54 protein-coding genes, 9 tRNA genes and 1 pseudogene (2 of these 64 running past the window's edge) are annotated in these 57,496 nt (G+C 47.2%); 25 read left to right on the top strand and 39 right to left on the bottom strand.

Translation table 11 applies throughout. The features are described from left to right. From OCV37_RS13100 to folA, 3 genes are all read left to right on the top strand, one after another. Nucleotides 1–409 carry the 3' portion of a threonine/serine exporter family protein gene (locus OCV37_RS13100; protein ID WP_038185665.1) on the top strand. Its footprint begins 353 nt before the window's first position, so only the last 409 of its 762 coding nucleotides appear in the window; the start codon falls outside the window, past its left edge; its stop codon occupies nt 407–409. Further along, a complete protein-coding gene (locus OCV37_RS13095) occupies nt 409–894 on the top strand; it encodes a threonine/serine exporter family protein (RefSeq protein ID WP_051116187.1) in 486 nt (161 codons plus the stop codon). The genes OCV37_RS13100 and OCV37_RS13095 overlap by 1 nt, the downstream gene beginning before the upstream one ends. 64 nt (nt 895–958) lie before the next feature. Continuing rightward, nucleotides 959–1,447: a type 3 dihydrofolate reductase gene (gene folA, locus OCV37_RS13090; RefSeq protein WP_038185663.1), complete on the top strand. Its 489-nt coding sequence runs from the start codon at nt 959–961 to the stop codon at nt 1,445–1,447. Between the two features lie 33 nt (nt 1,448–1,480). Here folA and apaH read toward each other — a convergent pair whose 3' ends face one another. The 6 genes from apaH to lptD form a co-directional block, all read right to left on the bottom strand. Next, a complete protein-coding gene (gene apaH / locus OCV37_RS13085) occupies nt 1,481–2,302 on the bottom strand; it encodes a bis(5'-nucleosyl)-tetraphosphatase (symmetrical) ApaH (RefSeq protein ID WP_038185661.1) in 822 nt (273 codons plus the stop codon). Nucleotides 2,303–2,343: 41 nt separating this feature from the next. Then, complete coding sequence (gene apaG, locus OCV37_RS13080) at nt 2,344–2,724, bottom strand: Co2+/Mg2+ efflux protein ApaG (protein ID WP_038185659.1); 381 nt, start codon at nt 2,722–2,724, stop codon at nt 2,344–2,346. A gap of 51 nt (nt 2,725–2,775) precedes the next feature. Further along, entirely contained in the window at nt 2,776–3,591 is an 816-nt protein-coding gene (rsmA, locus tag OCV37_RS13075) for a 16S rRNA (adenine(1518)-N(6)/adenine(1519)-N(6))-dimethyltransferase RsmA (protein WP_157635094.1), read from the bottom strand. Between the two features lie 3 nt (nt 3,592–3,594). Further along, the gene (gene pdxA / locus OCV37_RS13070) at nt 3,595–4,596 is read right to left on the bottom strand and encodes a 4-hydroxythreonine-4-phosphate dehydrogenase PdxA (RefSeq protein ID WP_211252105.1); all 1,002 of its coding nucleotides are present in this window, start codon (nt 4,594–4,596) and stop codon (nt 3,595–3,597) included. Then, entirely contained in the window at nt 4,577–5,869 is a 1,293-nt protein-coding gene (gene surA / locus OCV37_RS13065) for a peptidylprolyl isomerase SurA (protein ID WP_038185655.1), read from the bottom strand. The genes pdxA and surA overlap by 20 nt, the downstream gene beginning before the upstream one ends. A gap of 145 nt (nt 5,870–6,014) precedes the next feature. Next, nucleotides 6,015–8,327, bottom strand: a complete 2,313-nt coding sequence (gene lptD / locus OCV37_RS13060; RefSeq protein WP_038185653.1) for an LPS assembly protein LptD — start codon at nt 8,325–8,327, stop codon at nt 6,015–6,017. Between the two features lie 147 nt (nt 8,328–8,474). On the opposite strand from lptD, the gene djlA reads away from it, so the two are divergent. Beyond that, the gene (djlA, locus tag OCV37_RS13055) at nt 8,475–9,320 is read left to right on the top strand and encodes a co-chaperone DjlA (RefSeq protein WP_038185648.1); all 846 of its coding nucleotides are present in this window, start codon (nt 8,475–8,477) and stop codon (nt 9,318–9,320) included. A 63-nt stretch (nt 9,321–9,383) separates the two neighbouring features. Here djlA and OCV37_RS13050 read toward each other — a convergent pair. The 12 genes from OCV37_RS13050 to mutY all read right to left on the bottom strand — a co-directional run bounded on the left by OCV37_RS13050 (nt 9,384) and on the right by mutY (nt 13,443). After that, nucleotides 9,384–9,459 (bottom strand) — tRNA-Asn (locus OCV37_RS13050). 47 nt (nt 9,460–9,506) lie between these two features. Then, nucleotides 9,507–9,582, bottom strand: a tRNA-Thr gene (locus OCV37_RS13045). A 10-nt stretch (nt 9,583–9,592) separates the two neighbouring features. Continuing rightward, nucleotides 9,593–9,668, bottom strand: a tRNA-Asn gene (locus OCV37_RS13040). A 36-nt stretch (nt 9,669–9,704) separates the two neighbouring features. Continuing rightward, nucleotides 9,705–9,780 (bottom strand) — tRNA-Thr (locus OCV37_RS13035). A gap of 24 nt (nt 9,781–9,804) precedes the next feature. Next, a tRNA-Phe gene (locus OCV37_RS13030) sits at nt 9,805–9,880 on the bottom strand. Nucleotides 9,881–10,290: 410 nt separating this feature from the next. Beyond that, nucleotides 10,291–10,366: transfer RNA gene (locus OCV37_RS13025), tRNA-Asn, on the bottom strand. A 5-nt stretch (nt 10,367–10,371) separates the two neighbouring features. Next, nucleotides 10,372–10,447 (bottom strand) — tRNA-Phe (locus tag OCV37_RS13020). Nucleotides 10,448–10,457: 10 nt separating this feature from the next. Further along, nucleotides 10,458–10,533: transfer RNA gene (locus OCV37_RS13015), tRNA-Thr, on the bottom strand. Nucleotides 10,534–10,603: 70 nt separating this feature from the next. Then, a tRNA-Phe gene (locus OCV37_RS13010) sits at nt 10,604–10,679 on the bottom strand. 134 nt (nt 10,680–10,813) lie between these two features. Next, nucleotides 10,814–11,926, bottom strand: coding sequence for a membrane-bound lytic murein transglycosylase MltC (gene mltC / locus OCV37_RS13005; RefSeq protein WP_245609161.1), 1,113 nt, complete (start codon nt 11,924–11,926; stop codon nt 10,814–10,816). A 152-nt stretch (nt 11,927–12,078) separates the two neighbouring features. Beyond that, nucleotides 12,079–12,354, bottom strand: a complete 276-nt coding sequence (locus OCV37_RS13000) for an oxidative damage protection protein (RefSeq protein WP_038185625.1) — start codon at nt 12,352–12,354, stop codon at nt 12,079–12,081. 69 nt (nt 12,355–12,423) lie between these two features. Beyond that, on the bottom strand, nt 12,424–13,443 hold the full coding sequence (gene mutY, locus OCV37_RS12995; protein WP_038185627.1) for an A/G-specific adenine glycosylase: 1,020 nt from the start codon (nt 13,441–13,443) through the stop codon (nt 12,424–12,426). Nucleotides 13,444–13,696: 253 nt separating this feature from the next. On the opposite strand from mutY, the gene trmB reads away from it, so the two are divergent. Both trmB and glsB read left to right on the top strand, forming a co-directional pair. Continuing rightward, on the top strand, nt 13,697–14,416 hold the full coding sequence (gene trmB / locus OCV37_RS12990; RefSeq protein ID WP_038185628.1) for a tRNA (guanosine(46)-N7)-methyltransferase TrmB: 720 nt from the start codon (nt 13,697–13,699) through the stop codon (nt 14,414–14,416). A gap of 72 nt (nt 14,417–14,488) precedes the next feature. Continuing rightward, nucleotides 14,489–15,409, top strand: coding sequence for a glutaminase B (glsB, locus tag OCV37_RS12985; RefSeq protein ID WP_038185630.1), 921 nt, complete (start codon nt 14,489–14,491; stop codon nt 15,407–15,409). A 48-nt stretch (nt 15,410–15,457) separates the two neighbouring features. Here glsB and hemW read toward each other — a convergent pair whose 3' ends face one another. Both hemW and OCV37_RS12975 read right to left on the bottom strand, forming a co-directional pair. After that, nucleotides 15,458–16,645: a radical SAM family heme chaperone HemW gene (hemW, locus tag OCV37_RS12980; RefSeq protein ID WP_038185632.1), complete on the bottom strand. Its 1,188-nt coding sequence runs from the start codon at nt 16,643–16,645 to the stop codon at nt 15,458–15,460. Next, on the bottom strand, nt 16,639–17,277 hold the full coding sequence (locus OCV37_RS12975; RefSeq protein WP_051680876.1) for an XTP/dITP diphosphatase: 639 nt from the start codon (nt 17,275–17,277) through the stop codon (nt 16,639–16,641). The genes hemW and OCV37_RS12975 overlap by 7 nt, the downstream gene beginning before the upstream one ends. Nucleotides 17,278–17,742: 465 nt before the next feature. On the opposite strand from OCV37_RS12975, the gene tssI reads away from it, so the two are divergent. The 11 genes and pseudogenes from tssI (at nt 17,743) to OCV37_RS12915 (ending at nt 32,116) form a co-directional block, all read left to right on the top strand. After that, a complete protein-coding gene (tssI, locus tag OCV37_RS12970) occupies nt 17,743–19,806 on the top strand; it encodes a type VI secretion system tip protein TssI/VgrG (RefSeq protein ID WP_038185634.1) in 2,064 nt (687 codons plus the stop codon). A gap of 2 nt (nt 19,807–19,808) precedes the next feature. Beyond that, a pseudogene (locus tag OCV37_RS12965) lies at nt 19,809–20,105 on the top strand (PAAR domain-containing protein); the annotation flags it as partial. A gap of 731 nt (nt 20,106–20,836) precedes the next feature. Then, on the top strand, nt 20,837–21,358 hold the full coding sequence (locus OCV37_RS12960; RefSeq protein ID WP_084717541.1) for a pentapeptide repeat-containing protein: 522 nt from the start codon (nt 20,837–20,839) through the stop codon (nt 21,356–21,358). A gap of 80 nt (nt 21,359–21,438) precedes the next feature. Further along, on the top strand, nt 21,439–22,443 hold the full coding sequence (locus tag OCV37_RS12955) for a DUF4123 domain-containing protein (protein WP_084717542.1): 1,005 nt from the start codon (nt 21,439–21,441) through the stop codon (nt 22,441–22,443). Then, on the top strand, nt 22,440–23,354 hold the full coding sequence (locus OCV37_RS12950; protein WP_038185640.1) for a DUF4123 domain-containing protein: 915 nt from the start codon (nt 22,440–22,442) through the stop codon (nt 23,352–23,354). Before OCV37_RS12955 ends, OCV37_RS12950 begins: the two co-directional genes overlap by 4 nt. Next, nucleotides 23,351–28,171: an RHS repeat-associated core domain-containing protein gene (locus OCV37_RS12945; protein ID WP_051680881.1), complete on the top strand. Its 4,821-nt coding sequence runs from the start codon at nt 23,351–23,353 to the stop codon at nt 28,169–28,171. The genes OCV37_RS12950 and OCV37_RS12945 overlap by 4 nt, the downstream gene beginning before the upstream one ends. 4 nt (nt 28,172–28,175) lie before the next feature. Continuing rightward, nucleotides 28,176–28,679: an Imm26 family immunity protein gene (locus tag OCV37_RS12940; RefSeq protein WP_169739385.1), complete on the top strand. Its 504-nt coding sequence runs from the start codon at nt 28,176–28,178 to the stop codon at nt 28,677–28,679. A 372-nt stretch (nt 28,680–29,051) separates the two neighbouring features. Further along, nucleotides 29,052–29,897: an RHS repeat-associated core domain-containing protein gene (locus OCV37_RS12935; protein ID WP_245609162.1), complete on the top strand. Its 846-nt coding sequence runs from the start codon at nt 29,052–29,054 to the stop codon at nt 29,895–29,897. 21 nt (nt 29,898–29,918) lie between these two features. Continuing rightward, entirely contained in the window at nt 29,919–30,353 is a 435-nt protein-coding gene (locus OCV37_RS12930; protein ID WP_051680884.1) for an SMI1/KNR4 family protein, read from the top strand. Between the two features lie 335 nt (nt 30,354–30,688). Continuing rightward, nucleotides 30,689–31,519, top strand: coding sequence for an RHS repeat-associated core domain-containing protein (locus OCV37_RS12920; RefSeq protein WP_261888094.1), 831 nt, complete (start codon nt 30,689–30,691; stop codon nt 31,517–31,519). A gap of 9 nt (nt 31,520–31,528) precedes the next feature. Then, nucleotides 31,529–32,116: a hypothetical protein gene (locus OCV37_RS12915; protein WP_038181712.1), complete on the top strand. Its 588-nt coding sequence runs from the start codon at nt 31,529–31,531 to the stop codon at nt 32,114–32,116. A gap of 49 nt (nt 32,117–32,165) precedes the next feature. On the opposite strand, the gene OCV37_RS12910 is transcribed toward OCV37_RS12915, so the two are convergent. From OCV37_RS12910 to OCV37_RS12880, 7 genes are all read right to left on the bottom strand, one after another. Next, nucleotides 32,166–33,374, bottom strand: a complete 1,209-nt coding sequence (locus OCV37_RS12910) for an IS256 family transposase (protein WP_261888062.1) — start codon at nt 33,372–33,374, stop codon at nt 32,166–32,168. A 150-nt stretch (nt 33,375–33,524) separates the two neighbouring features. Then, nucleotides 33,525–34,403 (bottom strand): HEPN domain-containing protein, encoded by an 879-nt coding sequence (locus tag OCV37_RS12905; protein ID WP_038181512.1) that lies wholly within the window; start codon nt 34,401–34,403, stop codon nt 33,525–33,527. 217 nt (nt 34,404–34,620) lie between these two features. Beyond that, nucleotides 34,621–34,995 carry a hypothetical protein gene (locus OCV37_RS12900; RefSeq protein WP_038181509.1) on the bottom strand — a complete coding sequence of 125 codons (375 nt, stop codon included), beginning with the start codon at nt 34,993–34,995 and terminating at the stop codon, nt 34,621–34,623. A gap of 113 nt (nt 34,996–35,108) precedes the next feature. Beyond that, nucleotides 35,109–35,519, bottom strand: a complete 411-nt coding sequence (locus tag OCV37_RS12895) for a GNAT family N-acetyltransferase (RefSeq protein ID WP_169739367.1) — start codon at nt 35,517–35,519, stop codon at nt 35,109–35,111. 473 nt (nt 35,520–35,992) lie between these two features. After that, entirely contained in the window at nt 35,993–36,313 is a 321-nt protein-coding gene (locus OCV37_RS12890; RefSeq protein ID WP_038181506.1) for a hypothetical protein, read from the bottom strand. Nucleotides 36,314–36,374: 61 nt separating this feature from the next. Further along, complete coding sequence (locus tag OCV37_RS12885) at nt 36,375–37,082, bottom strand: helix-turn-helix transcriptional regulator (protein ID WP_038181502.1); 708 nt, start codon at nt 37,080–37,082, stop codon at nt 36,375–36,377. Between the two features lie 25 nt (nt 37,083–37,107). Beyond that, nucleotides 37,108–38,007: a DMT family transporter gene (locus OCV37_RS12880; RefSeq protein ID WP_038181499.1), complete on the bottom strand. Its 900-nt coding sequence runs from the start codon at nt 38,005–38,007 to the stop codon at nt 37,108–37,110. A gap of 234 nt (nt 38,008–38,241) precedes the next feature. Here OCV37_RS12880 and OCV37_RS12875 point away from each other — a divergent pair, with 234 nt between their 5' ends. Further along, on the top strand, nt 38,242–38,820 hold the full coding sequence (locus OCV37_RS12875; RefSeq protein WP_038181496.1) for a bifunctional transcriptional activator/DNA repair enzyme AdaA: 579 nt from the start codon (nt 38,242–38,244) through the stop codon (nt 38,818–38,820). A 112-nt stretch (nt 38,821–38,932) separates the two neighbouring features. Here OCV37_RS12875 and OCV37_RS12870 read toward each other — a convergent pair whose 3' ends face one another. Together OCV37_RS12870 and OCV37_RS12865 are read right to left on the bottom strand one after the other, a co-directional pair. Continuing rightward, complete coding sequence (locus OCV37_RS12870; protein WP_038181493.1) at nt 38,933–39,445, bottom strand: lipocalin family protein; 513 nt, start codon at nt 39,443–39,445, stop codon at nt 38,933–38,935. A 200-nt stretch (nt 39,446–39,645) separates the two neighbouring features. Continuing rightward, nucleotides 39,646–41,604 (bottom strand): M6 family metalloprotease domain-containing protein, encoded by a 1,959-nt coding sequence (locus OCV37_RS12865; protein ID WP_038181490.1) that lies wholly within the window; start codon nt 41,602–41,604, stop codon nt 39,646–39,648. Nucleotides 41,605–42,001: 397 nt separating this feature from the next. On the opposite strand from OCV37_RS12865, the gene OCV37_RS12860 reads away from it, so the two are divergent. From OCV37_RS12860 to OCV37_RS12835, 6 genes are read left to right on the top strand one after another with little or no spacing between them, the layout of a single operon-like run. Beyond that, on the top strand, nt 42,002–42,919 hold the full coding sequence (locus OCV37_RS12860; RefSeq protein ID WP_038181488.1) for a protoglobin domain-containing protein: 918 nt from the start codon (nt 42,002–42,004) through the stop codon (nt 42,917–42,919). Between the two features lie 12 nt (nt 42,920–42,931). Beyond that, the gene (locus OCV37_RS12855) at nt 42,932–43,306 is read left to right on the top strand and encodes an STAS domain-containing protein (RefSeq protein WP_261888093.1); all 375 of its coding nucleotides are present in this window, start codon (nt 42,932–42,934) and stop codon (nt 43,304–43,306) included. Further along, nucleotides 43,299–43,763: an ATP-binding protein gene (locus OCV37_RS12850; protein WP_051680554.1), complete on the top strand. Its 465-nt coding sequence runs from the start codon at nt 43,299–43,301 to the stop codon at nt 43,761–43,763. Before OCV37_RS12855 ends, OCV37_RS12850 begins: the two co-directional genes overlap by 8 nt. Then, on the top strand, nt 43,750–44,346 hold the full coding sequence (locus OCV37_RS12845; protein WP_245609124.1) for a SpoIIE family protein phosphatase: 597 nt from the start codon (nt 43,750–43,752) through the stop codon (nt 44,344–44,346). The genes OCV37_RS12850 and OCV37_RS12845 overlap by 14 nt, the downstream gene beginning before the upstream one ends. Continuing rightward, on the top strand, nt 44,343–47,507 hold the full coding sequence (locus tag OCV37_RS12840) for a PAS domain-containing hybrid sensor histidine kinase/response regulator (protein ID WP_038181482.1): 3,165 nt from the start codon (nt 44,343–44,345) through the stop codon (nt 47,505–47,507). The genes OCV37_RS12845 and OCV37_RS12840 overlap by 4 nt, the downstream gene beginning before the upstream one ends. After that, complete coding sequence (locus OCV37_RS12835; protein WP_038181479.1) at nt 47,500–48,648, top strand: response regulator; 1,149 nt, start codon at nt 47,500–47,502, stop codon at nt 48,646–48,648. Before OCV37_RS12840 ends, OCV37_RS12835 begins: the two co-directional genes overlap by 8 nt. Nucleotides 48,649–48,769: 121 nt before the next feature. On the opposite strand, the gene OCV37_RS12830 is transcribed toward OCV37_RS12835, so the two are convergent. The 5 genes from OCV37_RS12830 to OCV37_RS12810 form a co-directional block, all read right to left on the bottom strand. After that, nucleotides 48,770–50,236, bottom strand: a complete 1,467-nt coding sequence (locus OCV37_RS12830; RefSeq protein ID WP_038181477.1) for a UbiD family decarboxylase — start codon at nt 50,234–50,236, stop codon at nt 48,770–48,772. 294 nt (nt 50,237–50,530) lie between these two features. After that, nucleotides 50,531–50,821 carry a DUF167 family protein YggU gene (yggU, locus tag OCV37_RS12825; protein WP_211252057.1) on the bottom strand — a complete coding sequence of 97 codons (291 nt, stop codon included), beginning with the start codon at nt 50,819–50,821 and terminating at the stop codon, nt 50,531–50,533. Continuing rightward, entirely contained in the window at nt 50,818–51,375 is a 558-nt protein-coding gene (locus OCV37_RS12820; RefSeq protein WP_038181473.1) for a YggT family protein, read from the bottom strand. The genes yggU and OCV37_RS12820 overlap by 4 nt, the downstream gene beginning before the upstream one ends. 51 nt (nt 51,376–51,426) lie before the next feature. Continuing rightward, a complete protein-coding gene (gene proC, locus OCV37_RS12815; RefSeq protein WP_038181470.1) occupies nt 51,427–52,248 on the bottom strand; it encodes a pyrroline-5-carboxylate reductase in 822 nt (273 codons plus the stop codon). Nucleotides 52,249–52,274: 26 nt separating this feature from the next. Then, entirely contained in the window at nt 52,275–52,982 is a 708-nt protein-coding gene (locus OCV37_RS12810) for a YggS family pyridoxal phosphate-dependent enzyme (protein WP_038181469.1), read from the bottom strand. Between the two features lie 130 nt (nt 52,983–53,112). Here OCV37_RS12810 and OCV37_RS12805 point away from each other — a divergent pair, with 130 nt between their 5' ends. Next, nucleotides 53,113–54,114 carry a type IV pilus twitching motility protein PilT gene (locus OCV37_RS12805; RefSeq protein WP_038181467.1) on the top strand — a complete coding sequence of 334 codons (1,002 nt, stop codon included), beginning with the start codon at nt 53,113–53,115 and terminating at the stop codon, nt 54,112–54,114. A gap of 36 nt (nt 54,115–54,150) precedes the next feature. Here OCV37_RS12805 and ruvX read toward each other — a convergent pair whose 3' ends face one another. The 5 genes from ruvX to OCV37_RS12780 all read right to left on the bottom strand — a co-directional run. Next, nucleotides 54,151–54,573, bottom strand: coding sequence for a Holliday junction resolvase RuvX (gene ruvX / locus OCV37_RS12800; protein ID WP_038181465.1), 423 nt, complete (start codon nt 54,571–54,573; stop codon nt 54,151–54,153). 37 nt (nt 54,574–54,610) lie between these two features. Then, nucleotides 54,611–55,174, bottom strand: coding sequence for a YqgE/AlgH family protein (locus OCV37_RS12795; protein WP_038181463.1), 564 nt, complete (start codon nt 55,172–55,174; stop codon nt 54,611–54,613). Nucleotides 55,175–55,215: 41 nt separating this feature from the next. Further along, a complete protein-coding gene (gene gshB / locus OCV37_RS12790; RefSeq protein WP_038181460.1) occupies nt 55,216–56,163 on the bottom strand; it encodes a glutathione synthase in 948 nt (315 codons plus the stop codon). Between the two features lie 34 nt (nt 56,164–56,197). Next, nucleotides 56,198–56,929, bottom strand: a complete 732-nt coding sequence (rsmE, locus tag OCV37_RS12785) for a 16S rRNA (uracil(1498)-N(3))-methyltransferase (protein WP_038181457.1) — start codon at nt 56,927–56,929, stop codon at nt 56,198–56,200. A gap of 161 nt (nt 56,930–57,090) precedes the next feature. Then, nucleotides 57,091–57,496 carry the 3' portion of a SprT family zinc-dependent metalloprotease gene (locus OCV37_RS12780; RefSeq protein ID WP_038181453.1) on the bottom strand. It continues 107 nt past the right edge of the window, so 406 of the gene's 513 nt are visible here — the last part of the coding sequence; its start codon lies off the right edge, out of view; it ends in the stop codon at nt 57,091–57,093.

Genomic DNA, 57,496 nt, shown 5'->3' with positions numbered 1-57,496 from the left:
GCTTGTGATGATTGGATTCTCTTGTGCGGCATTTAGTCGTCTCGCAGGTGGAGACTGGACCATCTTTGCTGCCACTTTCGTTGCTTCTTCTGTTGGTATGTTTGTGAGACAGGAAATTGCGCATCGACATTTCAACCCGCTGCTTAATTTTGCCGCCACGGCATTTGTCACTTCTTTAATTTCAGCACAAGCCGTTAGTTATCAATGGGGTAATAACCCGACGTTAGTGATGGCTTGTTCGGTGTTAATGCTTGTTCCGGGGTTCCCGCTGATTAATTCAGTGGCTGATATGTTGAAGGGGTATGCTAACACGGGGATCGCCCGCTTCATGATTGCATCGCTCCTGACCCTTTCAACTTGTTTAGGGATCATTGCGGCAATGTTTGTGACCGGTGTTTCGGGGTGGTAATGATGAATATAGAAATGATCATGACGTTATTACTGGGATTGTTGAATGACATGTTTTTTGCGTCAATTCCCGCGGTTGGTTTTGCATTGGTCTTTAACGTACCAGCACCGGCATTGAAGTATTGTGCGTTGGGGGGAGCCATTGGCCACGGCTGCCGTTTTCTGTTAATGAAATATGGCATGCCGATAGAGTGGGGAACTTTTTTTGCTGCAACGCTGGTTGGGATGATCGGTGTTCACTGGTCCCATCGATTTTTGGCTCATCCTAAAGTCTTTACCGTTGCTGCATTAATTCCGATGGTTCCCGGTGTCTTTACTTATCGCGCCATGATTGCCATGGTTGAAATTAATCATCTCGGTTTTACACCGGATTTATTTTCAGTGTTGATGGAAAATTTTCTGAAGGCGATGTTTATTATTGCTGGCTTAGCGGTTGGTTTGGCGGTGCCCGGGTTATTATTTTATCGGAGAAAGCCCGTTGTTTAGATTGCTTGAAATACGAATCCCGATAGAATAACAGCTGATTTTTTGAAGTGATGGCAGTATTTCTATGATTATCAGTATGATTGCAGCGATGGCAAATAACCGAGTGATTGGTAAAGAAAATCAGATGCCTTGGCATTTGCCTGCAGATTTTGCCTGGTTTAAACGTTGCACATTGGGTAAACCCATTATCATGGGTAGAAAAACTTTTGAATCGATTGGTAAGGCGCTTCCCGGACGACAAAATATCGTCATCACCCGTAATCCTCAGTTTGGGGCGGCTGGGGTTGATGTAGCGGACTCCCTTGAGAATGCCTTGGCGCTTGCGGCTCAGGCTGATGAAGTCATGATCATTGGCGGGGGAAGTATTTACCAGTCGAGTTTACCAATGGCTTCACGATTGTATCTCACTTATATTCAGGCTGAAATTGACGGGGATACTTGCTTCCCTGAAATCGGGCCTGAATGGCATGAGGCTTATCGGGAAGCGTACCATCAAGATGAAAAAAATGCCTATGACATGTCATTCGTGATACTGGAGCAAAAGCAAGGCTAAGCGGGTTTCAGAGGCTGTTTCCGGCGGGTTAGGTTAGCCTACCTGAGTTTCAGTCATTGCAGGTTGACTAAAAAGCTGCTGATCCTCCCAGCGGATCATCGTTAACGCGCCGCCCCAGACACAGCCTGTATCCAGTCCAATAACATCTTTTCTGACACAGCCTTCTAACGCCGCCCAGTGACCAAAAATAATACGTTTCTCGATAGGGATCGCTCTTGGCAGATCAAACCAGGGGCGTAGTTGTTTGGGATCGACTTCTGACGGCGGTAACTTACACGCCATATCCAGCGCACCATCAGGCGTGCAGAAACGCATTCGGGTAAATGCGTTGATAATATAGCGATAGCGCTCGAGACCGGATAATGAATCATGCCACTGATCGGGCATGTTCGAATACATATGTTCGATAATCCATGGCCACTGTTCACTTTGGAGCAGTGATTCTACTTCCCGGGCTGCCTGACGTGCGGTTGGCAGATCCCATTGCGGAGAAATACCGGCGTGACAGACAACAAATTCGTCATGCTCTTGTAAGAGGGGTTGGCACCTGAGCCATCCAAGCAGCTCGTCTCTGTCTGGTGCCTGAAAAATAGCCTCGGTGCGATCTTTCTTTTTGAGAGGATGAATACCCAGAGCAATCGACAAGAGATGGAGATCATGATTGCCTAAGACGGTCTTGGCGGATGTCCCCAGTGCTTTAATATAGCGTAGTGTTTCCAGTGATTTCGGCCCTCTGGCGACCAGATCTCCGGCAACCCACAATTGATCATGCCGGGGGTTGAAATCCACTTGGGAAAGCAGTTGTTCGAGTTCGTCCAGACAGCCTTGCAGATCGCCAACAATATAATTTGCCAATTCAATCGCCCTCTTGGTTTAAAACAATGCGTTTTAAATGCTTAGTTGAGAATATGTGGTACGTGGAGACGGAACGGATCAATTTCAGCAGTAAACTCTTTTCCCTCACTATCATGCATGATGTACTGTCCTTGCATGACGCCAACCGGGGTTTCGAGGGCTGTACCACTGGTATAGGTATATTCGTCATTGGAAGCGATAAACGGTTGTTCACCGACGACGCCATCTCCTTCTACGGACATCTGTTTCCCATTGGCATCCGTAATGAGCCATCTGCGGCCGATCAGTTGTACGGTCTCCTGACTGAGATTCTTCACCGTAATCACATACGCAAAAATATATCGGTCTTGTTCCGGGAGTGATTGTTCAGGGATATATTTGGTATGAACTTGCACTTTAATGCATGGCTTGGATATATCCATATAACCTCCTTACTTGGCCGTGCCGCGGATGGTACCGCGGCAATCATGCAGCTAGCTATTGCTGTTGCTGTCCAGCCAGTTTGCCATCGCGACAAATTGACTGAGGGATAGATTTTCCGGACGGCTAGCCGGATTGATACCTAGCTCTTCTAAGACAGAAACGTCGAGCAGTGACTTGTAACAGTTACGCACTGTTTTACGCCGCTGATTAAACCCTTCCCGGCAGACACGGTCGAGCCATTTGAGATTGGTTGCAGGATAAGGTAGTTCCTGATGTGGGACAAGTCGGACGACCGCTGAATCCACTTTCGGTGGCGGAACAAACGACTCTGGTGGCACTTCCAGAACCGGTATGACCTTACAGTAATACTGAGTCATCACTGTCAGGCGTCCGTAGGCTTTTGTTCCGGGCCCTGCTGCAAGTCGGTTGACCACTTCCTTTTGTAGCATGAAGTGCATATCCTGAATTTGATTTTGAAATTCAAACAGGTGAAACATCAACGGCGTTGAGATGTTGTATGGTAAGTTACCAAACACGCGCAATTTGTTTTGAGATTGCACTAATTGGCTAAAATCAAACCGCAGTGCATCTGCTTCGTAGATTGATAGTTTGTCTTTTAAGTCAGGATGATTTTTCAGCCGTTCGGCTAAGTCACGATCCAGTTCGACGACGGTGAGTTTATCGACTTCTTTTCCGACGGGTTCTGTCAATGCTCCCAGACCGGGGCCAATTTCAACCAGATTTTGTCCGGGCTTCGGGTTGATCGCCGCCACAATTCCATCAATGATATAAGGATCATTGAGGAAGTTTTGACCGAAGCGTTTTCGGGCTTTGTGCCCTAAGTGGACATCATTTTTTATCATCATTAATTACTTTGTTCTTTTATTTACTAATTCGATAGCTTGTTGTAAAGCCGTTTTCAAACTGCCGGTATCGGCGGTTCCTGTCCCTGCAAGATCCAAGGCGGTACCATGATCGACCGAAGTACGGATAAAAGGCAGCCCCAGCGTGATATTAACCGAGCGGCTGAACCCTTTATATTTTAGTACAGGAAGCACCTGATCATGATACATACCTAAAATTGTATCAGCTTGCTCGAGGTACTTGTCATGAAATATTGTATCCGCTGGCAAAGGGCCGGTGAGGCGCATATTCTCTTCATCTCTCAACTGGTTGAGCGTCGGAGTGATCGTGTCAATCTCTTCAGTGCCTAAGCATCCGTCTTCACCGGCATGCGGGTTCAGTCCACACACGTAAATATGCGGGTCGTCAATTGCAAACTTCTCTTTCAGATCGTGATGGAGAATCCGGATAATGCTTTGAAGACGTTCGGTCGTAACGGCTTTGGAAACATAAGCGAGTGGAATGTGAGTTGTCACCAAAGCAACCCGAAGGCCTTCGGTCGCAAGCATCATCACCACCAATGGTGTATTTGATTTTTCGGCAAAAAATTCGGTATGTCCGCTGAAGGCAACCCCGGAACGATTGATGATCCCTTTGTGCACCGGGCCGGTTACGACTGCGTCGAATTCATCACTCAGGCATCCTTCGGTCGCTCGCTCCAGCGTTTGCAGAACATAGCGACTATTGGCTTCATCGAGCTGTCCTGCGACAACCGGGCTTGCCAGTGAGATATGATCTACTACCAGTGAGCCGGCTTTTTGAGCCACCGGCGGTTGGGTTGGATCATAATCATTGAGTTTAACATTGATCCCCAGTTGGGTTGCGCGCTGTTGTAACAGGGATTTATCTGCACAGACCACGATTTGGTGTGACCAGTCTTCCTGAGACAATGCCAGCACCAAATCCGGGCCAATTCCCGCCGGTTCTCCGGCGGTGACTACAATACGCTTAATCGTCATTCGCATCATCCTTGAGTCGTTCAATAAAGGCACTTGCTTTTAGCTCTTGGATCCAGGTGCTGGATTCTTCATTAAACTTGCGATTAAACAAAATTCGATATGCTTTATTTTTCTGAGCGGCATCGGTTTTATCCACTTGGCGACGCCCCATGACTTCGACAATATGCCAGCCATGCACCGTTTTAAATGGTTTGCTGATTTGGCCGACCGGTAGCGTTTCAATCTGGTGTTTAAATTCCGGAACATAAATATCCGGTGACTGATAGCCGAGTTCACCTTGCTGTGATGCTGAGCCCGGATCTTGGCTGTATTGTTCAGCAAGTTCGCCAAACGTTGCCTCTTTGTTATGAATTTTCTGAATAAAAGAGTTCAGCTCTTTTTTCGCACCGTCATCACTTAAAATAATTGAGGTTTTGAGCAAAATGTGACGTGCATTAATCTCAGTGACAGATACAGTTTGTAACCCTTTCACATCATCAATTTTCAAAATGTGGAGCCCGACACCACTACGAAACGGCCCGATAATCGTCCCTTTATTTTGCATTTTGATCTGATCGGCGAAAATGGTCGGCATTTCTTCTTTTCTCATCCACCCCCAGTCTCCGCCTTCCAGCGCTTTCGGACCTTTTGAATAGGTGAGCGCCAATGTTCTGAAACTTTCGCCTTTAGCAAGCCGGCGGACTAATGATTTGGCCAGTGCTTCGACTTTAGATTTATCATGACCACTATCGATACGGAGTTGAATATGGCTGATTTTGTACTGAACGGAGGTATCCGTTTCTTGGTTGAGAATATCTGCCAGCGAATCTACTTCTGCCGGTAAAATGTTAATTCTACGGCGTACAAGCGCATTACGAGCTTCAGAGATAGCGATTTCATCACGAATTTTTTCTCTGAAAGTACCGTAGCTGACACCCGCCTGTTCGATTGACTTTCTCAGCTCCTGAACCGTTTGGTCATTCTGCTTGGCGATGTCTTCAATCGCCTGATTTAAACGATTGTCATCAATTTTTACCCCGATACGGTCGGCTTCCTGTTTTTGGAGCGTGTCTGAGATGAGCTTATCGATGACCTGCGCCCGGATAACATTGTCCGGCGGAAGTGATTGATGATGTTGCGCTGCATTGGCTTTAAACAGCTTCATCTCTGTATCTATATCACTGGTTAAAATCGTGCTGTCATTGACAATCACGGCCATACGATCCAGTTCGACCGGGGTTGCACTGATGTTCAGACTATAAAGGCTGATGATTGTGATTAGAAAGTATTGCCACAGTTTCATCGAAAATCCTATTCATTGGGCATATCTTATATGCCATGTATGGTTCAAAAATATAATGTTCTACAAATAATCGGTGTCAAAGCATGAATGCGTTCGGCAACGTCACTATTGATGTACGAATATTCGCATGATTTCTTGAGCGTAATTAGTTATTAAGCATAAAGGGGCGTCCATAACCAATGGCATTTGACGTTAATTCATTGTTATGCGTCATGTTTGTTCCCAGCCCAATAATGCCGATATTGATACTCATGTTATTTTCATATCTCGCTTCGGCATCAGGATATTGTTGGAATGACGGTGTCCATTTATCCAGTTCCCGGCTGTATGTGAGACCGATAAACCAACAGTCAGACAGATATGTCAGATTAGCCTGCCACTCTAAAGGATTGTCTGTGGTGAGATCATAATAGTAGAGCGCCTTGGTTTGCCATTTCGGACTGAGATTGTATTGCGCCACGACACCAAGTTGTGAAATGCCATCTTTGGTCAGAGAATTGACGTCCAGTGTGTCACCGACAGTATCCTCGATATATTCTTGGGTGACATAACGGTAGTTGGTCTGGATAAAACCTTTACCATGTCGGTACTCAAGGGTACTGTTAGACAATTGAACTCGAGATGTATCCACATCATATTGGATCCCGCCATGATAGAACCACGCGTCGTCATAGTTGAAATCCATTTCTACAGCCCAGGCTGAATAATCTGAGTTTTCCGTGGTTGAACGATTCGAGTTCTCCTTCAGACCTTTATCCAGATACAATATTTGTCCGAACGCGATATTTAAACGTTCTTTATATTGGTCGTCGAAAAAGCGAGAGGCCGCACCATAGCTAATTTGGTTTGCCGGGGCGATAAAGTCGACGCTACCATATTTACGACTGCGGAACAGACCGTAGTAGTCGGTCTGTAATAACGTTGTATCATAACGGGCGATGTCGCTCTGATCTCGCTTGGGAATATAAAGGTACTGTACCTGTGGTTCGAGCGTCTGTGTGTAGCCATCTAAAACAACGGTATCCCGCTCAAGAATCAGACCGAGGTTTGAGCGAAACTCAGGTATATCCCGGGATACATTTTTTTTATAGCCTTTGGATGGATCCACATCGTCTAAATCTTGTCGATAATAGGTTGAAAGTAATCTCGCCTCTGTTGTCCAGGTTCCCCAGGTTGCCCCGAACGGAATTTTGATGCCCGGTTCAACGTGAACGCGGGTTGCCGAAGGAGCACCATTTTCATCGGTGTCGAATCTTGACACATGACTAATCAGGTCAAAATCAAGATAACGCATTAGTTCTGGTGCATAGTAGTTAAAAGCCACCTGAGGCATTAATTTGTAAGGTTGATTCCCCGTTTTCGTCAGAATTTGGAAATCCCGGGTAAGCAGAGACAGATCCCAGTTGGTTGAACGGTAACTGACACTTGCTTCTTGGGTTAACTGACCATCCTGTCGGGTGCCAATTTCTGAGCCTAGATCTGAAAAATAATCGATATCGCTGACTTCGGCGTAATTGATTGCGAGTGCCCAGGATTGATCATAAATGCCGTTGTGAGTGAGTTGGAATCCCCAACGGTCATCTTTTTCCGGATATTTCTTATCATCCGGTAAGTATTCATAATTGATATCGCCACTTCCGAAAGCATTTAAATAGCGAAAATGACTGTTTAGTTGGGTTCCCCGGTTTTCCATGTATTTCAGATCGGTCTGCAAATCATAGTTGGGGGCTAGGTTCCAGTAAATTGGGACATTCAACTGAAATCCGTTTTTTGAACCGAAAGAAAAGGTCGGATACAGAAATCCGGTTTTCCGCGTATCCCCGATCGGTACACTCAAGAGTGGCAAATAGAGCAGGGGAACCCCCAGCACTTCCATACGGGGATTATAAAATGTTGCGGTTTCTTCATTCTGGTCAATCGAAATACTGGATGCTTTTAAACGCCAGGCATTATCTCCGTCGGGGCAGGATGTGATCGAACCATCTTCTATCTCATACATCGCCTGACCGGTTTTGGCGACATACACGGCATCCCCACGGCCTGGCTGGCAGAGAAAGTGGTAATTGGTCTTTTCCAGCGTCAGCTGATCGGTGTTGAGATTATTGGTTGCCCGTTCAGAAACAGCTTGAACTTCACCATCGTCGAACTTGACATTCCCCTGTGCAACCACAATGTTATCTTTCTGATGCAGGGTGACGGTATCAGCACTCATCCGCTTTTTACCCTGAACGACGACGACATTACCAACGTATGTTGCTTTATCACCATTAACGGCTTCGAGCTTATCCGCTTCAACATTAATGGGCTGTTCATTCTGGTTGGTTGGTTCGATGTCTCCGGCACGGCACTGACCGATAGTGACCGTATTGCTTTGCGGAGCTGTTTCTGCATAACTATATGGGATAAAAAGTGCTGCACAGATCGAAGCAGCTAGCAACGAACGAGGAAAGTCTGACATCTAGTTGTGTTATCCTGTTAAATTGAGTTTGATTCGGATGATCAGCATCAGTTGAACTAAAAATGTCTCTAATCATAATGGAAATTCAATCATACAGCACTAGTAGACTGCGCAACTCGTAAAAAATTCATTGAATGAGAGTCAATAATGCATATTTTCGGCAAAATTTTGGGTACTTTTTTCGGTTTCTTACTGGGTGGTCCAATCGGGGCCATTTTCGGGATTTTTCTTGGGCATCAATTTGATAAAGCCCGACGACAGTATCGAGGTTCACCGTTTTCTTCGGTTGGCGGCAATCATGGGGTCTCACAGGAAGAATTCTTTCGTGCGGCTTTCTCGGTCATGGGCCATGTCGCTAAAGCAAAGGGGAATGTGACCAAAGAAGAGATTCGTTTAGCATCAGTTATGATGGACAGAATGAATCTGAATGACATACAGAGACAATTAGCTCAGGAAGCATTTCGCGAAGGAAAAGAATCTGGTTTTCCGTTGGAAAATGTGCTTGAGCAAGTGATGCGCTCGACTGGTGGGCGAGGGGACCTCATTCAATTCTTTTTAGAACTGCAGATTTCCGCCGCGTTTGCCGATGGCGATCTTCACCCAAGTGAACGTGAGATTTTGCATAAAGTCGCCAGAGGACTGTCCTTCTCAGAATTACAGCTTGAACAGCGATTAAGAATGCAGGAAGCGGCTTTCCGTTTTCAGCGTCATGCACATTCCGGGCAAGACAGTTATCAGGATAACCGACAGGGTGGTGGTTTCAGCCAAGCCTATAGCTCCAGTCACCTGAGCGATGCATATCACGTGTTAGGGGTTGATGAAGGTGCCGATGTGAAAACCGTCAAAAAGGCGTACCGGAAGCTGATGAATGAACATCATCCCGATAAGTTGATGGCGAAAGGGTTGCCTCCGGAGATGATGACTATGGCGAAAGAGAAGTCTCAGGAAATTCAGCAGGCCTATGAATTAATTAAGAAAGCCAAAGGCTTTTAAGCAGATTTCATGATGGGATAAGCAAACGAAAAAGCCACAGCAAATGCTGTGGCTTTTCGGAAGTGGCTCCCCCTGCGGGACTCGAACCTGCGACATACGGATTAACAGTCCGCCGTTCTACCAACTGAACTAAGGGGGAATAGACTTTTCAGATATTGCTGTTGATACAGCTATCTTTACAAAATATGGTGCCGGCTGCCGGAGTCGAACTGGCGACCTACTGATTACAAGTCAGTTGCTCTACCTACTGAGCTAAGCCGGCGATATAAATATGGCTCCCCCTGCGGGACTCGAACCTGCGACATACGGATTAACAGTCCGCCGTTCTACCAACTGAACTAAGGGGGAATAAACCTTTAAGACATTACTGTCTGATGAAAACGATGGTGCCGACTGCCGGAATCGAACTGGCGACCTACTGATTACAAGTCAGTTGCTCTACCTACTGAGCTAAGTCGGCGCATGATCACTTTCAAATTATTTGTGGTGCCCGGAGGCGGAATCGAACCACCGACACGGGGATTTTCAATCCCCTGCTCTACCGACTGAGCTATCCGGGCAACGGGGTGTATTAAAAAGTTTTTCTCAGATAAGGTCAACAATAAAATGCAAAAAAAGTATCGTTTGTTGCTTTTATACCCAAGTCCCCCAGAAATAGAGGCTTAAAGCAAGATTTTATCAGGAGATAGCCGGATAAAAATGGAGAAAAAAGCTCTTGTTTGTCCCCCTGCAAAATCCGAATTACAAGGGCGATGAGCGTCGCTTGAAGCGGGCTAGACGTGCTTATGTCAATCGAGTCAATAAATTAATGGCGTTAATCAAATGATCCGGAAAGAGGATGGCCATTTTTTCGCGGCTGTTAACATGATAGGGACGAGAACAAAGGGCAGGTGAGGGGCCCGATCAAATCTCATGATAAGTAAAAATAGGGTCAACAAAAAAGCCACAGCAAATGCTGTGGCTTTTAAAGTGGCTCCCCCTGCGGGACTCGAACCTGCGACATACGGATTAACAGTCCGCCGTTCTACCAACTGAACTAAGGGGGAAAAGATGGTGCCTCGAGGCGGAATCGAACCACCGACACGGGGATTTTCAATCCCCTGCTCTACCGACTGAGCTATCGAGGCATGGAATAAATGGTGCCGGCTGCCGGAGTCGAACTGGCGACCTACTGATTACAAGTCAGTTGCTCTACCTACTGAGCTAAGCCGGCACGATATTTATTCTCAATGCTTTTACTTTTTATTTAATCCGGTTATGACAACACCCGACCAAATGAATCGTGGTGCCCGGAGGCGGAATCGAACCACCGACACGGGGATTTTCAATCCCCTGCTCTACCGACTGAGCTATCCGGGCAACGGAGCGCTATTAAACGGATTTACGCGTCAATCGTCAACTAGTTTTTCATTTTTCTATGAAAAAAGCGACCGTTTGCATGATTTTTGACCTTGTCGTTCACAATCCAAGCGACTTGTACATCTAAGATTGGCTTAGAGTTTCCCCGAATTAAACATCTGTTTGTAGTGTGTCACTTTTTCCAGATAACGACGAGACTCTGCATTCGGATGTTTTCTCGTCAGCGCCCAGTAGACTTGATTGGGTTGCAGGCGATTAATTTTATTTAATGCCGTCTGTTTATTGCGGCTGAACGTCCGGAGTACGCCGCCGGCGCCACCGTTATAGGCAGAAATCATACTGTATTCGAGAGACAGAGAGTTGGCGACCGAGTTCAAATAGTCATGCTTTAAGATATAGAAATAAGCGGTTCCGGTATCAATATTATTTTCTGGATTATATAAATATTCAGGTGAAGGTTGCCCTGAACGCTTTTTGATGCGCTGAAAGACATCTTTTCCTGCAGTTTTCGGTACCACTTGCATCAGTCCGTAAGCATTGGCCCAACTCACCGCATAAGGATTGAAGCTGCTTTCAGTTTTGATAATGGCGTAAATCAGATCTTCCGGAATACCGTATTTTCTCGAAGCCCGACGGATAATATCGGCATATTTGTAGCCACGAATTTCAACTTGATCTTCTACCATCGGGATTTCAACATAGTAAGATTTTTTGAAATCGACCTGTTTGACTTTTAACTTATGTTTGATCAGGTAATCGGCGAATCGATTGGCTCGCCAGCTCCACTGAATGGCTTTGTTATCCTGATCGAGCACCTGTTGATACAAAAACGGTTTTCCCTTGAGAACGATCTTCTCAGAGGAAAATAAATCGACGTGTTTAGGGTCATCGGGTGTCAGCAGGGTGGTGACAATCGCTTTCTTCAAATGTTTCAGCGGTTCAGTGGTGGCGACGGTTTCGATGGTGACTTGGCCTTGATTGAAATTGACATCGGCGCGACTGAGATAGTCGTCGATATATTTGACGTAGTTTGTTTTACCGGCAATTTTAATTTCTTTACTGCCCCAGCGATGTTCTATTTTCCCGGTAAAACTGTTGATGAGGGCATCTAATGCTGCTGCATCTTTCATAAACTGGCCGGGAAGGGGGGCCAAATGTTTGGCAAATCGATTAGTCGGTTCGTAGTTCACATCGTATATTTTTTCGATCAACTCGCGGCTACAGCCACCGGTGAATAATGGAATCACGAGAAGAAGCAGCATCCTGCGTCGGGTGGTTTGTTTCTTGAACGCAACGCAGTGCGTCGAAAAAAAATGTCGAATCAAATTGATCATCAATAACACCTGTGCGGGGAAGTGTTCACACAATCGCAACTCTCGCTGATTGTGTGAACAACAATTTACGACTCACTGGGTGGTGTATAGCCTTCGATGTGAACTTCTTTACCTTCAAACAGAAAATTGACCATTTCCGTTTCAAGCAGTTGACGGTGTTGCGGATCCATCATGTTCAATTTTTTTTCATTAATGAGCATCGTCTGTTTATGTTGCCACTCGGCCCATGCTTCTTTCGATATAGAATCAAAAATTTTCTTCCCTAATTCGCCGGGATAAAGTTGAAAGTCCAGCCCCTCGGCTTCTTTCTGCAAACGTGCACAAAAAACAGTGCGGCTCATAAGGATATCCTCATTATTCAGCGTTAAAATCTACTGCTGTTATACCAGAGAGTCAGATTTCCTGCCACATCAGCGGCGATTCAGGTGACGGGTCAGGAATTTTTTTATCGGTGTCGGCAGGCCAAGATTAAACACTTCGCTTTTATCGACCCACTGGTGCCGGGCATCGGTGACACCCAAACGGTCAACAGTCCAGACATTGGCATCCAGTTTATAATGGGTGAACGTGTGTTTGAAGGTGCCTTTCAATTGCTTATGTTCACCCAACTGTTCGGGTTGCAGATGAATTTGCGGCAGACACCAGAGTGCTCCCCAGATGCCATCACTGGCCCGTTTTTCCAGTAAAATTTGATGTTCTGATTCCACCCACAAAAATTGCCCGTCTTTGGTGGGAATCGTTTTTTTCGGTTTTGGCGTCGGTAACTCCTGTACACGATTGTGTTTTAAAGCCAGACACGTGTTCTGGAAGCAACAGTGTTCGCAATCGGGATTTTTCGGCTTACAAACGGTAGCACCAATATCGAGCAGCCCTTGGGCAAAGGCTCGGTTATCCGTCTCCGGGGTAAATGCTTCGGCCAGTTGCCAGAGTCGCTTATCCACCGCAGATGTTCCCGGAACGCCGTCAAGGGCGAAAAAACGACAGAACAGTCGTTTGACATTGCCATCAACAATCGGACCGTAACGGTTATAGGCGAAAGAAAGTATCGCACCGGCGGTATAGCGGCCGACACCGGGAATATCGAGCAGGGCTTCGAGTGAATCCGGAAATTGACCCTGATGGTGCGTCATGATGTATTGCGCCGCTTTACGCAGGTTTCTGGCCCTAGAGTAGTAGCCCAATCCTTGCCAGTGTTGCATGACCTCATCCTCACTGGCCTGAGCCAGCACCTCAACACTGGGAAAACTCGCCATCCAGCGTTCGAAATAAGGAATCACGGTCACAACCTGAGTCTGTTGTAACATGATTTCAGAAACCAGAACACGATACGGTGTCGGATTGCGTTGCCACGGTAGATCATGACGGCCATGAGAGCGTTGCCAGTCGATCAAATGTTGCTGAAATTGGGGGGGCGATATTGGATATTGCATTTGCATTGCTGACTTTACTTTTATGAATAATTTTTATGAATGACAGAGCCGACGATTGTATTCATCTTGCTTGTGCGATGACTGAGGCAGCTCCCAATGAAACAACGCTGATTGCAGCACAGAAAAGTTGCGTTGTAAAACAGATAAATCATGCCTGATTCAATATAATTTTCAGTTCAGGACTTGAACCGACACGCATTCTTTGGATAATCACACCTCCTTGTATCCGGGAGTAAAAAAGCAGGCGAGAACCATGAGTGAAGTAACAACCAACGAGTATACCGATGATGGTAAAGTCATGCGTAAAATTCGCAGTTTTGTTCGCCGCGAAGGGCGACTGACCAAAGGTCAGGAAGCTGCAATGAATGAATGCTGGCCACAGATGGGAATCGACTTTCAGCCGCAACAATTCCTGTGGTCGTCAGTGTTTGGCAATGACAACCCCGTAGTGCTGGAAATCGGATTTGGTATGGGAACGTCGTTGGTGGAAATGGCTAAGAATGCACCGCATCAAAACTTTATCGGGATTGAAGTTCATAGCCCCGGTGTCGGTGCCTGTCTGGCTGCTGCACGTGAGGCCGGAGTGACCAATCTCCGCGTGATGTGCCATGATGCGGTTGAAGTCTTCGAACACATGATTCCCGACCACAGTCTGCACCGCGTCCAGCTATTTTTTCCTGATCCGTGGCACAAAAAGCGTCACCACAAACGCCGGATCGTGCAACCTGAATTTGCGGCGATGGTGCGTCAGAAGTTGATTGTCGGAGAAGGCATTTTCCATATGGCAACCGACTGGGAAAACTACGCCGAACATATGATCGAAGTCATGAATCAGGCCCCCGGTTATGCCAATGTCGCGACCGATGGTGATTTTATCCCCCGGCCGGATGAACGCCCGTTGACCAAATTTGAACAGCGTGGGCACCGATTAGGACATGGGGTCTGGGATATCCAATTCCGTTGTGTGGAATAGTGTCGGTTCGCATTATATACGTCTGCCATTGCGTATAACTGCGCTAGCCGGCCAATCAGTAAAGTAGCCTAAATGAAACTGACAAACGAGATACTGACCGAGATATTAGATGAAGTGCGTCCGTTGATCGGACGCGGAAAGGTGGCAGATTACATCCCCGCACTTGCACAAGTTCAGGCCGACAAACTGGGGATTGCCGTGCTGACCAATCAGGGAGAGCTGTTTCAGGCCGGAGATGCGGAAGAAGGCTTTTCTATCCAATCGATTTCTAAGGTACTCAACCTTACCCTGTCGATGGGGATCTATACGCCGGATGAAATTTGGTCAAGAGTACGCAAAGAGCCGTCAGGACAAGCATTCAACTCGATGATCCAGTTAGAGGTTGAGCACGGTATTCCGCGTAATCCTTTTATCAACGCCGGCGCCATTGTGGTTGCGGATATGCTGCAAACTCGCTTGTCGGCTCCCCGCCAACGGTTGCTGGAATTTGTCTGGGCATTGAGTGGTGATCCACATATCGTGTATGACAAAATGGTTGCACGTTCGGAGATGAAACACAGTGACCGGAATGCCGCGATTGCCTACTTAATGCGTTCATTCGGTAACTTCGAAAATAATGTGCTGCCGGTTCTGGAAAACTATTTCCACGGGTGTGCATTGAAAATGAGCTGTGTCCAGTTGGCGAAGACTTTCAGTTATCTGGCAAATCAGGGTGTTTCTGTGCTGAGTCGTCAGTCGGTCATCACCGCAATTCAGACCAAACAGATCAATGCTTTGCTGGCCACTTGTGGCTTGTATGATGAAGCCGGAGAATTTGCCTATCGGGTCGGAATGCCCGGAAAATCAGGTATCGGTGGGGGAATCGTGGCCGTTGTGCCCGGAGAGATGACCATTGCAGTTTGGTCTCCGGAGCTCAACAGCTCGGGGAACTCACTTGCTGGCAGTAAAGCGCTGGAATTACTTTCCGAGCGCATCGGTCGCTCTATTTTTTAGGTGGCTATATATTTTTCGCGACTGAGCCAGTGTTGATGAGGGGCATCTTTACCCCTCATCAGCCATAAATTCGGCCAGTAAGTCATTCAGAAACAGCTTCCCTCGCTCTGTAATCTGCCAGTGTTGCTCCGTTTCATCGAGAAAGCCTTGGTGTTTCGCCCAGTCAATCGTCGGTTGAACCGTTGTGAGCGGTAAGCCGGTCATCTCCGCAAAGTCCTGTTTCGGGCAGGGCTCAATCAAGCGGAACCGATTCATAAAAAATTCAAAAGGCCGGTCTTTGGCTGGCACCTCCGTTTCCTGATCCAAATAAGGTTTGAGTAAATTCAAATACCCTTTGGGATGTTTTACTTTGGTGGTGCGAATGATGCTGCCATCCGGGAAACTGATCTTACCGTGTGCTCCGCAACCAATCCCGAGATAATCACCGAAACGCCAGTAATTCAGGTTATGCTGACACTGAAACCCCGGTTTTGCATATCCGGAAATCTCATACTGGATATAACCGGCTTGGGTGAGTTTTTGATGGCCCTGTTCAAAAATATCCCACAACAGATCATCATCCGGCAGGCGAGGTGGCTGAGAATAAAACAGCGTATTAGGCTCTATCGTCAGCTGGTACCAGGATAAATGCGGTGGATCTAAAGCGATCGCTTGATCTAAATCGGTCATTGCCTGTGACAGTGTCTGCCCCGGCAGGCCGTGCATTAAATCCAGATTAAAGCTTTTCAGACCAATCTGATGTGCCAGATGCGCTGCCCGAACGGCTTCTGCCGAGCCATGAATTCTGCCGAGCTTAACGAGTTTCTCGTTATCAAAGCTCTGAACACCAATCGAAATACGAGTGACGCCTGCCTGTTGATATTGCGCAAACCGTCCCGCCTCGATAGTGCCCGGATTGGCTTCCATGGTGATTTCAATATCCGGCTGAAACGCTAATTTTGCTGCGACGCCATCTAGCAGCCGTTTGATTGCTGCGGGGCTGATCAGGCTCGGTGTGCCGCCACCGATAAAAATCGAATGCAGCGTGCGTGGCTCTTGACCCGATGCGTTTTGAGCTGCCGGCTCACTGAGTTGATAGCGCTGCAGATCCTGATCCAGATCTTCCAGCAGGGCATCAATATAAGCCTGCTCAGGTATACCGGACTTCAGTGCATGAGAGTTAAAGTCACAATAAGGGCATTTTTGTACACACCAGGGAATGTGGATATACAGACTCAGTGGCGGCGGGTTCAGCATGATTGTTGCTCATTCGGTTTTTGTCTAGATGCTTGGGTCGATTGTTGCGTTAACTGCTGCATGAGCTGATGAAGCGCCTGAGCACGATGAGACAGTTGTTTTTTCCGCGATGGTGGCAGTGCGGCTGAAGCACACTGTTCTGAAGGAACCCAAAATACCGGATCATAGCCAAACCCATTTTCGCCGTCAGGCTTACGAAGGATTGAACCTTCCCAGACCCCGTGACATACCAGAGGCGTGGGATCCGCTGCATGTTTCATGAACACCAACACACAATGAAAGCGCGCTGTGCGTTGTGGTTCGGTGACATCGGCCATGGCAGCCAGTAGTTTTTCAATATTTTGCTGGTCGGTGGCATCAGCACCGGCATAGCGGGCTGAGTAAATACCCGGCGCACCGTCGAGGGCATCGACTTCAAGCCCTGAGTCATCCGCAATCGCGGGTAATCCTGTTTCTGCAGCAGCATGGCGTGCTTTAATAATGGCATTTTCGATAAACGTGGTACCCGTCTCTGCAACGTCGGAGACATTGAGATCTGTTTGTGCGAGCACTTCAAAACCGAAATCGGCCAACAGGTCAGACATTTCCCGGACTTTGCCTGCGTTTCCGGTCGCTAAAACAATTTTTTGCATGATAAAGGCGCTTTCTGAGAGAGGCGAATTGGAGCCATAGTGTACCTTGCCTCATTCACTTCCATCAATGGGAGATAGCTGAACCGGATCATTATCGATGCAACCGAAAAAATAGCGTGTCTTTGTCACAACCATGTTTGTCAGAGCTGAGTGCGGTCGGATATTAGCCCCGTGTCTCCCTGTGATATGAATCGCATTTCTATCAGGCAACTTCTTGCTCATCGGGCAACTTTTTGCTCGCTCTTGGGCAACAAGTTGCCTGTAATAATCGATCTCACAATATAATAAATTGATTTCGTTATAGAGTCGCTATTGGCACAACTGTTGCTGATTTTATCTTATTGAATAAAAAGGTTGATCTGATTTGGAACAGAGATCAATAAGCTGAAAACTCAATTCTCAATTAAGCATTTAGTTGCTTATTATGCGGTCGAGTTACTCTCAATAAGATAAAAGGCAATTCAAATGACAACGTTAGGTTTTCGCTTCACGATTGATGGTGTGCATGATGATACGCTGGTGGTTCGTGAATATCAGGGAGAGGAGTCAGTATCTGATTCCACCAGTCGTTCAGAAGAACGCATCTACGGTTTTCGCTACCAAATAGAGCTAGCCAGTCGGAACGCAGATCTAGCCGCCAAACAGATTGTCGATAAAACCGCATTGCTGGAAGTGATTCAAAATGGTGAAGTGACCCAGAAAGTTCACGGTATTGTGCGCCATTTCAGCAGAGGGGATACCGGACACTCCCATTCCTTTTATTCCGTCACTTTGGTTCCGGCATTGGAACGGCTTTCTTTACGCCGTAATAGTCGGATTTTCCAGGAAAAAAATATTCTCGATATTTTTAAGATCCTGTTTCAGGAAATGAACATTACCGATTATGTCTTTTCGGTCAAACGGGAATGCGCCCCGCGTGAGTTCTGTGTGCAGTACCGGGAATCGGATCTCGACTTTTTTCACCGTTTGGCAGCGGAAGAAGGCTTGATGTATACCTTCACCCATGAAAAGGGCAAACATACACTGGTTTTAACGGATAACAGTGAAGGATTTACACCGTTAGGCTCACCTGTACCGTATAACGCTCTTTCCGGTGGCCACATGACGACACCTTATGTTTCGACCATGACGGAGCATTACCAGTCGGAAGTCAGCTCGATAATGATGCAAGACTACAGCTTTAAAAAGCCGGATTATAATTTTGCCCAGTCGCTGGATGGCACGGATCTGAGTTATCAGCTCCCCGACTATGAATATTTCGATCATCCGGGGCGTTTCAAAGACGATGCGAATGGAAAAGCCTTCAGCAAAATTCGGTTGGAATATCTGCGTCGCACCACGCACACCGCCAGTGGCAAAAGTAACGATGCCCGGGTGCAAGGTGGGGTATGTTTTGAGCTTGAAGAACATATTGATGCAGCGATGAACCGCGAGTGGCTGGCGGTCTCTGTCAGTCATCAAGGGACTCAGCCGCAGGCATTGGAAGAAGCCGGTGGTCATGGTGCAACGACTTACGCCAACCAGTTTACCGTGATCCCGAAAGAGACGCTTTGGCGAGCGACGCCCCAGCCGAAACCGCAAGTAGATGGCCCTTGTATTGCCACGGTTGTCGGCCCGAAAGGGGAAGAGATTTACTGTGATGAGCATGGCCGGGTCAAGCTGCATTTCCCGTGGGATCGCTATGATCAATCCGATGAAAAAAGTTCTTGCTGGGTACGGGTTGCGCAGGGCTGGGCTGGCGGGCAGTACGGCTTTATGGCGATTCCGCGTATCGGTCATGAAGTGATCGTCTCGTTCCTCAATGGTGATCCGGATCAACCCATCATCACCGGCCGGACTTACCACGCTACCAATGTGACACCTTATCTTCTGCCGAATCATAAAACCCGCACCGTTCTGAAAACGCAGACCCATCAGGGCGAAGGTTCCAACGAAGTCCGTTTTGAAGATCAGTCGGGTGTCGAGCAGATCTATATTCACGCCCAGAAAGATCAAGACATCGTCATCAACAATATCCATCGTGAATCGGTCGGGTTAGACAGTCACCGCCGGGTCGGACGTCATCTGTATCAGATGATTACTGAAAATGTTCATCGTCTGGTCGGCAAGAATGTCAATGAAGAGTTCGGGCAGGATCATCATGTCAAAGTCGGCCGGAATGTCATTCAGCGCATTATCGGCAAACTCAGTCAGTTTATTTCCGGTGGTATTATCCAAAAAATCGAAGGGGCCTGGGTGGCTGATATTACTGCATCGGAAGAAAAGAAAATTGGTGCTAATCAAAGAGTTGAAGTCAATAACGAAAGTTATCTCAAGGCGAAAAAAGTGATTCTCGATGCCGGAGATTCTCTGACGATTCACGGACCGGGCGGGTTTGTTAAAATTGATAGTGGCGGTGTTACGATCTCCGGCACGAAAGTCAAAATCAATGAAGGTGGCTCACCGGATAAAGGGACCGCGCCAACGATGGTGAAACCGGACGAAACCAATAAACCACAAGAGCCGGAAGCACCGGATCGGAGGGGATAATCATGCCTGCAGCAGCAAGACTCGGCGACAACGGCTCAGGTCATGGCTGTTTTCCGGCGACGCCGATCATTGCCGGGAGCGGTGATGTCTCGATCAACGGGAAACCCGCAGCCCGCAAAGGTGATGCGATCTTACTGCATGCCTGCCCGTGTCCGCAGCTTCCTCATGGGATTCACGGCCGCAGTATCTCTGCCGGGTCTGCCAATGTCTCGATCAACGGCAAACCGGCAGCCCGGGTCGGGGATGCCATCGACTGCGGCGGCTCGGTCGCGGCAGGCTCCGGGAATGTATTTATCGGCGACACGCCGTACAAATCCCCGACGCATGATTGTGGTGAAGGGGCCGCGCTGAAACAGTCGCCTTTCCTGCGTATCCAGCCACTTGCCGAAGCCCCGCCTTTTGACTGGGCCAGTCTGCCGTTTGTGGAAGAGACACATTCGCGTGCAGCGAAGCAGAAGGATAAAGTTGTTGAGTTAGAGGACAATAGTAATTCGGCGTCTTATAAGGCAAGAGTGAAGTCACCGGGTAATCAGGCAGACGCATTTCAATCCTTCGATGCTACGGAGAAAATTCCCCCTCTCTATCGAAATGACGCTCGATTTGAGTCGTTGGCTTCTGATCCCGCACATGCAGGGAAAGTAAGTGTTGGCTCAAGAAGAGAAGCAATGGCAGGGTTGGAAGCTGAAGCTCTGGGTATTATGAAAGCAAAAATCCAAAGAGGGCCTGCTGAAATTGAGTTTTTTGATGCTACTGGTTCACCATTTGATGTTAAGACTCCACCGTCTGCTCCTATTGGGCAGAGAGATTTTTTCAATGTGAGGAAAACAGGGAAGTCTTTACTTAAACAAGTTGATAAAGAATTTCCGAATAATGTGACTGGAAAAAGTGAAAAAATTAAAGTCATTCTCGATTCAACTTATCTTAATTCTCAGAATCATAAAGCTTTATGGAAATATTTGAACGACAATGCAACTCCGGATCAATTGAGCCGAATTCTTGAGTTAAATGTAAAGCTATAGGACGACTGATAATGGAAAGAATTAAACTAGAACATGAGAGCATTATCCATATGCTTCAGAAGCATAAAGACTTTGAGCATACGGATGGAGATACTGGAAAACGAATTATAGATTTATCTGGTTATGAAGTTGATGGTGCAGACTTTAGTTATCTAAATCTCTCCGATGTCGTCGTCCAGAATACGATCCTGTCTAACTGTGTTTTTACCGGAACTCAACTGAACCATGCTAACTTCGATAACTGTATTTTTGAAAAGACTCGCTTCAATCAATCTGATTTGAGTAAAGCTGAATTTTATGGATGCAGCTTTTCAAATGTGGATTTTGATGGAGCTAACCTGACCAGAACTGAAATAACAGAAACATCAATGGAGCATACATCATTTTTGCAAACAACACTGATTGGTGCTGACTTTGAAGATTGTGATGTTACCGCCATTGATTTTAGTTCTGCAGAACTCCGGAACACCACATTTAAACAGTGTAAAGTCAGTGAGTTTTTATGTCAGTCAGATGGGGCAATTATTACTTAGGTATTCTATTAATGGTAGCGGTCAGTTGTTTATCTAAATAAAAATAACGGCTTCAGTTTTAAGGCTAGGAAAAATAAAAAATGAAATCCTTATTCGACATATTAACGATGTCAGAAGGAAATACGTCAGAAAGAAAAACATGTTACTTACTGTTTGATCGTATTCAGTTTCCGCAAGCGACTGAATTCTGGAACACCATGAAGCGACGCGAGGATGTCACATGGTGTGAACTGTTGCGTGGTAGTGAGCTTCAGCACCTGACCGATGTTTCGCCATTACTGATCGATATTCGCGATGGTAATCCGGGAGAAACACTCTATTACTGGCTGGCAGAAAATGAACCCCGGGCGGAACAGTTCGGGTTTGTCGGCCTGTTTGACGGTGATTTTTCTGCTCTGCGAGCACACTGGCATCCGTGGGTTTGCTGTCTTTATCCGGATCTGACGCAAGTAATGCTGCGTTTTTATGATCCGGCAGTATTACCTCAGTGGTGGCGTATTTTAACCCCGGCACAACAATATAGCTTTCAGGGGAAACATCAGGGGATCTATCTGCCGATCCGGGATGAACAGCAGCTTAAACTGCGTGCATTTGATCTGTCTTCAGCATCTGTCCCAGTCGATCCCCAAACTGAGATTCAATTGCCTCTCCAACTGACACAGGCGCAATTTGACCGGTTTTTCTATCCGGAACAGCTTCATTCGCTGGTTGAAACCTTATACCAGAAATTATTACCTCAGTATGGTGAATCTTTATCTCTGGCACAGGTAGAAAGTCGTTTTCATGAGGGCATGGCGCTGGCAACCGAGAAATATGCCGGAGCAACTGAACTGGATAAAGAGACCTACGCTCTATATCGCTTCTATTTAGGCGATCGATTTGATGAACATCCCGAGTTCCAGCGTTTGCTGCATTTCTATCCGCTCCGTCAGGCAATTGGCGAGCTGTATCATCAGTATCTGGGACGTGAGGATGAACTTGCCGCATACCGTTCTCCGGGATGGCTGATAGCATCTGATGCTGCGGACAATCCTGCTTTGGCAACACCGGCATCAGAGAACGTGGTTATGGAGAGTGATAAATGACAGATACTGAACAGTGGTGGGAAGATGTCCCGCTGGAAAACTGGCAAACCACGCTGGAAGAACCAGGATGGTTTGTAGTTGCTGAAGCTGCAATTCATCCGGAAATCCGCGATCTGGCAGAACAGATGCCGGAGTTTGAGACACGCTTGTACTGGGGCGATATGGGCGATATTCATGCCTCGATTTCTCCCTATATTATGCCGCTGCAATCGTGGGCATGGCTCGAAGAGCAGGTGGTGACACAACCCCACTGGGGCATTGCGATCCAGCTGGATCCCAGTTTTCATTCATTGCCGCTCAGCCGCCAGAGCGATTTAGTGATGCGGTATTTCCGGGCATGGACGCTGGTCGAAACCCCGACGCAGGAACAGTTTCTGCTGCGTCTTTCAGACTGGGATGTGCTGGGTGTGCTCTGGCAGGCCAGCGATGCTGTCTATCGGCAACATATTCAGGGGCCGTTACGACAGATTGCTTACTGGGAACCGGATCAGCCGGAGGCGAAGGTTCTCAGGTTTCAGGAGCCGATCCTGGAAGAAACCACACTCCCGTTACCGACGCCGCTGACTGAAGCACAGTATCAGGCACTCAGCATCTGGGCCAGCCGACAGATCTACCGTCAGTATCAGGATCATTTACAAGCCCATCACAGCGAAACGCAAAGCTGGGAACAGGCACAGTTCGATCAATATCTCTATCAGCATATCACTCAGGCCAATCAATTGGGGTTTACCCAACCGAATGATGTGGTTCGGTATCTGAGCCTGACCGTGGTCTTCGGCGAGCAGTTTACAACGCAGCCGTGGGCTGAACAGATTTTAAAATCACCGGATTATCAGGGTACGCAAAGTCGGATGGATCGGTTATTTGAACGTGGGTTAGATGAATTGGATAAGGAATCAGAGAAATCATGAGCGAGAATAAAAAAGCCGATTTGCTCTCCAGCGCAGAGGCAGCTGCACAGAATTTTTCGACCGATAACATTATCAAGGACGGCGGATGTGTTGAGTGTGGCTGTGAAATGTTTATCCGCTATCACTATGACGATGGTAAGCCGGTACCGGAAGCTGAATTTTTCCTGACAAACAGCAAAAAAGAAATTTCGGGCAAAACCGATAAACAAGGCATGTGTAAAATCGAGAACATGGATTGTGGTGGGTTTGAGCTTCTGCTGGGTGAAGGTAGTGATGAATTTGAGCCGCAAGATGTGGCAGAAAACAATCCTGTGATTCAGGCCAATCCCGAATATGCGGCCAAAGCCGGTGAGTATTTTGCCCTGTATACCCTGCTGAGTCGGGAGGGATATCTCACTTACGATGAATCTGGTAGCTCCGACAGTTTTGTTGATGTTGATCGCAAATGGTTCACTTGGGTAGACAGTGATTATGAGGAAGCTTACGACCGCTTCTGGGAGCTGGATAAAGAGATTAACCACGGCCCGATAGCGTTGAGACAGGCAGTGAACAAAATCCACCATAGTCTGGCCGGAGAAATGGCCGGCATGGCGCAAGACAATACGGCCATTTTGCTGTTTTGTGAAATCGCGCTTGGGTTTGTGCCGGTGGTCGGGCAGGCAATGGACTTGTATGACTTAGGCTGCTGGGGATGGGATACCTGTACCAAGAATGATTTAGATTTTTGGCACTGGGCAACCGGTGCTTTGGTGGTGATTGGTTTTGTGCCGGGGCTGGGGGATGCGACCAAGAAAACCGGCAAAACTATCATTGATGCACTGAAAAAATCGGATTCACGAGTCATTCAACAGGCGATGAAAATGCTGCGCAGCTTGTCGAACGGCAATCTGGTTAAGTATCTGAAAAAGTTCGGTGGCTTACTGTCTGAGTATGCCAACAAAGCCAAAAAATTACTCAATGACATTATTGACGGGCTGACCAAGGCGATTAAGAACAGTAAAAGCTGGGCAGTCAAACTACTGAGTAACTCGTTCGAAATGCTGGTCGATGCGATGAAGTCGCTGGAAAAGAAAATCGACGAGATGGTCGGTAAAATTACCGCCAAGGTCGATGAGTTTATCGGCAAAGTGGTGACCCGCAAAACAGGTACACCGCATCACAAAGGGGCGAACAAAGTCGATAATATCAATGCTGAGCAAGCTTCAATTCATGGGGATAAGCCGACGGGAGATCATTCTTCAGGAGACAAGACGCATAATACTTCAGGGAAAAACGATCCAGACGTTTGTATTGATGACCCGGTCGATATGGCAACTGGTGCGGTATTTGAGGAACGACAAGACTTTGTTCTGGCAGGTTTTATTCCTGTAGAGCACAGTCGTTATTACCGTTCGGTCGGACATCGTGATATCGGATTGATGGGCAGCTTGTGGCGCAGTAGCTGGGATATCAGTCTGACTATCCGTGGCATGCTGGCAACTTTTACTGATCTGGATTATTCGGTCGGGGTGTTTGATCTGCCTTATCCGGGTGAAGAGACATCATCAGTGCAGAAACCTCAGTGGCGACTCCACCGGGGAGCGCAGGGAGAACTGATCCTTAAAAGTAAAGATGGTGTGGAATATCATTTTGGTCATGCGATTGGCGCGACACTGCGTTTATCCAAAATATCAGACGTTTATGGAAATACCATTCAGTTCGCTTATGACCGCCGAACCCTCAAATGGGTCATTCTCAGTGATGAACGGCTGATTGAGGTTAAAACCGAGCGTAACCGTATCACACACTTGATCTTATGCGAAGCCGATCAGACACCGCTGCGTGAGCTGGCCCGTTATAACTACGACAGATCCGGCCGGCTGCTTTCCGTGCGGGGAGAATCAGGCCGTAATTTTGATTATCAATACAGCAAAGAAGGTTACCTGACCCGCTGGCAGGATTTGGCACAGACCTGGGTTGAGCACGATTATGACGAACGAGGCCGGGCAATTTCCAACCGTTGTGCTGAAGGCTATTGGAGTGGTCAGGTTCGCTACGATGATGACAATCGGATTCACTATCACAAAAGTTCTTTTGGTGGAATCAAAGCGTTCCATTTTGATGAGCATCAGCGTGCAACCGCTATTGTGGATGCAGCAGGCAACCGGATTGAACAGCAGTGGCAGAATGATCTACTCATCAGCGAGACCAATGCACTCGGAGATGTTTCAGCTTATACCTATGACGATTGGGGTAACCTGACAACTGTAACTCTGCCGGATGGTACCGTACACAGCTATGGTTACAACGAGCAGGGCTGGCTGACAAGCTACACTGACCCACTCGGTGGCGGTTGGTTGTATGAACACAATTCTCAGGGTGATGTGATTCAAGTCACCGATCCGGAAGGCCGGGTCTGGCAGATGAGCTACACTGAACGTGGTTTGCAGGATTCAGTGACCGGGCCGGACGGTAGCGTCACTCGCTATCGCTACAATGAACGCGGCCTGCTAACCCGCTTAGAGCCGGATACCGGTTACGGGATGGATTTCCACTATGACCGTTTTGACCGCTTGGTGAAACGGGTCAGTGATAAACGTGATTCTCAGGGCAATCTCACCCGCCAGTGGCATTACCATGAATCGAATTCGTTTCCCGATAAAGTCATCTATGAAGACGGCTCTGAAGCACACTTTGGCTACGATATCGAAGGCAATCTGGTTTCGGTCACCGATGCGCTCGGTCAGACGCAGCGCTTCACCTATGGCGCATTCGATAAGCTCCAAACCGTCACCGACCCGCTGGGGGCAACCACCCGCTATCACTACAATGTTGAAGCCGAATTTGCCGGTGTTACCAACAGTCAGGGGCAGCAGTGGCTGTACGGTTTCGACAAGCTGGGGCGGATTGAAAGCGAACGTCATTACGACGGGCGCACTGAGAATTATGGCTATGATGCAGTTGGTCGATTGACACAACGCAGCAAACCAGATGGTCACACTTTCCGCTATCAGTACGATGTATGCGGCCGACTGCTCCAGAGCGAAAGCTTCGACCATCAGGACCATCCAACCGGCAAAAGCTGGTATGAGTATGATGCAGCCTCGCGGCTCACTTACGCAGAAAACGGTGATGCATGGATTGCTCTCGCCTACAGCCCGGCAGGGCAACTGCTGAGTGAAAATATCAACGGCACCGAACTGACCCATCAGTACGATGCCGCCGGGCGGCTCATTCTGTCATCGGGCACCGCAACTGAGCGCAGCTATCAATGGCAACAGCAACAGTTGTCCGCACTTGCTATCGGCAGTCACAATCCGCTGACTTTTGCCTACCATCCGGGCGGAGAAGAAAAGCAGCGCAGCAACGGCAGCGGTTTTGACTTGCGCCAAGAGTGGAGTGCGACCGGTTTGCTGACCGGACAGCAACTGGGCAATCAATCGCTACGTCAGTACCGCTACGATGTACTCGACCGGTTGACCGGGATTGAAGACAGTCATCGCGGTAGTGCGGAAATCACTCTCAACCCGAACAGTCAGATTACTGCGGTGCGGCAGCGTAAATCATGGGAGACCAAAGCAGGGTTCGTTCATCTGTTCGGTTATGACAGCGAGCTGAACCTCAATGAAGAAGGCTTCGGCAGCGAATACGGTGACAATGTGGTGTCGCTGGCCGATGAACGGATAAAACGCCAGAAACGCGACTATGATAAAGCCGGGCGAGTGACTGAAGTCGGCCGCTTCAAATATCGTTACGACGAATGTGGTCGGGTCATCGAGAAAAGCGAATCGAAAGACGGCTTCCGCCCGCAGAGCACAAGATTTATCTGGAATGACGAAGACCGCCTGACCCATATCGAGCTACCGGACGGGCGACGTTACCGCTATCGTTATGACCCGTTCGGACGACGGATTGCTAAAGAGTGCCTGCAAACCCAGCAGCAGACCCATTATCTGTGGGACGGCAGCACGCTGGTGCAGCAGAGCCAAATCACCGCCGACGGTATAGCACTGACCAGCACCGAATATCTGTACGAGCCGGGCAGCCACCGCCCGATGGCGCAGGTTACCACTCGTCACAGCAGCAACCGCCAAGACCTGCACTATATCGTCACCGACCATGCCGGGACGCCGCAAGAGTTGGTGAGCGAGGCCGGGGAAATCGAATGGCGTGGTGAACAGGCACTGTGGGGCAAATACCAGCAGCAACAGTTTAACCTCAAAATTCAACGGGGTTATCTGGAAGACGCGGCCAACGAAGCCCTGACCTGTGACCTGCGTTATCAGGGACAGATCGAAGATCGGGAATCCGGACTTTACTACAACCTCAATCGTTACTACGATGCAGACAGTGGGCAGTATCTCAGCCCCGACCCGATAGGATTTGCGGGTGGGTTAAGGCCTCAGGGGTATGTGCATAACCCGATGGAGTGGGTCGATCCACTGGGGTTGACGCCACTGAATCAAGGCGGATTTTCTGTCTATGGTTTGTTTGATCAAGGCGCTACGAAGCCTTATTATATTGGGATTTCAAATGATTCTGATAGACGGTTGCTAGAGCATATTAAATCAGGGCGTTTTAATGAGGATACTGGGCAACAGCGAGTTCTTCAAAGAGATTTAAGATATGATGAAGCCCGTGGTTATGAGCAGGCGTATATAGAGAAATATGAAACGAAAACGGGGAAAATTGGGGAGGATATTTCTTCTACTAATAGAGGAAATAAAATAAATTCTTTTGATAAAACAAGAACTGATGATCGAGGGAAAGCATTTAATAAAGAATATGAAAATGCTCAGACAGATATCAATGGTAAGAAACCTCCAAAATGTGGATGAAAAAATGAGTAATAAAAATTTAGTAGTTAATTCTGGAGATGTTTACTTTATTCCTTTATTTTTATATGAGGAGTCGAGTGCTAAAAGTTTTAGCCGTTATAAATTTGGTGGTGTGGAACAAGAGTTTTGTTTTTTTAGGATTATTGATGATCATCTAGGAGCAGGTATATTAATTGAAATATTTAATTGTGTTGGGGGCATAGATACTGATGTAAATAAAATAGTATCCTCCCAAAAATTATTTAAACCTATATATATATCTGGTGAGGGCATTTCTAAAAAGAGATGGAGAAAAGTAGGAGAAACGAAAAACTATAACAAAGAAACTGATTCAAATTACAGTAGCATCCAGTTCTTGATTGGTCTGCCTGGAGAATTCAGGCTTTGGTGCAATGATATGGAGAGTGACATTGATAGTTCACAAGATATTGATGATATTGAAGAACATATTATTTGGACATCAATGCAAGTAGAAAAACGAGTGCTAAAAGCTTTAGGACGTTTATAGAGGACTGCTCATTATTCTGTGTCATGCCGCCCATTTTGTAAACCCAGATATGGGGTGAGTCGGCCTTCAACGTGGATACAGAGCTGGAATAGAGTTAGTTTTCAGTTCTGTACCGAATGCGTTCATTTCTCACTTGCCTTCAACGCCTCTGCATATAGTTAGTCGTTTAAGCAAGCTGATTTCATTGGAGGAGACGGCTTTCGCCCACTCAGTACAAAATTTATCTGGAATGACGAAGACCGTCTGACCCATATCGAGCTACCGGACGGACGACGTTATCGCTACCGTTATGACCCGTTCGGCAGACGGATTGCTAAAGAGTGCCTGCAAACCCAGCAGCAGACGCACTACCTGTGGGATGGCAGCACGTTGGTGCAACAGAGCCAAATCACCGCCGACGGCACAGCACTGACCAGCACCGAATATCTGTACGAGCCCGGCAGCCACCGCCCGATGGCGCAAGTCACCACTCGTCACGGCAGCAACCGAAGAGACCTGCACTATATCGTCACCGACCATGCCGGGACGCCGCAGGAACTCGTCACCGAAACCGGTGACATCGAATGGCGTGGTGAACAGGCACTGTGGGGCAAATACCAGCAGCAACAGTTCAACCTCAAAATTCAACGGGGTTATCTCGAAGACGCGGCCAATGAAGCGCTGAGCTGCGATCTGCGTTATCAGGGACAGATCGAAGATCGGGAATCCGGGCTTTACTACAATCTCAATCGTTACTACGATGCAGACAGTGGGCAATATCTTAGCCCCGACCCGATTGGATTTGCGGGGGGATTGAGGCCTCAGGGTTATGTGCATAACCCGATGGAGTGGGTCGATCCGCTGGGGTTAGACCTGAAAACGGTAGATTTTACTGGTTCGAATGATTTATTCCCTACGAGCGGGAACCAGAAAAATATTGTTAAGATAAGAATGCAGGGAGCTCGAGGGCGTGATTTTACTCAAGCTTATAAGGCAGCTGGAATTAACAGTTCAGATGCTAAGGGATATACATGGCACCATGTTGCCGATTTTGATCCCAATACAGGCGAAACAACTATGCAGTTAGTAAAAACAGAGGCTCATGTCGATTCGCTACCTCACCGTGGTTCTGTCAGTCAATTTGAAAAGCATTTTGGTGTTGAATACGGTTCACAAGAGGCTGTAAAAACTTCTCAAAGTAAAGGTTGGTTAGATGGTAAGCCACCTAAAGGGTGTTAACTGATATTAGGAATACATATTATGATGATCAATTGTTCCGTTCCTATAACATTTGAAGATATAGAAAAATTTGAATCAAAATTTAATATAGAGCTGCCAGTGTATTTTAAAAAATACTATGTTTCTTATAATGGCGGAGAACTTTCTGATAATAGAAAAATATTCTATGATGGAAATATGGAGCTAGAAATTAATCACTTTCTTCCAATGATAAGAGATGATGTTTATAAATCATTTACGGTGGAGTCTTTGTATGAGGTTTTATCCATAAATAAAAAAATATTACCAATTAACTTTATCCCTTTTGCTATTGATAGTGGTTCTTTTCCGTATTGTATTAATGTTGAGAATAATAATATTTATTTTTTCAATCTTGAAAAGAATAAATCTATAAAAATAGCTAGTGATTTAGATGATTTAATATCCAAATTATATACTGAGGACGAAATGTATTAATGATATTTGGATGTTGATGGCTCAGAGTAGCTTAATAAGCTATATATCCAATATATTGGATAGAGTCCTAAATAGCTGTTCCTAAATGTAGATCACTGGCAGATAAAAATTGAAGGGAACTCGGTAGCGTTTGTCCGATCTGATCTGTCGCCAAACACACAAAACATTATCGAGTTCCATGATTCTAACATTACCTGACCACACAGAGCGACGCTAATTATCAGCTACCGGACGGACGACGTTACCGTTACCGTTACGACCCATTCGGCAGACGAATTGCTAAAGAGTGCCTGCAAACCCAGCAGCAGACGCATTACCTGTGGGACGGTAGCACGTTGGTACAGCAGAGCCAAATCACCGCCGACGGTACAGCACTGACCAGCACCGAATATCTGTACGAGCCGGGCAGCCACCGCCCGATGGCGCAGGTTACCACTCGTCACAGCAGCAACCGAAGAGACCTGCACTATATCGTCACCGACCATGCCGGGACGCCGCAGGAACTCGTCACCGAAACCGGTGACATTGAATGGCGTGGTGAACAGGCACTGTGGGGTAAATACCAGCAGCAACAGTTCAACCTCAAAATTCAACGCGGTTATCTCGAAGACGCGGCCAACGAAGCGCTGAGCTGCGATCTGCGTTATCAGGGACAGATCGAAGATCGGGAATCCGGGCTTTACTACAATCTCAATCGTTACTACGATGCAGACAGTGGGCAATATCTCAGTCCCGACCCGATAGGATTTGCAGGTGGGTTAAGGCCACAGGGTTATGTGCATAATCCGATGGAGTGGGTGGATCCGCTGGGGTTGACGGGAGATCCTGCAAACGCTACTCATATAACTTATCAAGGGATCAAAGATGGAAAGCCTTATGTTGGATATGCTAGTAAACCCGGATTGGGACATAGCGCTGAAGATGTATTGAAATATCGTTATGGAAATGATTTTAGTAAGTTTGATGTTAAGCCTGAGCCTTTTTATCGAGGAGATGGTTTAGAAGGTAAATATACAGCCCGAGGGTTAGAACAGAGAAGGTTTGAACAACTAGGTGGTTTAGATAAAACATCAAACCTCCAAAATCCTGTGGGTCCTAATAATCCAAGACGAGATGAGTATTTGAAAAAAGCAGATAATCATTTAGATAGTAAAGGTTGTAGTTAAGGAGGGAACATGGTTGTTAGGAAGAAAGAATTAATTGAAGATGCTGTTTTTTCTATAAAAGTAGATGGTTTTGGGTATGTTTTATCTCAATTGAGAGATGATAGTAGAATGGATATTTTTGATAATTTAAAAGATGACGATGAGTGGCAAGGTGAGGATTTAAATAAAGCTAATATATTATTTACTATAGTGGTTGCTGAACATAGACTTTTGAAATTATTTTCAAGGAATGTCACATCTGTTGTCAAAATAAATCAAAGGCCAAGATGTTTAATAGGATTGAGTTTATCTGAAGAAGTTAGGGAGTCTAGTTCACTGCCAGGGTTAAGACTAATTCGATATGAAAAAACATATGATCCTAATAATATTGAAGTGCTAATTCCTATGTTGGATCCTATTGTACATAAAGATTTGATATATTCATATGAATATATTGGAATGCAAGGTAATCCAGAAGAGATAAAAAATAGAATTGAATTATACTATAAAAATGGAATCAATTGGGATAAACAAAAGTCAGTACTCTATCCTGAATTAGAGCTGCCTCCTCGTGGATATAAAAATATAAGTTATGACGAATTTATAAAAAACAACTGATTGTATGATCATTATTGAGACTGTTCATTATTCTGTGTCACGCCCATTTTTATAAATCCAGGTATGGGGTGAGTCGACCTTCAAAGTGGATACTGAGCTGAGACAGCGTCAGGTTCCAGTTTTGCACCGGATGCGTCCATTTTTCACTGGCTTTCAACATACCTGCATACAATAGCTTGAGCAAGCTGGTTTCATTGGCGAAGCCACCTTTGGTCTTGGTCAGCTTGCGGAACTGCCGATGTACCGCCTCAACCGCATTGGTGGTGTAAATAGCTCTGCGAACCTGCTCGGGATATTTGAAATATACCGATAGGTTCTCCCATTTATTGCGCCATGACTGAATCACCAACGGATATTGTTGCCCCCATTTGATTTCCAGCTCATCAAGTTCGTGCTCGGCAGCCTTGAGCGTCGCAGCTTTATAGACGCACTTTAAATCTGCCATAAAAGCTTTCTGATTTTTGCTGGCGACATATTTCATCGAGTTGCGGATTTGATGGATAACACAGAGCTGAACTTCGGTTTGCGGATAAATGGTTTCAATCGCTTCTGGGAATCCTTTGAGACCATCGACACAGGAAATACAGATATCTTTGACACCGCGATTTTGTAAGTCGGTCAGGACACTGAGCCAGTAATGCGCGCCTTCGGCATCAGAGAGATAAATGCCCAGCAGCTCTTTTTTTCCTTCGATATTGAGTGCAAGGATGGTGTAAATAGCTTTGGAAACAAAGCGGCCGTTTTCCTTGATTTTGTAGTGAACGGCATCGAGCCATACGACCGGATAGACGGGGTCTAAATCGCGCTCCTGCCATGCTCTGAGCTCAGGAATAAGACGGTCGGTGATGGCGTTAATCGTGCCATTGGAAACGCTGATACCATACATATCCAGCAGATATTCGCGGATATGTTGATAGCTGTTGCCAAGGGCAAACAAGGAAAGGACATTGCGTTCCATCTCATCGGTCAGCCGGGTCTGGTGCTTCTTGACAGTTTGCGGGTCAAAAGAGCCATTGCGGTCACGGGGAGTTTCGAGTTCAAATTCGCCGGATGAGGTTTTGATATTTTTCCGGGACTTACCATTTTTTCGATTATCGGGTTCATCAGCAAGGTGCTGGTCAATTTCAGCGCCGAGAGCAGCTTCAGTGATTTGCTTAATCAGCGGCGTGAGCAGGCCATCTTTGCCGTTCAGTCCTTGTCCAGATTGGAGAGCTTTGGCAAAGGCCTGAATATCGATTTCGAATTTATCGTCAGACATAAAGTGTCATTTCCTTTTTGGTTCAGTTTACAGAAATGACACAGAATTTTGAACACTACCTCATTATTTATCAAGATTCCGGAGACTGTTCATTATTCTGTGTCACGCCCACTTTTATAAATCCAGATATGGAGCATCCGTTCCATATCACTAAACCTCAATCTTCCCCCAACAAACCCTTTCCGTCATCTCCCGCAATTTCTCCACTTCACTCTGCAAATAAACCAACTCTTCTGCGGTGATTTCGTAATGTTCGGAATAGCGGGCATCGATGTAGGCGCGTTTGAGGCGCTGGAAGCTGCGGCGGTGGAATTTGTTTTCCATCGGGAACAGTTCGGCAAAGGCCGGATCTTGCTGAGCACACATTGAACGCAGGCTTTCGAGATTATGGGTTTTGGGCAGGTAGTTGGTACAGACTAACAGGGTGCAGGCGAACAGACGTTCGGTGGCCTGATGAAGTTCAAAAGCCGCTTTTGTAAAGTCCTGACGGTCAATGCCGTGGCCGAAATCGATCAAAAAAGACTGGGCGCTTTTCATCCAGTGCTGAAAATGCTTACTGGCAATTGCAACTCGCTCGGTCTCACTTAAATTCCCCGGTGTGGGTAATTCCCGCTTATCGGTGCTGAACAGTTCAATACCCTGTTCCCGAATATCTTTAAAGAAGTAGTGACCTTGCTGGAGCTGTTGATGAACTTCATTGAGTGTGTGAACGATCAAGCCGAGTGGGGCAGAGGTGACCCGACGCGCAATCTGCTCTTCGGCACTGTGCCACACCGCATACTCTTCGACCAATGCCGAGCGGTTGACGATCACCAGAATATCGTAGTCGCTGATATAACCGTTGGGGCGATCACTGACCCATGTGCCTTTGGCATGGCTGCCAAACAGGATAATTTTAAGGATCCGAAACTCGGCCTTGCTGCCATTTTTGTTGTGCAAAAAATCATCCAGCGTATCGCGTAATACGGTGGTGATGGTATGAAGTTCTTGTTGCTTCCGCTCCGGGAGGTGATCGAGTGCTGTTTTCATCGCGGTTATCCTACTACGAGCCGGGGGCAAAACAAACTGTTACCGCGTCGTGCAGTGTTGTTTTTGTTGATGATTTGCGGTTTTGTCATGGTGATACCCTGCTGTGATTCAATGCTGGTATCGTGATCGATTTTGTTGGCAGCAGCGAGATTCACAGGGCCACTTTGCGACACAATTCAGGAAAACTCATACTTTTTTAATGCTTTGGTGGGGGCTATCAATGCTTCTCTGTCACGAATGGCGCTAATACTAAAGTAGCCGTAAATGCATAAAAAATGGGTAGTATTGCGACACTGAAACCAACAACTAAACCTTCGGGATCAAAAGGAATATAACTCATTGATAAAATGATGCCGTATACGGTTGTCGATCCCGCACTGATCCAATTGACTTTGATAAATCTTAAGCATTTTTTGTCAATAGACTCATTTTTTCGGAGAAATAACGAACAAATTGCCGGAACAAATGTGCAAATTAAAGAAAAGGAATCATAAAATTGCTGCCAATCATGGTTCAATAAATAAGCAAAAACAACAAGGCAACCCAGCCAATAAACAATGAATCCAATGCGACTCAATTCTCTTTCTCCCATATTATGAATTATCAGATAGTGACTTACTTTAACGTTGCCCTAAATGATGGACAAGTCCTGAATCGAATGAGGTTAAAAGAGGTATGAGCGCTCATAAAAACAGCTCGAATTTTTCAATATTTATCATCTGTCTCAAAATAAATAAAGTGCATGAGCAGATCCACGTCATTGGCTTGGGATAACTGGTAACGCTCGCCGACAATATCAGAGACCGCAGACTGCCAAAAACATAGTGCACCTGAATTTTCCTGCAGTACGCGAATTTGCCACTTACCGGGAAAAGCCTTGACGACTTGCGCGAGTGCTTGTCTACCGACCCCCTGACCTTTAAATTTACGCAGGACAAAAAACTGAGCCACATCATAGCGGGATGGATCACTCGGATAACGGTGAATCAAAACAAACCCTGCCAGTTCACTGTCTACCTCGATAAAGTATGGGACGTGATCTTTTTGTTCCCAGTACGGGTCAAACATCGACGGGTTGTAGCTGAATTTGCCGTCTTGGTCGGGGTTCCATTTCATGTACTCAGACATATCGTAGATATAATAGAAAAACAGATTTTCAAGGATTTTACGCTCTTCTTGGCGATTTTTAGCAGCTGAACGTCCATTTTTTCTGCCGGTTCTCCTTCATTGATGTCCGTGACTTGACGGTCATTCAACGGATAGGTAACCGCTTAAAAGCGCGAGGCTAAAAAGCGGTCACGGTTGTGTTTGTTGTTCGGACTTTTAGGGGCTGTTGATCTTTCGTGATGTTTTTTGCAGCAATTTGTCGTGCATTTAGTCAAGGCAGGTCATGTGAAGTGTAGCGACCTACATGAACCATGACCTAACGCTGGATAAATGAGCGACAAATGCTGCCCAGAGGGTTCATCTGAACGTGTCTTGCTCTTTGTTGCGGGTCATTTGCTTAGGATAGCTAAGCGGCATGCCCCGCGCCGCGATCAATACCCGTTCAGATTGAACAAAATTCAACCACGAAAGGTCAACAACCCCTAGTTAATTCTGGTCCAGAACGTCATGTCTACCGACGTTTCATCGATCAGTTCCAGGTATTCGAGCGCCACGGGATGACTTAACCACTGCTGGCAATAGGCCTCGGCCTTTTCTTGTGATGTTGCAAGCGCGACATCAGCATACATCTCATCTTTCCCCCGAACCAGAAAATGGAGCACGAGTTCATCTTGCCGGCGCAGAAATTCTTGTTCTACTTTGTGTGACAGTTCGACTAGTGTGGTTTCTGTTACCCCTTCTTTGAGTCTGAAGGTCGCAAATTCCATACCGCCAATGTTATCAATGTGATTGTTCTTTATCATGTTCATGCCTTAGTGATGAATTGAATTATGAGTCTAAGGCTTTGCTACTGACACCATTGTGTCAGTCAATATGGATATTTTTCAATTCAGGCGAATCTTTCAATTCGATGTATGCCGACAAAGCAACAAAATCAGGCAGAGAAGGCTCATTGTCGCACCGCTCTAATTGAGCGATGCGGTCAATTCTAAAGTCGCGATAGTCGCCGCGCATGTCACACCAAGCGCCTAACGTCCATTTACCGCCCCAATAAAATAACCCTAAAGGGAAGACTGTTCTCTCTGTGATGACCTCTGAAAGTGAGTGATAGGCGATATTGATCCAGCGCTTTTCTGCAATAGCCACATGGATTTTCTCCCAGATTTGATACGCCTTTGTTTCTCGGTGATTGGCAGGAACCCTCACAACACGATCCTGACCTGTGGTCTGGCGCAATTCACTGGGCCGCGCCGCCTCGATTTTTGACAGCAGAGACTGCGCTGAAGCCGCAAGATTCTTTCCTGTTAAAGATGCGATAAAACTGACGCCAGTGATCAGTGCTTCTAACTCTCCCGGTGATAATTGCAATGGCGGTAACTCGAATCCGGCTGATAATCGGTATCCGACTCCCGGCTCGCCATAAATCGGGATACCTGATAACGATAAGTCATCGATATAGCGATAAACGGTTCTTTCAGACACCAGTAACTTTTCTGCCAATTGTTTGGCGGTCATGGGCTGGTGTTTACGGAGCATATTTGTCAGTTGAAAAAGTCGGTCTGATTTGCGCATACTCGGGCCTGTGTGTCGTGAGGGGCTAATTATCTGCCAATGATTGTCGGTTACGCAATGGCTCCCAGAGTCCGGCTAAAGAAATAAAGGTAATTCCCAGAATTTCACGGAGTCCGAATGGCTCATGTGACCAAATTGCGGCACTGATTGAACCGGTGCTGATTTCGGTCATAAATAAAATACCAAGTATTCCCGGACTTAAGATTGAGGCGCCCCACAACACGGCCATTGCCGGGGGAATAATTAATAGTAAGGCAACCGGAAGCAAGTCAGTGAATCCGTCATAAACGGCTTTCCATGCGGGGATGTCCTGATGGCCCTTTATAGGGAGCTGTGTCAGTGCTAAGGCCATCAGACTGCCCCAGAAAAAATAGCAAAGTGTGGTATTTATAGTGTTGACGGTATCCGTCTTCTTTATCGATACTGCCGCCAGAGCCCATATAATCCCTGAAGCAAGCCCCATCCAGTCCCCGATATTTTGGGGGAATGGGATTCCCGAGTCGATTTTGAAGATAACCAATAAGCCGAGAAAGGCTAAGACCATGGTGATCCAGCGATCAAGACCAATATGTTCGCGTAAGAAATATCGGGCAAGTAATGTGCTCCACAACGGCGTTAAATAATATAACAGCATTGCGTTGATGACCTGAGTGTGGATCAGGGATTCCGCGTAGAGTACCAGTCCTGATGCTGCCAGCAGACTTGGCAAATGGAGTGATAATCCGCCTTGGAGTAGTTGCCGCAGTCGGAATAAATAAACCGGGAACAAGAGCATGAATGGTGCAACATAGAATAAAACCACACTCCATTGCCCACTGATCCCATCATGGTTGAGTGCCCGTAAAGGCATCCAAAGGATGCCCCAAATAAGTCCTGAAATTGTGACGGCGAGTATCGCTAACTTCTGGTGATCGTGTCTGTACATGAAAATGCCTCGCATGTGTGTGTGGAGGGAGGGGGAGGGCATTGATCTTATGGGGCTAGAGTCTGTTTTACTCGCGGAATTCGGACCTTGATTTCTCATGTGGACCCGCCCGCAGGCTGAGGCAACATCAAGATGATTGCGTATCATGAATGGTTAAGGTTTTATTCTCGATGGTGAAAAGTCCGGTATACTGAAGGCATTCATCCCCGAAGACTGATGCGATAAAGATTTGAAATGTTAGACTTTGCGACGTGTGATAAAGCGAGACTAGAGCGAGACCCGCAATATGACGGGGTGTTTTTCGTTGCCGTGATCACTTCAAAGATCTACTGCCGCACTGTTTGTCCCGTTCGTCAGCCGTTATCTAAAAATGTGACTTATTTTCAGACTGCATCTGCTGCTGAAGCCGCCGGCTATCGACCTTGCTTAAGGTGCAGACCTGAAACCGCACCGTTTTCTCCGGCATGGAATGGCACGCTGACAACGGTGAAACGGGCGATGCGCCTGATTGATGAAGGCGCACTTGACGGGACCAGTGTGGCAGTCTTTGCGGCTCGTTTAGGCGTCGGAAGTCGGCACCTGTCACGTTTGTTTCAACAACATGTGGGTGCCAGTCCGGTTCAGGTTGCCCGAACCAAGCGGCTGCAAAAAGCGAAGCGTATGTTGGATAACACGGATCTTAAAATTTCGAGTATTGCTTTTCAGGCCGGTTATGGCAGCCTCAGGCAATTTAATGCGTGTTTTCTTGAAAAGTATCGCCTGTCTCCCTCTCAATATCGTAAGAAATACGGCAGTCTCAAAGCAACAATCTAAGCCTGCGGTAAACGTCAGCGTTCGGAACCGTCAATGATCGTGTGCATCAGTGCTTCATCCTGCCGTGAGTGCCGGATTTGGATGATGTTTTCCCCGTTTTGCCAATCGTCATCTATTTTTGGTCAACAAAAATCAAACGATCGGTATCGAATCCCCGTTCTTTTGCCATACGGATAAACTGGTCGATGACCGGCTGTTCAACGGTTGGGGTGCGGGCTAATAGCCACAGGTAGTCAGTGTCCGGGCCGGAGATAAAGGCATAACGATAGTCATCATCGAGCGCAAAGATCACGTAGGAGCCGTAAAACGGGCCAAAGAAGGAAACTTTTAAATAGCCTTCTGAATCACTGTTGACAAAATAGGCTTTGCCCCGCGCTTCTTCCCACTGTTTTTCACTGGCCGAAAAGCCGCGATTGCGCACCGTTATTCCACCATCATCTCTGGGCGTATATTCTGCGGTAACATGGGTGAGGCCAGCTTCAAACGAATGATCTAAACGGGCAATTTCGTACCACTTACCCAGATAGTGGTTTACATCAAAATTGGAAACCGGCTCAACCCTTTCTGGCATACCGAGACATCCGGTTAAAGTCAGAGTCATCCACATCAGCAGCAATTTTTTCATCACATTTCCTTGTTTGGCGTTGTTTGTGTCGTTCGGCACTGAACGGCCGTTATCTAGCTTTGAGCATAGCTGATTCAATTCATTGTGCGAAGGCGGGATTGACAGACTCAGTCAATGGGACGGAGAGCCGCTGCGCGGTGAATAAAAAAACGCGGTGATGATCACCGCGTTTTGGATATAACAACAACTGCGTGCAACGCTTATTTATCAAGTGTTACGGTCAAATTATATTGGCCTGAGCCGCTGTAAGCGTAAACTTCAAAGTAATAATAGGCTTCATCTGCTTGGTAAGTGATTTGCTCATTAGAGCCTTCGTTTTCAGAAATCGCCACTTCTCGCCAGTTACTGCCATCCCAGCGTGCCAGTCTCAGATCGAAGTCTGTGCCTCGGGGGCCGACCAGTTTAGCTGTGATGGTGCCGCCACGATAAGCGAATGCCTGATTATTCGGTTCTGCATTACGGGCGCCTTCGGTGATGGTGTTGGTGTACACATTGGTTTGCGTGGTTGGTTCACCATTGCCGTTGTCACCGTTATCGCCACTATCACCATTCCCAGCGAGTAAGAATGAGATGGTTTGCGCCGGTTGTGAGATATCACTGATACTCAGGCCCGAATCCTGACCATTCCACCAGAGTGAGTTGGTGCCTCTTGACTTCCAGTCATTCGGATAGATGGCAGAGAATTCACCGTATTGACCATAAACGTCGTAGGCATCACCCCGGTTACGCAAGTATTCTGGATCACGGTTACCATCGGCATGTTCCATCTGGATATAAGGGTGCCATTCATCAGAATTATTCCCTTTTGGATCGACGTGCCAGATCGCCAGTCCGCTCCCCAGTTGTTCGGTATTTTGTCCGCTTTGATAGATAGCTTCCATGTAGAAGGCTTCAGCCGGGTTATTCGGGTTGGTCCACTTATAGGATTTGTTGCTGCCTGATGTCGCAGTAATGCGCCCAGTCGGTGCCTTTGGATTGACCGCCGGGTTCAATTCGACGACTGTTTCCCAGCCAGCCAGTTCACGTAACGGTGCCACTGGGGGAACCGGGTGGTACATTGAGCGAGGATTCGTTGCACCGTAGCCCATGATGCCGTATTGAGCCACAGAGCCGTTTGAGCTGCCGTCATAGTCATACAAATCTGGCCATTCAGCAATCAAGTGGCCTGATTCATGGGCGAAAGTCCCGATTGATAAACGGTCACCCATATCGGACATTTGCGCGGCATTGGTACAGACACCATCAGCACAAAATTGTGGATTCACGCCACCCATGTGAGGCCATAAACCGGTTGACCACGCACTGTTTGAATCACCCGCATAGAATATATTCAGGCCTTTGATTCGACCGTAGCGGTCTGTGGTTAAGGTTGAGAAATCGAAGCCCTGTTGATATTCCAACCACTCTAAAGCTTCATGGATTAACTCTTGCGCACGGACACCAAACTCAATATTTGGATTGGTATAATAAGATTTATTATGCTTCGCTCGATAATAAGAGGTTACTGTATTGGTATAATCCAGTTTGCCACCAGAAACAGAGCGGAAATATCCACGAATTGACTGGAAATTTCCATAACCTTTATAATTTAAATCATTTAAAAAGCTATCAACTTCTGTCGGGTCAATTTCACGGTGATCATCCGGGAAGTCAATTAATATGGTTAATCCACGAACATCACCGGTTACTTCACTGGATGAAGCCATACTCTGCACAAAAGATGTGGTTATTTTGTTAGCTTCTTGTGGAACATGTAATAATTTTTTACGGTTCTCTTCTGCCAAATTTTCTTTCGCTTTTGCGGACAGACCGGCTTGCTGTTCATGCTGAGAAAGAATGGTTGAATGAAGACTGCTTCTCAGATTCTGTTCAAGCTGTTCTTTGGCTTGAGTGACCAGTTCCCCTTTAGAAACAAGGGTTGTACCGTCATCTGAAACCTTTGCATAAGCGAGGCCGCCAAGCTGTTTGTCATAAATGACAAGCTTGCCGGAAGGTGTCCGCTGCTCAGCATAATAATCGTTCCCTTCGAGTGTGAGAGTGATGACATCCCCATTCGGTTGTTTGTAATCATACTGATAGCCATGATAAGGAATTGCCGAAAAAGCTGGTTGGCAAATAAAAAATAAGCTCATTAAGCCAACGGTTGTTTTTAATTTCATAATAGACGCTCTTTGTTTTTGAAATAATGTTTCATTATTGTTTCGGCAGAAATTTTACCAAGGATGTTATTTTTTATCGAAGGTTTTCTATACATAAGTTCAGTAAATTGATGGAAATAATTTTCTTATTGGGAGAGGTTAAAAAATACACCTAACTTTATTAATATAAATGTAAATATAGGTGTGAGTTATTAATGGTTAACTTGATAAGGTATCCAATAAATATCGTCTGGTAGGATGAGTTATATATATTTCATCTGTTTCTTGGTGACTTGTGAACCATTGGTGATGATCCGGTGAATTTATAGACTATGATTAGAGTCTGTACATGCGCTTCTGCCAGTTCTCAACGGCTGTGCTGCAGGAGATAACCACTGATGAGCAAGGGAGTTTACGTATGTCACCAGACACTCAAATCACACAGATGAAAGATGCGCAATCACTACTGCGCTTACATGATGTCACGGAGGAAGATTTAGATCTCATTCGTCAGTTCGGTCAGATGATGATTCCGAAACTGGGGGAGTATGTGAAACACTTTTATATCTGGTTGGAAAAGCTCCCGGAATATGCTCAGTTTTTCGGAGACCCCGGACGATTACGCTATGTTCAGGATTCTCAGATCCGCTACTGGACTGCATTTTTTAAAGCCAACATTGATAACAATTATGTTCAGGAGCGCCGGGATGTCGGGGAAGTTCATGCCCGCGTTGGCTTACCGCTACCAATCTATTTTGCCGGTATGAATACGTCGATGCTGATTTTTACGCAGCAGTTGTACGATGATTCGATGGAGACTGAGGATTATAACGCCTATGTCACCGCATTTATGAAGTTACTTCATATGGATACGACGATTGTCGTTGAAACATATTCCCGCCTGATTAATAAACGCTTTTCCGAACAGAGTAAGGCGCTACTGGCAATGTCAACACCGGTCACTATGATTTGGCAGGATATTCTGATGCTGCCGCTGGTGGGGATCATCGATTCCAAGCGCGCTCAGGATATTATGGCGGCGGTTTTGAATAAGATTTCCGTCAATCGGGCTAAGATTTTCATTATGGATATTTCCGGGGTGGCGGTTGTGGATACCGCCGTTGCCAACCACTTCATTAAAATTACCAAAGCCACCAAGTTAATGGGGTGCACTTGCCTGGTATCCGGTGTATCGCCTTCAATTGCCCAAACGATGGTTCAACTGGGAATCAATGTCGGTGAGGTCCAAGCCAATGCGACACTCAGAGATGCGCTTGAATACGCGTTTCAAATGGTTGGCCTCAATGTCACGTCGCTGAATCAGTTTTCGGAATAATTCAGGAGCGCAATGATGCGTGAATCGATTGCGATTAGTCAGCTTAAGCATGCTCTTGTGGCTTCGATTCAGACCGATCTTTCGGCTGATCTTCTGACCGATTTTTGCAATGAACTTTTGAGCCAGATTTCTGAAAATTATATCCGGGGTGTGTTGATCGACATGTCCGATGTAAAAACGTTGGATCGGCAAGATATTGAAGCGTTGATTCAGATTGCTCTGAATGTTCAGGTGATGGGACGGCAGTGTATTTTTGTCGGTTTCAGGCCCGGCATTGTGATGGGACTGATGAGCTTAGGCGTTGATACCTCCGCGTTATATTGTGCTGCTGATCTGGACCAAGGGCTGAAGTTGCTCCGAGAGCAACGGGAGCAGGGCAATGGATGAGCAAGTCTCGGTTAAGGCATTGGGGAATGCCTATCATATTTGCAGTGACTCAGATGTTATGAGCGCTGTGTTGGGGGTCTTTACCTTTGCTCAACAGCTCGATTTTTCTCCGACCGCAACGAGTGAAATTGCCACAATTGTTTCTGAGCTGGCAACCAATATTGTCAAGTATGCCGGCAGTGGCCGCATTGAGCTGGCTGAAATGCAGCGTGCTTGCGGACGTGTAACGAAACATGGGATACAAGTGATCGCCCGGGATTTTGGGCCGGGGATTGCTAACATTGAGCAGGCTATGGCGGAGCATTTTTCAACCGGCGGATCGTTAGGGATGGGACTACCCGGTGTGCAAAGAATGGTCGATCAGTTTGAGATCCAATCATTCACAGAAGCGTCTGGCACAAAGCAATGCGGGACGACCGTGAGTGTGATCAAATGGGGGGAAGATGATGCCGTTTGAATGGTTTTCTCGCTGTATTCCCTGTTTTGGCGAGTCTGAATCCGGTGATGGTCTGCTGGTGCGAGAAAATGATGCCGGTTTGATGGTTGCGATTATTGATGTGTTAGGACATGGGCCAGACGCTGCTCGTTTGGCCCGTGAGATGGAAGGTTATCTCGATAGTTGTTTTGATGCCCGGATACACGATGATCTTCCACAGCAACTTGAGCTGATGCATGACTATTTTCGCGGCCGTTTGGGGGCGGCGGTGACATTGGTCTTTTTTAATGTTCAGACGCGATGTTTTCAAGGCGTCGGGGTCGGTAATACGTTGATGAGAAAGTGTGGTGATGACTGGATTTCTTATTTTGCGCAGCCGGGAGTAGTCGGCGAGATGATCCCGACCCTGAACCTATTTCAAGGTTCATTTGGCAACAATGAACGTTTCTTATTCACCACGGATGGGATTAAGGAAAATTTAGATCTAAGACTGTGCCATTATGCTCAGTATCGTCCGCTCCCCCAGTTTGCTTCATTTTTAGTCGAACAGTTCGGCAAACCACATGATGATATGACGGTGATGGTGCTGGAGTACAAAGTATGAATGAACCGATCCGATGCTCTCTCTATAACGACAATGTCAGTAAACTGGCGATGCGGCGAAAGTTTCAGGCTATCTTCCGTTGTTACCGGTTTAGTGCTGATCAGCAGGATTATTTCATGCTGATGAGTGCTGATTTTGTACGGCAGATACTTGCATCTTTCGGTGAGTGCTCGGTTGATTTCATTGTTCAGCAAGAGCACGTCATGGTGAGGTGTTTGATCCCGGAAGGGGCTGAACCCAGAACATTTACAATTCCCGGTCTGAATCTTGAACAAAACCGGCAGTCAATCAGCTGGGTGGTTCCATGTGTTGCCAATTATCAGCCGACAGAATTTGAATTTGAGCAACTGGTCGTTCAATTACGAGAGAAGAGTCGTGATGAGCTGATGAGTGAACTGCAGTATAAAAACCAGCAGCTGGCACAACATCAGATTGGACTGGAGCAGGAAATTGCCCGACAGACGCAGGATTTACGTGACAGTGAAGCCTTTGCCCGGACCATCGTGGATGGTGCACCATCGAGCGTAGTGATCGTTGATGAGCAGGGAAAAATTCTGCTCTGGAATCAAACGGCCGAAGCGATCTATCAATATCGAAGTCAGGATGTCTTAGGTCAGCATTGTACCCAATTGCTGAAAATGGTAATGCCAGAGATACTGGCAGCGGTTTTGCGGCCGCCGATAACGATGCAAGACCAACCCAAGGTCTATGGCGAATTTTTTGAGGTTGAAACATATACCCAATCCGGGGTGATGATCCCGGTGGATTTAGGGATGACGATTTTTACGCTTGATGACCGTTGTCAGGGGGCTTTATTTTTACGCGATGTTTCTGCGCGTAAAATTGTCGAAAACGAGTTGTATGAAGCGCGGGAAAAGGCAGAAGAGGCGCTGAAGGTTAAATCGATGTTTCTGGCTAATATGAGCCATGAAATCAGAACCCCGATGAATGCCATTATCGGTATGTCTCATTTAGCGTTGAAGACGGATTTGACGGCAAAACAACATGATTATCTGTCTAAAATTCATAATTCCGCATCACTGTTATTGGGAATCATCAATGACATTCTCGATTTCAGTAAAATTGAAGCCGGTAAGCTGACCATTGAGCATGTCAGTTTTGAACTGGATGATATTTTTCACAATGTATCCATCATTAATGGTCAGAAGGCCTTTGATAAAGGGCTTGAACTCCTGTTTTCCGTACCGAGAGGGTTGCCGAAAAAACTGTGTGGTGATCCCCTGCGTCTGGGACAGGTCATTATTAATCTGGTCAATAATGCGGTGAAATTTACCGAGCAAGGGGAGATTTCAGTTGCTGTGAGAGAGGTGAAACGACAAGGGGAGAAAATTCAGTTGGAGTTCATCGTTTCGGATACAGGGATTGGGATGGGAGCCGAGCAGGTTGAACAATTATTTACGGCATTTACTCAGGCAGACGGCAGTACGACCCGCAAATATGGCGGTACAGGATTGGGGTTGTCTATCTGTCAGCGTCTGGTTGAGTTAATGGGCGGTAGTATTCGGGTTGAAAGTGAGCCCGGTCAAGGCAGCCATTTTACGTTTGATGTCTGGCTGAAAGCAGAGCGGGGGGCTCAGACAATCTCAGAAGGGTTACCCAATGCTTTGGATGATATCCGGGCGCTGGTGGTTGATGACAATGAACATGCCTTGATGGTCATGGGCGATATGCTCGATGTGTTGCCGCATAAACCGCTCTTGGTAAGTCATGCGGATGACGCGCTGGCACAAATCGATGCATCGGTGGCCGAAGGAAAGCCGATCAACCTTGTGTTGATGGACTGGAATATGCCGGATATGGATGGGATCGAGACTTGTCGTAAGATTCGTCAGACTGTGCCGCCAGAGCATCAACCTTATGTTGTCATGGTGACTGCCTATGATAAAGATGAACTTGCGCATGTGAGCGAGGAACTGCAATTGTCCGGTTATCTGGCTAAGCCGGTGGGACAATCGAAACTGTTTGATTTACTGGTGAATCTGTTTGGGCCTTCAGAACGTTTATCGCATCGTTCAACCGTCGATCGTTTTGCCCGTTCTCAGGATGATCTCACCGGGATTCGGGTGTTATTGGTCGAAGATAATGAAATCAACCAACAGATTGCACTGGAGCTGATGGAAGGCTGGGGAATGGATGTGGTGGTTGCCAATCATGGTCGGGAAGCGCTTCAGTTGTTGGCGCAGTCTCTGGAGGATTCTGCCGGATTTGATGTGATTTTTATGGATCTCCAGATGCCGGAAATGGACGGCTATGAAGCCAGTGAGCATATTCGTCGTAATCCGGTCTATGACGATATTCCGCTGATTGCAATGACTGCGCACGCGATGGTTGAAGAGCGGGAGCGCTGCTTTAGTTTGGGGATGAATGATCATATTTCTAAACCGATTGATCCGAGTGTTCTGTTAAGTACCATTCAGAAATGGTGTCGGGAGGAAGTACCAGCAGTTGCTGATTTACCCCGGGAGCAAACTCCGACGACGTCACTCACTTTCGTTCAGTCTCCGCCGCCTCAGTTAAATGAACTCTCTTTTTTGGATTACCGTAATGGGCTTATGAGATTGGCTGGTAATGAGCAGCTTTATCAGCGGTTGCTCTCTCAGTTGATCGATAAAGAACACGATATCGTACCGCGGATTCAAGATGCGTTAGCGCAAGGTGATTTGTCGCAAGCGGTGCTGATGGCACATACCTTGAAAGGTTCAGCGGCGAATCTCGGACTGATGCGGCTTTCCGATATTGCAGCCCGGATTGAAGTGATCATTAAGGATGAAAAAGGAGATGCAGCACTGGCAGCCATATTGCGTGAAGCTGAAAAACATATCGCACAATTGGTTCCCGCATTATGTCAGACACTTAAACGTCCGGAGCCCGCTGCGCAGCAGGATAATACGCTGACACAAGAGCATATTCATGTCATTCATCAGTTGGCATCTTTGTTAGAAGCATACGATAGTTATGCTGTTGAGTATCTTGATGAGCACTATCTGTTGCTCAAGAGCGTATTCACATCTGCGTCATTTGACGCCTGTTGTCAGTTTATTCATGACTGCGATTTTGAAGCAGCAAGTGATGCACTCAGAAAAGCAGTCAGTACTTATCCACTCGATCTTTCGATGGTGACAGGGGAAGAGCATGGATGACGAACGAGATACTGTATTAATTGTTGATGACAATGCCGAGAATCGTGCGCTGTTAGGCGAAGTTTTAAAGCCCTATTTTCATGTTCTGATCACAACCCGGGGGGATCAGGCAATAAAAGTGTGTCAGAAACATCTTCCGGATATCGTGTTGCTCGATATCATGATGCCGGAAATGGATGGTTATGAAGTGTGCCGCCGTCTGAGAGCGGATCCACGAACACAGACAATTCCGGTGATTTTTCTGACGGCAAAATCGCAAATAGAAGACGAGCAGCGCGGGTTTGATGCTGGTGCGGTGGACTATATTCTCAAGCCGATCAGTCCACCGATTCTACTGGCCAGAGTACATACGCATTTACGTCTGAATCAGGCAATGTCCGAGCTTGAGAACCAAAATCAGATGCTGGAGGCCCGGGTTCGGGAGCGAACTCGTCATTTGGAAAGTTTGCAGAATGCGACGATAGAAGCGATGGCCTCACTGGCCGAAACCCGCGATAACGAAACCGGCAATCATATCCGCCGGACCCAACATTATATGAGACATCTGGCGGAAGAACTTGTCCGGCAGGGGCTCTATCTGGCGCAGTTAACCCCGGAAACGATCGAGAATTTGTTCCGGTCAGCCCCTTTACATGATATCGGGAAAGTGGGAATCCCGGATGCAATTCTTCTGAAGTCTGACAAACTGACGGAGGATGAATTTGAGATCATGAAAAAACATACTGAGATCGGGCGGAACGTGATTGCTTCGGTAGAGTCCGCGCTTGATTTCGAATCCGATTTTCTCAAATGTGCCAAAGAGATCGCGATGAGCCATCAGGAAAAATGGGATGGTAGTGGTTATCCGCAGGGATTGAAGGAATATGAGATTCCACTGAGTGCCCGTTTGATGGCTCTCGCTGATGTGTATGATGCTCTGATTTCTGAACGGGTTTATAAGCCGGCATTTTCTCATGAGAAAGCTGTCAGCATTATCAAAAAAGGGAGCGGGACGCATTTTGAACCCGCCATTGTGGCGGCTTTTCTGGCCATTGAGCAACAATTTAAGGCGATTGCCCAGACATACAGAGATGACGGTTTTCACGCTGCTTCTTTTCCATGCCTGAATTCCGGGAACACTGACAAGGCGCTTGGTCGCTGAATCAAGTGGGCGATCAAGGCCCTGCAGAATACACGACATCATGGATCAATAAACAAATCTATTTCAGTCAGTGCTGCACCGTTGCTCTATTGACGGCATCATTCACGATTGATCCCATCATTCAATATTGATCCCATAATTCAATGACCCGCGCCTGAATCTCTTGCGGATAAGCGCCCTCAAAAGAACTGTGCCGCAGTCGTCCGTGGTTCGGTGCCGGTTGCAGGCAGTCGTGGACCACGCGATCTGCGGTATGATTCCGGCACTCTTCATCGGTATAACAAGCCAAAAGCGGCAGAATCGGACCATGATCGATAACACAGCGTTTGGTTGGATGGGTTCGCGTCGGAAGTGCCCACAGGTAGTCGGCCGGATTGGTCGGGTCAATATCATCATCCAGCACATAAATAATCGGACAGGTTGCGCCATACTTGGTTTGCCAGATTTGTTGCGCGATCTGATGCGCGAAGTCTTGACTACTGACGCCGGGCAGTTTGTCGCGCCAGTCTGCCGGGACGGTGACAAATAACCAGTGATTGGCAGTTTCCAGCGGTGACCAGACCGTGGTGACCGGTAACTCGGCTTCACGTAGCATGGAAAGCGCTTCTGCACTCATTGCGACGCCGACAGCGGTATGGAACTCGTCAATCGGACGGCCTTCCGGGACGAATGGCCAGATGGCACCATCGCGGTAAGTAATGCATTCAACATGATAGATGGGTTGCATACTGGTTTCGGTAACCACATAACCCGGATATTCGCCAAATGGTCCTTCTTCACTTTCTCGCTCGATAGAAATATGTCCTTCAATGACAATTTCGGCACTTGCCGGGACTTCCAGATCAATGGTTTCACAACGCACGACCTCAATCGCCTCGCCAAAGTGGCCGCCGAGGTAGTCACTTTCATTTTCATAATCGTCGAGTGGCATCGATGAAACGATGGGCAGGGCCGGTTCGCACCCTTGTACCAATGCGTAAGGCATCGGTTTGCCAATTTTACGCCACTCTTCCCAGACACAGGCAATATGTTGCGGCAGCATGATCAGCCCGGTCATACGATGGGCGTCTAGTTTCTGAATTCTGGCAATTGACCAGTTGGTCCATTTGCCATCCGGTGTGCGTGCGACAATGGTACCCCAGGTATTACAGTAAGGGCCGCCGTCACCTTCATGAAGGTATGGGATCGGGAAGCGATCGAGGCTGGCATCTGCGCCATGCAAAATATTCTGTTTGCAGGGGGCGGTTGCGACGATCTTGGGAGGAATGCGTTCTGCGGTGGTCGATGCTGCCAGACATTCGACAATGGCTTGCCACGATGCATCTTCAGGCAATCCGACCGAGAGGGCGACCCGTGCCGCCGGTTTATCCGCAATGGCGCTGATTGCTGCCGGTGCGCCCATCGCTCTCATCCCTTTATCGGTGCCGAGAATATGACTGAATAACGGGGCGGGGGCATGAAGATCGTAGCCACGTCGTGTTATGGCAGCCATTTCGAGATGGGGATCGACGGCCGTATCAATGTGGCGGATATCCCCGAGTTGTTCCAGTTTTTCAATATATTGACGAAGGTCTTTCATACGTTGCATAACGTCATTACCTCATAGATTTACTGTGAATAAGGTTGCTTATCTTTGAGGAGTGTACTCTTATGTTCGTATACGAACAAATTGTTTATGTGTTCAGAACCATATGGCATCTGTTTGTTAGGCCACTTTTTGTTACGCTAATGTTTGTTACACCAATGTTTGTTACACCAATGTTTGTTGCGCGACTGTTTATTGCATTGTTATCGATAGCATTCTTGCTGACTGTGGTTGACGTGATGCGATTTAATGATGAGACATGTGACGTGGGCTCAGAAGGCTCACAACTCAGAACGATCACAACCAAGGCTGGATCGTCTGAGGGATTTGGTTAGGGGAGTGGATTCGGACTTGTTTGTGTCTGCCCAACTCACCTTTTTCAATATCGATACTACTTTTGGCAACTTTAAATTGCTTGGATAAAAACTTAATCAGGTGGGCATTGGCTTTGCCATCGACGGGCGGAGCTGTAATGGCGATTTTGAGTTCATCGCCATGTATTCCGACAATATTGTCACGGCTGGCTTTCGGCTGAATGTATAGTCTCAGAACGATATCCGGGCCTTCCTGACAGACGGCAGTCATTATAGCTGATGCCAGATCGGACCGATGAAATCACCGACCATGATGTTGATAAATTGCAAGAGAATGAAAACCACGAGCACACTCAGATCGATCCCCCCGAGATCCGGCAAAATTTTTCTGACCGGCATCAGCAAGGGTTCTGTGATTTGAATGAAGACATATTCAATCGGGCTTCGGCCTTGGCTGACCCAGCTCAGAATCGCGCGAATCAACAATACCCAGAATAACAAGCCGCCAGCGGCTTTGAGCAATGCAAGCAGACCGAGGAATAAGAAGTAGCTACTGAATCCTGCCATACCGCTGGAGGCGAGCATCACGAGGATGGTGAATTTCAGCACACAGAGAACATAGGCAAATAATACCGTGGCCAAATCAATGCTGCCGATTGACGGAATAAGACGGCGCAGCGGGCCGACGATCGGCTGAGTCGCTTTCACTACAAACTGAGAAAACGGATTATAAAAATCTGCGCGGGCGGCCTGAAGCCAGAGACGCATCAGCACGACCATGATGTACAGGTCAAACAGGGTAGAGATTAGAAAACTCATTGAATTCATAAGTTGCCCTTAATTTGCGGATATGCCGTCTTGGTCTATCCGTCATGATGATTAAAATTGTTTTTCCATCGCTTCGGCACGTTTTACCGCAGCTTGCATTGCTTGTGCAACCACTTCAGCAAGATCGTGTTCATTGAAAGTACGGATAGCTTCCGCTGTGGTTCCTCCTTTTGAAGTGACTTGTTCTCTGAGTGTGGTTAAATCTGTATCCGGATTGGCTTTGACGATAGCGGCCGCGCCAACGGCACTTTGCTGAACCAACAGACGAGCCGTTTCAGCATCAAACCCTTGGGCAATTGCTTCTTTTTGCATCGCTTCCATGAAGAGGAAAAAATAGGCGGGCGCACTACCGGCAGCGGCAATAATCGCATTGATCTGTGATTCCTGACTGACCCAGCAGACTTCTCCGACGGACTGAAACAGTGCGGTCGTAAACGCTTGATCGGCCTCGGTCACGGATGCGGTCGCAAATAACCCGCTCATCCCTTGATTGATCAGAGATGGTGTATTGGGCATCACGCGGATCAGACTGAGATTTGACGCATTGAGCATCTCGCTCAGACGCTGACAAGTGATGCCGGCAGCAATAGAAATCACTAGTTTTTGGGACCAGTCGATATCCTGAAAGTGGCGACAAACATCAGCCATCAATTGTGGTTTTACAGCAAGGACAACCACATCGGCTTGCTGGACGGCTTGATGGTTATCGTGTGATGTCCGAATACCATAATCGTTCGCCAGTGGTAACAAATGCCGGTCTGTCGGGGCTGTCGCTGTGATTTGTGTGGCGGGATAGCCGCTACCGACTACTCCTGCAATGATTGCTTTTGCCATATTTCCGGCACCGATGAAGGCAATCTTTCTTTGTTCCATAGATCGTTTCCCTTAGTTGTTTGGCGTCAGTTGTTTGAATAATCTCGGGCACCAAAAATGGCGGTTCCGATTCTGACGATGGTACTACCTGCTGCAATCGCAGCGTCCATATCTCCACTCATTCCCATGGAAAGCGTATCCACTTCGGGATAGATTTCTTGTAGTTTTATTTTCAGGGCGGCCAATTGTTGAAACGCGGCCAGTTGAGCGTCATAGTCCGGCACATTTTCCGGAATCGACATTAATCCTCTTAACGTGAGGTTGGGCAGTGCAGAAATCAATGCTGCCAGTTGAAAAATCTCTTGCTCGCCGGCGCCCGACTTTGAGTCTTCGCCGCTGGTATTGACCTGAATCAGCACTTGAAGCGGTGGCATTCCGGCGGGGCGTTGATCGTTGAGACGTTGTGCAATTTTCTCTCGATCAATGGTATGAACCCATGCAAAGTGCTCTGCAACCAGACGCGTCTTATTGGACTGTATCGGGCCGATAAAGTGCCATTCTAAAGGGGTATCTGGTGCATTCTGGTTGAAATACTGTACTTTTTCGACACCTTCCTGCACATAGTTTTCACCGAAAGCAAGTTGTCCGGCTTGAATCGCTTCAGCGATCGCCTCGACGGGTTTGGTTTTGCTGACTGCCAGCAACAGGACAGAGTCTCGAGTACGTTCACATTTTTTTTGAACCTGCTCGATGTCTGACATGATATGTTGAATGTTTTGTGCAATCGTACTCATAATTATTTGTCTAAACAGATAGTTGTAAAAGGTTCATTGTAAACCGTTCATGGTCAGCAAAACACCGCCCGCGGATAAATGCTAACACGATGAATTTTCCCGATGAAAAACAGAGTGACTGAATCAACCCATGGATATCTCAACATTGTTGGCTCTTAGTGTAAAACATAACGCTTCTGATCTACATCTTTCTGCCAGCCATCCGCCTATGTTACGGATAGATGGCGAGTTGAGAAAGTTGGAATGTGAAAATTTATCCAGTCAAATGGTTCTGTCTTTGACGGAATCAATGATGACCGAGGCGCAGCAGGAACAGTCCCGATGCACCCTGGAAGTAGACTGGTGTTATCAGAGTGAGCATGGCCGCTTCCGGGTAAACCGCTTTGTGCAAAGCCGTGGGTATGCTGCGGTGATGCGCTATATTCCGAGTGACATTCCGACGCTGCAATCTCTCGCTACACCGGATATTGTTAGCGAGATGTGCCGTTATCGTCAGGGGCTGGTACTGGTGACCGGGGCAACCGGCTCCGGCAAATCAACGACCTTGGCTGCGATGGTGGATGCCATCAACCGTCGGGATACCAAGCATATTATGACGATTGAAGATCCAGTGGAATTTATCCATCACTCCCGGCAATCTTTAGTGCATCACAGGGAGATCGGGCGTGACAGTGGCTCTTTTGCTGAAGCATTGCGGGCGGCACTGAGAGCCGATCCGGATGTATTGTTGATCGGTGAATTACGGGACCCGGAAACCATTCGGTTAGCGCTGACCGCAGCGGAAACCGGGCACTTGGTTCTGGCGACACTGCATACCCGTAGTGCTGCTCAATCGATTGACCGAATCATTGATGTTTTCCCGGCGGATGAGCAAAACCGAGTCCGAATGGTACTCGCCGAGTCGCTGCAAGCGATCATTGCCCAACGATTATTACCTCAGGTCGGTGGTGGCCGGGTCGGTTGTTATGAAGTTTTGATTGCGACCTCGGCGGTGCGAAATTTAATTCGGGAAAACCGACTGCCTCAGATTGAGTCAGTGATGCAAGCGGGAGCGGGGCGGGGAATGAGAACAATGATGCAAGATCGTCAGCGACTATTACAGCTCGGCCGTATTGTGCCAAACGTGGATTAAGGTCGGAAAATCAGGACGGTACGGTGGAGGAAATATTCACCCCCACTGTGCTTCAAACCAACTTTCCAGAATGATCACGGCTGACTGACAGTCAATATTGCCTTTCTTCAAGGCCCGAAAACCACCGTGCTCAAAGAGAGTACTGCGCGCTTCGGTGGTAGATAAACGTTCGTCATGCAGCTCAACCGGTACACCGAAACGGCCATGCAGGCGATTGGCAAATTTTTTGGCTCGCGGGGTTATGGTGGCTAAGTCTTTGCCGTGTAAATCCGTCGGTAAGCCGACGATGATCAGGTCCGGCTTCCATTCCTCAATCTGCTTTTCGATATCTTCCCATCTCGGAATGCCATCTTTGGCCGGAAATGCCTTCAAAGGAGAAGCCGTACCGGTAATTTCCTGACCGATCGCGCTGCCGATACTCTTGGTGCCATAATCAAAGGCCATGATTGTCTTGGACATGTGATGCGTTACTCCATTGACACGCTCGGTGAGCGGGTTAAGCGTGTCCGGCCATGGTTGAGAGTTGAGCGGGGGTGATACCCAGTTTCTTGACCGCACGATTCCATTTTTCATGAATCGGCGTGTTAAAAATCACTTCCGGGTCAGCTTCAATGGTCAGCCAGGAGTTTTCAGCCAGCTCGCTTTCCAGTTGACCGGCTTCCCAGCCGGAATAACCGAGCGCAACCAGATAATGACTAGGCTCAGCATCGGTACCGAGAACGGCCAGAATATCTTTTGAAGTCGTGACACTCAGTTCATCCGTCATTTGCAGGCTGGATTCATAGTAATCTTTGGGGCGATGCAAAATGAATCCCCGATCCGAGGAAACCGGACCGCCGTTAAAAACAGGGCTCTCCAGACTTTCAGTTTTCTCCTGCGGATAGATCGGATCAATATCGACCTGCTTGAGCATGGTGCCGATCGTGATATCGATTGGGGCATTAATCATCAGCCCCATTGCCCCTTCTTCATTATGTTCACAAATATAAATCACACTGTTTTTGAAGTAAGGATCCTGCATCCCCGGCATTGCCACAAGAAAATGATTGGTTAAATTCATCCGATGAGCCCTCATTATTCAGCGCGAAATTCTGACATCATTTATGCTTTTATGCGACGTTCAATTGCATCCATGAGCTTGCCTGTAATTGAAATATTATACTTTGCTTCAATTTCTCGCACACAGGTTGGACTGGTGACATTAATTTCGGTGAGTTTATCACCAATCACATCAAGTCCGACGAAAATCAGCCCTTTTTCCTTCAGAACTGGGGCAATTGTCTCAGCGATCTGACGATCTGTTTCTGTCAGTGGGCGTGGTTCTCCGGTGCCGCCGGCAGCCAGATTCCCCCGGGTCTCACCTTCTGGTGGAATCCGAGCCAGACAGTATGGCATCGGCTCGCCGTCAACCACCAGAATACGTTTATCGCCATTACTGATATCCGGAACAAAGGTTTGTGCCATACAGTAATTCTGACCCTGATTGGTCAGGGTTTCGATAATGACTGACAGGTTCGGATCTCCGGCCTTCACCCGGAAAATGGAAGCTCCGCCCATGCCGTCCAGTGGTTTGAGAATAATATCGCCGTGTTGTTTTTGGAAGGCTTTGATTTTCTCTGCCTTGCGGGTCACGATGGTGGTCGGGGTCAACTCCGGGAACCAAGCAGTAAACAGTTTTTCATTACAGTCACGCAGGCTCTGTGGCTTATTGACGATCAGCGTCCCTTGCTCTTCGGCTCTTTCCAGAATATAAGTCGCGTAGATATATTCGGTATCAAACGGTGGATCTTTACGCATCAGAACTGCGTCCAGATCTGACAGAGCGATACTCTGGCTGGATTGGATATCAAACCAGTGGTTTGGATCTTCCTGAAGGTGCACGATTTGGGTATCGGCATAAGCGACCCCTTGATCTAAATGCAGGCCATCCATTCTGATGTAGTGAACTTCATAGCCACGACGCTGTGCTTCAAGCATCATCGCAAAGGTGGTGTCTTTTTTGATGTTGATCGCTTCGATCGGATCCATCACAACGCCTAGTTTAATCATGTTTTTCTTCTCCAAGTCTTCAATTGGCCATCATTTAGCCGAGGTCACCAAAGCGTACTTGTAGTGCGGTAATCGCCGTTAAGGCTGCCGTTTCTGTTCTGAGTACGCGGGGACCGAGTAAGATTTCTTCAAACTGATGATTTTTCGTCATCTGAATTTCTTCTGCGGACAAGCCGCCTTCCGGGCCGATTAGCAGACGAATACCTTGCTCCGGTGTCGGCAGGGTATTAATTGAGTACGATGCGCGAGGATGTAAATTCAGCTTCAGTGCCTGAGTCTCTTCGCTGCACCAGTCTGCCAGTGTCATGATCGGTCTGATTTCAGGAATGGTATTACGGCCGCATTGTTCACAGGCGGCAATGACAACCTTTTGCCATTGCTGTAATTTTTTCTCAAAGCGTTTTTGGTCGAGTTTAACACCGCATCGCTCTGATAACAGTGGGGTGATGGTATTGACGCCAAGCTCCACGGATTTCTGAATGGTAAATTCCATTTTATCCCCGCGGGAAATTACTTGGCCAAGATGCAGGTGCAGCGGCGATTCGTTGTCATTGACCTCAGCTTCACCAACTTGTGCCGTCACGGTTTTTTTACTGATTTCGACAAGTTCAGCCGGATATTCAGCGCCATGACCATCAAATAATAAGATGTCCTGCCCGGTTTGCATTCTCAGAACTCGGCCCACATGGCCAGCCGCATCTTCGCTTAATGTGACCAGACTGGCAGCGCGTATTTTCTCGGGATGATAAATGCGGGGCACTCTCATAGATATTCCTGAATCAACTTTTTCTGAACCAGCGTCGGAGGCTGGGATTTTCAACAAGCTTGCCATTACGTCAGGCTTGTCCCTTTGTTGGTATAAGATGGGCGCTGCGACGTTAAATTACAAGAGGGGCAATTGAAATCTAAACGGAAAATTTTTGTTGGTCACTGAGCGTTGTCATCATGGTATATCAGTGGTTGATCACATCGGGTACAGCGGTAGATGACTTGTTGCCGTTGTACTTTCCGGTGACGGCGAACCGACAGCGAGAATTGCTGACACTGGCAGTGATATGTAAAGGTCTCTCCGGCGACTGAACGTGTATCAAACTGGTGCGTGGTGAGCGGCGGTAAACCAAATACTTGTTTCATTACCGATTGCCATTCTGAACCGTGTGGTCTCACACGACCATAAAGATGGTGAACCAGTAAGTGAGCGATTTCATGGGGAATCACTTGCTGTAAAAACTCACATTGATTTTCAAGAAGTAATACCGGATTTAAACGGATTTCCCAGCGATGACAATAGGCTTTTCCAGCGGCTTTGCCGCGCAAGCGATAGCTGAGAGTC

The organism is Vibrio rhizosphaerae (assembly GCF_024347095.1).
GTDB classification, from domain to species: domain Bacteria; phylum Pseudomonadota; class Gammaproteobacteria; order Enterobacterales; family Vibrionaceae; genus Vibrio; species Vibrio rhizosphaerae.
Note: the sequence above shows the minus strand (reverse complement) of the source record. Positions and strands in the feature narration are given on the sequence as shown.

What these genes read in the sequence shown, in the direction of transcription:
- OCV37_RS12955 (WP_084717542.1), top strand. Translation starts at nt 21,439, where the DNA reads ATGAAATCCTTATTCGACATATTAACGATGTCAGAAGGAAATACGTCA.
- rsmA (WP_157635094.1), bottom strand. Translation starts at nt 3,591, where the DNA reads ATGATGATAAAAAATGATGTCCACTTAGGGCACAAAGCCCGAAAACGC.
- OCV37_RS12960 (WP_084717541.1), top strand. Translation starts at nt 20,837, where the DNA reads ATGGAAAGAATTAAACTAGAACATGAGAGCATTATCCATATGCTTCAG.
- lptD (WP_038185653.1), bottom strand. Translation starts at nt 8,327, where the DNA reads ATGTCAGACTTTCCTCGTTCGTTGCTAGCTGCTTCGATCTGTGCAGCA.
- djlA (WP_038185648.1), top strand. Translation starts at nt 8,475, where the DNA reads ATGCATATTTTCGGCAAAATTTTGGGTACTTTTTTCGGTTTCTTACTG.
- OCV37_RS12910 (WP_261888062.1), bottom strand. Translation starts at nt 33,374, where the DNA reads ATGTCTGACGATAAATTCGAAATCGATATTCAGGCCTTTGCCAAAGCT.
- OCV37_RS12880 (WP_038181499.1), bottom strand. Translation starts at nt 38,007, where the DNA reads ATGTACAGACACGATCACCAGAAGTTAGCGATACTCGCCGTCACAATT.
- OCV37_RS13000 (WP_038185625.1), bottom strand. Translation starts at nt 12,354, where the DNA reads ATGAGCCGCACTGTTTTTTGTGCACGTTTGCAGAAAGAAGCCGAGGGG.
- OCV37_RS12845 (WP_245609124.1), top strand. Translation starts at nt 43,750, where the DNA reads ATGATGCCGTTTGAATGGTTTTCTCGCTGTATTCCCTGTTTTGGCGAG.
- hemW (WP_038185632.1), bottom strand. Translation starts at nt 16,645, where the DNA reads ATGCTGAACCCGCCGCCACTGAGTCTGTATATCCACATTCCCTGGTGT.
- OCV37_RS12940 (WP_169739385.1), top strand. Translation starts at nt 28,176, where the DNA reads ATGAGTAATAAAAATTTAGTAGTTAATTCTGGAGATGTTTACTTTATT.
- OCV37_RS12795 (WP_038181463.1), bottom strand. Translation starts at nt 55,174, where the DNA reads ATGAATTTAACCAATCATTTTCTTGTGGCAATGCCGGGGATGCAGGAT.
- OCV37_RS12820 (WP_038181473.1), bottom strand. Translation starts at nt 51,375, where the DNA reads ATGAATTCAATGAGTTTTCTAATCTCTACCCTGTTTGACCTGTACATC.
- tssI (WP_038185634.1), top strand. Translation starts at nt 17,743, where the DNA reads ATGACAACGTTAGGTTTTCGCTTCACGATTGATGGTGTGCATGATGAT.
- ruvX (WP_038181465.1), bottom strand. Translation starts at nt 54,573, where the DNA reads ATGTCCAAGACAATCATGGCCTTTGATTATGGCACCAAGAGTATCGGC.
- OCV37_RS13095 (WP_051116187.1), top strand. Translation starts at nt 409, where the DNA reads ATGATGAATATAGAAATGATCATGACGTTATTACTGGGATTGTTGAAT.
- OCV37_RS12805 (WP_038181467.1), top strand. Translation starts at nt 53,113, where the DNA reads ATGGATATCTCAACATTGTTGGCTCTTAGTGTAAAACATAACGCTTCT.
- OCV37_RS12875 (WP_038181496.1), top strand. Translation starts at nt 38,242, where the DNA reads ATGTTAGACTTTGCGACGTGTGATAAAGCGAGACTAGAGCGAGACCCG.
- OCV37_RS12945 (WP_051680881.1), top strand. Translation starts at nt 23,351, where the DNA reads ATGAGCGAGAATAAAAAAGCCGATTTGCTCTCCAGCGCAGAGGCAGCT.
- OCV37_RS12930 (WP_051680884.1), top strand. Translation starts at nt 29,919, where the DNA reads ATGATGATCAATTGTTCCGTTCCTATAACATTTGAAGATATAGAAAAA.
- mutY (WP_038185627.1), bottom strand. Translation starts at nt 13,443, where the DNA reads ATGCAATATCCAATATCGCCCCCCCAATTTCAGCAACATTTGATCGAC.
- OCV37_RS12950 (WP_038185640.1), top strand. Translation starts at nt 22,440, where the DNA reads ATGACAGATACTGAACAGTGGTGGGAAGATGTCCCGCTGGAAAACTGG.
- OCV37_RS12900 (WP_038181509.1), bottom strand. Translation starts at nt 34,995, where the DNA reads ATGGGAGAAAGAGAATTGAGTCGCATTGGATTCATTGTTTATTGGCTG.
- gshB (WP_038181460.1), bottom strand. Translation starts at nt 56,163, where the DNA reads ATGATTAAACTAGGCGTTGTGATGGATCCGATCGAAGCGATCAACATC.
- OCV37_RS12915 (WP_038181712.1), top strand. Translation starts at nt 31,529, where the DNA reads ATGGTTGTTAGGAAGAAAGAATTAATTGAAGATGCTGTTTTTTCTATA.
- surA (WP_038185655.1), bottom strand. Translation starts at nt 5,869, where the DNA reads ATGAAACTGTGGCAATACTTTCTAATCACAATCATCAGCCTTTATAGT.
- OCV37_RS12895 (WP_169739367.1), bottom strand. Translation starts at nt 35,519, where the DNA reads ATGAAATGGAACCCCGACCAAGACGGCAAATTCAGCTACAACCCGTCG.
- OCV37_RS12975 (WP_051680876.1), bottom strand. Translation starts at nt 17,277, where the DNA reads ATGCAAAAAATTGTTTTAGCGACCGGAAACGCAGGCAAAGTCCGGGAA.
- OCV37_RS12860 (WP_038181488.1), top strand. Translation starts at nt 42,002, where the DNA reads ATGTCACCAGACACTCAAATCACACAGATGAAAGATGCGCAATCACTA.
- glsB (WP_038185630.1), top strand. Translation starts at nt 14,489, where the DNA reads ATGAAACTGACAAACGAGATACTGACCGAGATATTAGATGAAGTGCGT.
- proC (WP_038181470.1), bottom strand. Translation starts at nt 52,248, where the DNA reads ATGGAACAAAGAAAGATTGCCTTCATCGGTGCCGGAAATATGGCAAAA.
- OCV37_RS12830 (WP_038181477.1), bottom strand. Translation starts at nt 50,236, where the DNA reads ATGCAACGTATGAAAGACCTTCGTCAATATATTGAAAAACTGGAACAA.
- OCV37_RS12905 (WP_038181512.1), bottom strand. Translation starts at nt 34,403, where the DNA reads ATGAAAACAGCACTCGATCACCTCCCGGAGCGGAAGCAACAAGAACTT.
- apaG (WP_038185659.1), bottom strand. Translation starts at nt 2,724, where the DNA reads ATGGATATATCCAAGCCATGCATTAAAGTGCAAGTTCATACCAAATAT.
- OCV37_RS12810 (WP_038181469.1), bottom strand. Translation starts at nt 52,982, where the DNA reads ATGAGTACGATTGCACAAAACATTCAACATATCATGTCAGACATCGAG.
- OCV37_RS12835 (WP_038181479.1), top strand. Translation starts at nt 47,500, where the DNA reads ATGGATGACGAACGAGATACTGTATTAATTGTTGATGACAATGCCGAG.
- OCV37_RS12885 (WP_038181502.1), bottom strand. Translation starts at nt 37,082, where the DNA reads ATGCGCAAATCAGACCGACTTTTTCAACTGACAAATATGCTCCGTAAA.
- OCV37_RS12850 (WP_051680554.1), top strand. Translation starts at nt 43,299, where the DNA reads ATGGATGAGCAAGTCTCGGTTAAGGCATTGGGGAATGCCTATCATATT.
- OCV37_RS12840 (WP_038181482.1), top strand. Translation starts at nt 44,343, where the DNA reads ATGAATGAACCGATCCGATGCTCTCTCTATAACGACAATGTCAGTAAA.
- OCV37_RS12855 (WP_261888093.1), top strand. Translation starts at nt 42,932, where the DNA reads ATGATGCGTGAATCGATTGCGATTAGTCAGCTTAAGCATGCTCTTGTG.
- trmB (WP_038185628.1), top strand. Translation starts at nt 13,697, where the DNA reads ATGAGTGAAGTAACAACCAACGAGTATACCGATGATGGTAAAGTCATG.
- rsmE (WP_038181457.1), bottom strand. Translation starts at nt 56,929, where the DNA reads ATGAGAGTGCCCCGCATTTATCATCCCGAGAAAATACGCGCTGCCAGT.
- OCV37_RS12865 (WP_038181490.1), bottom strand. Translation starts at nt 41,604, where the DNA reads ATGAAATTAAAAACAACCGTTGGCTTAATGAGCTTATTTTTTATTTGC.
- folA (WP_038185663.1), top strand. Translation starts at nt 959, where the DNA reads ATGATTATCAGTATGATTGCAGCGATGGCAAATAACCGAGTGATTGGT.
- pdxA (WP_211252105.1), bottom strand. Translation starts at nt 4,596, where the DNA reads ATGATGCGAATGACGATTAAGCGTATTGTAGTCACCGCCGGAGAACCG.
- OCV37_RS12870 (WP_038181493.1), bottom strand. Translation starts at nt 39,445, where the DNA reads ATGAAAAAATTGCTGCTGATGTGGATGACTCTGACTTTAACCGGATGT.
- OCV37_RS12890 (WP_038181506.1), bottom strand. Translation starts at nt 36,313, where the DNA reads ATGATAAAGAACAATCACATTGATAACATTGGCGGTATGGAATTTGCG.